50 protein-coding genes (1 of these 50 running past the window's edge) are annotated in these 50,159 nt (G+C 66.7%); 23 read left to right on the plus strand and 27 right to left on the minus strand.

The window, feature by feature from the left end; translation table 11 throughout:
• The 5 genes from BLQ70_RS20460 to BLQ70_RS20480 form a co-directional block, all read right to left on the minus strand.
• A protein-coding gene (locus BLQ70_RS20460; protein ID WP_091860593.1) for a class I SAM-dependent methyltransferase crosses the window boundary here: on the minus strand, positions 1-794 show its 5' portion. The gene continues 46 nt to the left of window position 1, outside the view; 794 of the gene's 840 nt are visible here — the first part of the coding sequence; the start codon lies at positions 792-794; its stop codon lies beyond the left edge, outside the window.
• On the minus strand, positions 791-3,085 hold the full coding sequence (locus BLQ70_RS20465) for a glycosyltransferase (RefSeq protein WP_139163602.1): 2,295 nt from the start codon (positions 3,083-3,085) through the stop codon (positions 791-793). Before BLQ70_RS20465 ends, BLQ70_RS20460 begins: the two co-directional genes overlap by 4 nt.
• A gap of 131 nt (positions 3,086-3,216) precedes the next feature.
• Complete coding sequence (locus BLQ70_RS20470; RefSeq protein ID WP_061966233.1) at positions 3,217-4,011, minus strand: calcium-binding protein; 795 nt, start codon at positions 4,009-4,011, stop codon at positions 3,217-3,219.
• A gap of 308 nt (positions 4,012-4,319) precedes the next feature.
• Positions 4,320-5,675 carry an HlyD family type I secretion periplasmic adaptor subunit gene (locus BLQ70_RS20475; RefSeq protein WP_091860598.1) on the minus strand — a complete coding sequence of 452 codons (1,356 nt, stop codon included), beginning with the start codon at positions 5,673-5,675 and terminating at the stop codon, positions 4,320-4,322.
• A complete protein-coding gene (locus BLQ70_RS20480; RefSeq protein ID WP_091860602.1) occupies positions 5,672-7,426 on the minus strand; it encodes a type I secretion system permease/ATPase in 1,755 nt (584 codons plus the stop codon). The genes BLQ70_RS20475 and BLQ70_RS20480 overlap by 4 nt, the downstream gene beginning before the upstream one ends.
• A gap of 327 nt (positions 7,427-7,753) precedes the next feature.
• Here BLQ70_RS20480 and BLQ70_RS20485 point away from each other — a divergent pair, with 327 nt between their 5' ends.
• Both BLQ70_RS20485 and BLQ70_RS20490 read left to right on the plus strand, forming a co-directional pair.
• Positions 7,754-8,356 carry a MarR family transcriptional regulator gene (locus tag BLQ70_RS20485; protein WP_244512109.1) on the plus strand — a complete coding sequence of 201 codons (603 nt, stop codon included), beginning with the start codon at positions 7,754-7,756 and terminating at the stop codon, positions 8,354-8,356.
• Positions 8,353-9,498 carry a glycosyltransferase gene (locus BLQ70_RS20490; protein WP_244512110.1) on the plus strand — a complete coding sequence of 382 codons (1,146 nt, stop codon included), beginning with the start codon at positions 8,353-8,355 and terminating at the stop codon, positions 9,496-9,498. Before BLQ70_RS20485 ends, BLQ70_RS20490 begins: the two co-directional genes overlap by 4 nt.
• Before the next feature lie 62 nt (positions 9,499-9,560).
• Here the strand turns inward: BLQ70_RS20490 and BLQ70_RS20495 are convergent, their stop codons facing one another.
• Positions 9,561-10,466 carry a LysR substrate-binding domain-containing protein gene (locus tag BLQ70_RS20495; protein ID WP_091860608.1) on the minus strand — a complete coding sequence of 302 codons (906 nt, stop codon included), beginning with the start codon at positions 10,464-10,466 and terminating at the stop codon, positions 9,561-9,563.
• A gap of 119 nt (positions 10,467-10,585) precedes the next feature.
• Between BLQ70_RS20495 and BLQ70_RS20500 the strand changes: the two genes are divergently transcribed.
• From BLQ70_RS20500 to BLQ70_RS20545, 10 genes are all read left to right on the plus strand, one after another.
• Positions 10,586-11,620, plus strand: a complete 1,035-nt coding sequence (locus tag BLQ70_RS20500) for an ABC transporter substrate-binding protein (RefSeq protein ID WP_091860611.1) — start codon at positions 10,586-10,588, stop codon at positions 11,618-11,620.
• A gap of 90 nt (positions 11,621-11,710) precedes the next feature.
• Positions 11,711-12,754 (plus strand): ABC transporter ATP-binding protein, encoded by a 1,044-nt coding sequence (locus BLQ70_RS20505; protein ID WP_091860614.1) that lies wholly within the window; start codon positions 11,711-11,713, stop codon positions 12,752-12,754.
• The gene (locus BLQ70_RS20510; RefSeq protein ID WP_091860617.1) at positions 12,751-13,617 is read left to right on the plus strand and encodes an ABC transporter permease; all 867 of its coding nucleotides are present in this window, start codon (positions 12,751-12,753) and stop codon (positions 13,615-13,617) included. The genes BLQ70_RS20505 and BLQ70_RS20510 overlap by 4 nt, the downstream gene beginning before the upstream one ends.
• The gene (locus tag BLQ70_RS20515; RefSeq protein WP_091860620.1) at positions 13,614-14,414 is read left to right on the plus strand and encodes an ABC transporter permease; all 801 of its coding nucleotides are present in this window, start codon (positions 13,614-13,616) and stop codon (positions 14,412-14,414) included. Before BLQ70_RS20510 ends, BLQ70_RS20515 begins: the two co-directional genes overlap by 4 nt.
• A gap of 14 nt (positions 14,415-14,428) precedes the next feature.
• Complete coding sequence (locus BLQ70_RS20520; RefSeq protein WP_210184332.1) at positions 14,429-15,547, plus strand: NAD(P)/FAD-dependent oxidoreductase; 1,119 nt, start codon at positions 14,429-14,431, stop codon at positions 15,545-15,547.
• Entirely contained in the window at positions 15,528-15,836 is a 309-nt protein-coding gene (locus BLQ70_RS20525; RefSeq protein WP_091860626.1) for a (2Fe-2S)-binding protein, read from the plus strand. The genes BLQ70_RS20520 and BLQ70_RS20525 overlap by 20 nt, the downstream gene beginning before the upstream one ends.
• Positions 15,833-17,287, plus strand: a complete 1,455-nt coding sequence (locus tag BLQ70_RS20530) for an NAD(P)/FAD-dependent oxidoreductase (protein WP_091860628.1) — start codon at positions 15,833-15,835, stop codon at positions 17,285-17,287. Before BLQ70_RS20525 ends, BLQ70_RS20530 begins: the two co-directional genes overlap by 4 nt.
• Positions 17,284-18,411, plus strand: a complete 1,128-nt coding sequence (locus tag BLQ70_RS20535; protein WP_091860631.1) for an NAD(P)/FAD-dependent oxidoreductase — start codon at positions 17,284-17,286, stop codon at positions 18,409-18,411. Before BLQ70_RS20530 ends, BLQ70_RS20535 begins: the two co-directional genes overlap by 4 nt.
• Before the next feature lie 23 nt (positions 18,412-18,434).
• Complete coding sequence (locus BLQ70_RS20540) at positions 18,435-18,776, plus strand: Rid family hydrolase (protein ID WP_091860635.1); 342 nt, start codon at positions 18,435-18,437, stop codon at positions 18,774-18,776.
• A 133-nt stretch (positions 18,777-18,909) separates the two neighbouring features.
• Entirely contained in the window at positions 18,910-20,067 is a 1,158-nt protein-coding gene (locus BLQ70_RS20545; protein WP_091860638.1) for an acyl-CoA dehydrogenase family protein, read from the plus strand.
• Between the two features lie 17 nt (positions 20,068-20,084).
• Here the strand turns inward: BLQ70_RS20545 and BLQ70_RS20550 are convergent, their stop codons facing one another.
• Positions 20,085-21,320 (minus strand): ROK family transcriptional regulator, encoded by a 1,236-nt coding sequence (locus BLQ70_RS20550; protein WP_091860641.1) that lies wholly within the window; start codon positions 21,318-21,320, stop codon positions 20,085-20,087.
• A gap of 165 nt (positions 21,321-21,485) precedes the next feature.
• Between BLQ70_RS20550 and BLQ70_RS20555 the strand changes: the two genes are divergently transcribed.
• The 8 genes from BLQ70_RS20555 (at position 21,486) to BLQ70_RS20590 (ending at position 29,588) form a co-directional block, all read left to right on the plus strand.
• Complete coding sequence (locus BLQ70_RS20555) at positions 21,486-22,745, plus strand: extracellular solute-binding protein (RefSeq protein WP_091860643.1); 1,260 nt, start codon at positions 21,486-21,488, stop codon at positions 22,743-22,745.
• A gap of 31 nt (positions 22,746-22,776) precedes the next feature.
• Positions 22,777-23,718 (plus strand): carbohydrate ABC transporter permease, encoded by a 942-nt coding sequence (locus tag BLQ70_RS20560; RefSeq protein ID WP_091860646.1) that lies wholly within the window; start codon positions 22,777-22,779, stop codon positions 23,716-23,718.
• Positions 23,718-24,557, plus strand: coding sequence for a carbohydrate ABC transporter permease (locus tag BLQ70_RS20565; protein ID WP_091860649.1), 840 nt, complete (start codon positions 23,718-23,720; stop codon positions 24,555-24,557). Before BLQ70_RS20560 ends, BLQ70_RS20565 begins: the two co-directional genes overlap by 1 nt.
• A 5-nt stretch (positions 24,558-24,562) precedes the next feature.
• Entirely contained in the window at positions 24,563-26,077 is a 1,515-nt protein-coding gene (argH, locus tag BLQ70_RS20570; protein WP_091860652.1) for an argininosuccinate lyase, read from the plus strand.
• Complete coding sequence (locus tag BLQ70_RS20575) at positions 26,077-27,153, plus strand: ABC transporter ATP-binding protein (RefSeq protein WP_091860655.1); 1,077 nt, start codon at positions 26,077-26,079, stop codon at positions 27,151-27,153. The genes argH and BLQ70_RS20575 overlap by 1 nt, the downstream gene beginning before the upstream one ends.
• Positions 27,150-28,097: a carbohydrate kinase family protein gene (locus BLQ70_RS20580; protein WP_091860658.1), complete on the plus strand. Its 948-nt coding sequence runs from the start codon at positions 27,150-27,152 to the stop codon at positions 28,095-28,097. Before BLQ70_RS20575 ends, BLQ70_RS20580 begins: the two co-directional genes overlap by 4 nt.
• Positions 28,090-29,115 carry an SIS domain-containing protein gene (locus BLQ70_RS20585; protein WP_210184327.1) on the plus strand — a complete coding sequence of 342 codons (1,026 nt, stop codon included), beginning with the start codon at positions 28,090-28,092 and terminating at the stop codon, positions 29,113-29,115. The genes BLQ70_RS20580 and BLQ70_RS20585 overlap by 8 nt, the downstream gene beginning before the upstream one ends.
• Before the next feature lie 86 nt (positions 29,116-29,201).
• A complete protein-coding gene (locus tag BLQ70_RS20590) occupies positions 29,202-29,588 on the plus strand; it encodes a RidA family protein (protein ID WP_091860664.1) in 387 nt (128 codons plus the stop codon).
• Positions 29,589-29,615: 27 nt separating this feature from the next.
• Here the strand turns inward: BLQ70_RS20590 and BLQ70_RS20595 are convergent, their stop codons facing one another.
• The 19 genes from BLQ70_RS20595 to BLQ70_RS20685 form a co-directional block, all read right to left on the minus strand.
• Complete coding sequence (locus BLQ70_RS20595) at positions 29,616-30,347, minus strand: amino acid ABC transporter ATP-binding protein (protein ID WP_061966254.1); 732 nt, start codon at positions 30,345-30,347, stop codon at positions 29,616-29,618.
• On the minus strand, positions 30,328-30,981 hold the full coding sequence (locus tag BLQ70_RS20600; RefSeq protein WP_091860667.1) for an amino acid ABC transporter permease: 654 nt from the start codon (positions 30,979-30,981) through the stop codon (positions 30,328-30,330). The genes BLQ70_RS20595 and BLQ70_RS20600 overlap by 20 nt, the downstream gene beginning before the upstream one ends.
• A complete protein-coding gene (locus BLQ70_RS20605; protein WP_061966282.1) occupies positions 30,981-31,640 on the minus strand; it encodes an amino acid ABC transporter permease in 660 nt (219 codons plus the stop codon). Before BLQ70_RS20605 ends, BLQ70_RS20600 begins: the two co-directional genes overlap by 1 nt.
• 136 nt (positions 31,641-31,776) lie before the next feature.
• Positions 31,777-32,580: a transporter substrate-binding domain-containing protein gene (locus BLQ70_RS20610; RefSeq protein WP_425284619.1), complete on the minus strand. Its 804-nt coding sequence runs from the start codon at positions 32,578-32,580 to the stop codon at positions 31,777-31,779.
• Between the two features lie 131 nt (positions 32,581-32,711).
• Positions 32,712-33,689, minus strand: a complete 978-nt coding sequence (locus tag BLQ70_RS20615) for a 2-hydroxyacid dehydrogenase (RefSeq protein WP_091860676.1) — start codon at positions 33,687-33,689, stop codon at positions 32,712-32,714.
• Between the two features lie 19 nt (positions 33,690-33,708).
• A complete protein-coding gene (locus BLQ70_RS20620; protein ID WP_091860679.1) occupies positions 33,709-34,464 on the minus strand; it encodes a GntR family transcriptional regulator in 756 nt (251 codons plus the stop codon).
• A gap of 227 nt (positions 34,465-34,691) precedes the next feature.
• Positions 34,692-35,597, minus strand: a complete 906-nt coding sequence (locus BLQ70_RS20625; RefSeq protein WP_091860682.1) for a TIGR01459 family HAD-type hydrolase — start codon at positions 35,595-35,597, stop codon at positions 34,692-34,694.
• Positions 35,575-36,405 (minus strand): phosphonate ABC transporter, permease protein PhnE, encoded by an 831-nt coding sequence (gene phnE / locus BLQ70_RS20630; protein ID WP_210184328.1) that lies wholly within the window; start codon positions 36,403-36,405, stop codon positions 35,575-35,577. Before phnE (BLQ70_RS20630) ends, BLQ70_RS20625 begins: the two co-directional genes overlap by 23 nt.
• Complete coding sequence (phnE, locus tag BLQ70_RS20635; RefSeq protein WP_091860684.1) at positions 36,402-37,208, minus strand: phosphonate ABC transporter, permease protein PhnE; 807 nt, start codon at positions 37,206-37,208, stop codon at positions 36,402-36,404. The genes phnE (BLQ70_RS20630) and phnE (BLQ70_RS20635) overlap by 4 nt, the downstream gene beginning before the upstream one ends.
• Positions 37,205-38,023 carry a phosphonate ABC transporter ATP-binding protein gene (gene phnC / locus BLQ70_RS20640; RefSeq protein ID WP_091860808.1) on the minus strand — a complete coding sequence of 273 codons (819 nt, stop codon included), beginning with the start codon at positions 38,021-38,023 and terminating at the stop codon, positions 37,205-37,207. The genes phnE (BLQ70_RS20635) and phnC overlap by 4 nt, the downstream gene beginning before the upstream one ends.
• A 38-nt stretch (positions 38,024-38,061) precedes the next feature.
• Entirely contained in the window at positions 38,062-39,051 is a 990-nt protein-coding gene (gene phnD / locus BLQ70_RS20645) for a phosphate/phosphite/phosphonate ABC transporter substrate-binding protein (RefSeq protein ID WP_091860687.1), read from the minus strand.
• Positions 39,052-39,170: 119 nt separating this feature from the next.
• Entirely contained in the window at positions 39,171-39,953 is a 783-nt protein-coding gene (locus BLQ70_RS20650) for a DeoR/GlpR family DNA-binding transcription regulator (RefSeq protein ID WP_091860811.1), read from the minus strand.
• 98 nt (positions 39,954-40,051) lie between these two features.
• Entirely contained in the window at positions 40,052-40,831 is a 780-nt protein-coding gene (locus tag BLQ70_RS20655; protein ID WP_170843488.1) for a sulfite exporter TauE/SafE family protein, read from the minus strand.
• 82 nt (positions 40,832-40,913) lie between these two features.
• Positions 40,914-41,789, minus strand: coding sequence for an alpha/beta hydrolase (locus tag BLQ70_RS20660; protein ID WP_091860692.1), 876 nt, complete (start codon positions 41,787-41,789; stop codon positions 40,914-40,916).
• Positions 41,786-42,817: an ABC transporter ATP-binding protein gene (locus BLQ70_RS20665; RefSeq protein WP_091860695.1), complete on the minus strand. Its 1,032-nt coding sequence runs from the start codon at positions 42,815-42,817 to the stop codon at positions 41,786-41,788. Before BLQ70_RS20665 ends, BLQ70_RS20660 begins: the two co-directional genes overlap by 4 nt.
• Entirely contained in the window at positions 42,814-43,806 is a 993-nt protein-coding gene (locus BLQ70_RS20670) for an ABC transporter ATP-binding protein (RefSeq protein ID WP_091860698.1), read from the minus strand. The genes BLQ70_RS20665 and BLQ70_RS20670 overlap by 4 nt, the downstream gene beginning before the upstream one ends.
• Positions 43,803-44,711, minus strand: a complete 909-nt coding sequence (locus BLQ70_RS20675) for an ABC transporter permease (protein ID WP_091860701.1) — start codon at positions 44,709-44,711, stop codon at positions 43,803-43,805. The genes BLQ70_RS20670 and BLQ70_RS20675 overlap by 4 nt, the downstream gene beginning before the upstream one ends.
• Positions 44,708-45,685, minus strand: coding sequence for an ABC transporter permease (locus BLQ70_RS20680; protein ID WP_061966267.1), 978 nt, complete (start codon positions 45,683-45,685; stop codon positions 44,708-44,710). The genes BLQ70_RS20675 and BLQ70_RS20680 overlap by 4 nt, the downstream gene beginning before the upstream one ends.
• Before the next feature lie 82 nt (positions 45,686-45,767).
• A complete protein-coding gene (locus tag BLQ70_RS20685) occupies positions 45,768-47,381 on the minus strand; it encodes an ABC transporter substrate-binding protein (RefSeq protein ID WP_091860705.1) in 1,614 nt (537 codons plus the stop codon).
• A 97-nt stretch (positions 47,382-47,478) separates the two neighbouring features.
• On the opposite strand from BLQ70_RS20685, the gene BLQ70_RS20690 reads away from it, so the two are divergent.
• Positions 47,479-48,351: a MurR/RpiR family transcriptional regulator gene (locus tag BLQ70_RS20690; RefSeq protein ID WP_061966269.1), complete on the plus strand. Its 873-nt coding sequence runs from the start codon at positions 47,479-47,481 to the stop codon at positions 48,349-48,351.
• Between the two features lie 12 nt (positions 48,352-48,363).
• On the opposite strand, the gene BLQ70_RS20695 is transcribed toward BLQ70_RS20690, so the two are convergent.
• Positions 48,364-49,251 (minus strand): LysR family transcriptional regulator, encoded by an 888-nt coding sequence (locus BLQ70_RS20695; RefSeq protein ID WP_091860708.1) that lies wholly within the window; start codon positions 49,249-49,251, stop codon positions 48,364-48,366.
• A gap of 94 nt (positions 49,252-49,345) precedes the next feature.
• On the opposite strand from BLQ70_RS20695, the gene BLQ70_RS20700 reads away from it, so the two are divergent.
• Both BLQ70_RS20700 and BLQ70_RS20705 read left to right on the plus strand, forming a co-directional pair.
• The gene (locus BLQ70_RS20700) at positions 49,346-49,780 is read left to right on the plus strand and encodes a PACE efflux transporter (protein ID WP_091860814.1); all 435 of its coding nucleotides are present in this window, start codon (positions 49,346-49,348) and stop codon (positions 49,778-49,780) included.
• Between the two features lie 185 nt (positions 49,781-49,965).
• The coding region (locus BLQ70_RS20705) for a CoA-transferase (protein ID WP_280140831.1) at positions 49,966-50,159 on the plus strand (194 nt) is incomplete at its 3' end.

Here is a 50,159-nt window from a genome sequence, read left to right on the forward strand (position 1 = left end):
AGCAGGTCCTGGTAATGCGCAGCGCTGATGCCGCGCCAATGCCCGGGCCGCAGCGCCTCCACAGTGACCCCGGCCTGCGTCGCCTGCTCCAGCAGGAAACGGCTGTCGATGCCGGCAGCAGCAAGCGGCGCCTCGTCGATAGCGTACCAGCCTGGCCCGTCCTGCCAGCGCTTGAACGAGAGGCGCTCCTGCCCCGTCGAGGTGCCGTCGATCGCGAAGGCCGTGAGGAAGAGGCGCCCGCCCGGCGCCAGCAGGCGCGCCGCCTCCTGCAGATAGACGACCAGTTCCTCCGGCGGCAGGTGCGTCGCGACCGAGGTCATCGTCACGAAATCGAAGCTGCCATTGGCAAAGCCGAAGCGGACCTCCAAGCCCGGCAGGGATCCTTGCGGATTGTAGAGCGGATGGGCGATGTCGAGCCGCTGGAAGCGGAAGCGCGGATAGGCCGGCGTGATCGTCTGGGCGCACCAGAGGATGCCCTCCATCACCGGATCGACGCCGTCATAGCTGCCGCGCTCAAGATCGAGATATTGCGTCAATGGCACCGCCATGCGGCCGATGCCGCAGCCGATGTCGAAGACGCGCTCATGCGGTTTCAGCCGGCCGATCCGGATGAAATGGCCGAGGAATTCCGCGCCGATCGCGCGATAGTCGCCGTCGCCGACGAAGATCGAATCCGGGGGCGGATGCGGCATGAAGCGATTGCTCTGCAACGACGCCATCAGCCAGTCGAGCTCCGGCCCGGCGGAAACCTCCGCGGGAACGGGCTCTGGTGCGATCTGTCTCAGGGCGGTCATGCTGCGGTCGCTCTCCTGAAGCCGAAGCGGGGAACAAGGTCGGGTTCGCTGGGAGCGACGGGCGCCGGCAAGGCGAGCTCCGGCGCGGATGTCTCGAAGGCCTGCATCAACGCATCGATCTGCGCGCCCCAGCGCTGGCTTTGCAGCCAGGCATTGTGCTGGGAGGCGGCGCCGCGCGTGTAGTCGATGCTGCGCGCGATCGACTGCCGTTCGAGATGGTAGAGCGCGACATCCGGCACGTAGAGGATGCCGAAGCCGGCGCGGCGGATCTTGAGGCAGAGGTCGCTGTCCTCGTAATCGCCGATCACATAGCTCTCGTCGAAGCCGCCGAGCTCCTCGTAGAGATCGCGCGCCATGACGATGCAGGCCCCGGTGACGCCGGGCACCGGCCGCTCGACATTGGCCGGCGCATAGCTTCCGGGCATGCCCTTGAAGTAATGATGGTTGAGCCAGGTGCCTTTGCTGTCTCGCTTGAAGAACAGCCCCGCATGTTGCAGCGAACCGTCATCGTAGAGCAGCTTCGGGCCGACGGCGCCGACCCGCGCTCCACGGTCGAGCCTGGCGATCAATGCCGGCAGCCAGTCATTGGCGGTGGGGATCACGTCGGAGTTGACGAGAGCAAGAACCTCGCCGCGTGCCTGGTTCGCGCCCGCATTGCAGGCGGCCGAAAACCCGCCATTGCGCCGCATCGCCACGAGCCGCATCGGCAGGCCGTAGGCAAGATGCAATCCGCCGAGGAGGTGAGCGACCTCCGCCTCGTGCTCGGGTGAATCGAGCACATAGATCAGTTCGGCATTCTCGGCGAACCAGCGGTCGCCGGCGAAGGCCGCGACCTGCACGCGCAGGAAATCATAGACACGGTAGAGCGGAATCACGACCGAGGCCTTCGGCCGCGCCAGCGGCTGGCCGAACATCCTGACGGTCGGTTCGGGCCGGCTGTCGCGCAAGTCCTCCTGGCAGGCGGCGAGCACCGGCGCGAGCGTCGTCCCCAGCATATCGGCAGTCAGATATTGCGGCGGGATCGCCGCGAGCGCCCTCGCCCGGATCGTCACGGCATCGGCCGGCTGCACCGGTGGTCGCAGCGTCAGCGTCGTGCCGGATTTCAGCTTGATCTCGCAGCGCGGCTGCAGCACCGGCGCCCCGGTGGCATAATCCGAGGCGAAACCGGCAAAGCCCGTGGCGGCACGCGTCTCGCCATCCGCTCCGGCCGGCAGGCGGACGGGGAAGCGTTGCAAATGCGCGAGCATCGCAATCGGCTCGCCATTGCCGCGATGCAGCAGCACCTCCTCCAGGAGATCGTCGGGATCGCGCAGCCAGCCGCCGATCAGGAGCCCCGCCCGGTTGCAGACAGCGAGATCGAGCTCGGCAGCAGGCAGATCGTCGCTGCGGCGAACATGCTGGACGGCGAGCGGCACGCGCCGCTGCATCTCGATGGCGAGCAGGCGGCCCTGCTCGGACAACCCCGCAAGCTGCTCGACGACCCAGTTGCGCAACCCGTCCCGGCTGGCGGCCTTACCCGCCCACCAGCGGCCGAGCGAAGCCGCCGCCTGGCGGCCGGGCAAGGCGCGCAGCACGAGCGAGCGCTCGCCCTGCAGAATGAGGAGCCCGCCGCCACGGCTGGGCGGCGCGTCCAGCACGAGATGAAGTTCGCGCTTGCCGCTGCGATCGGTGGCACCCAGCCGAGCCTTGAGATCGAGGCGCGAAAGCCCGGCGCCATCAAGGCGCGCGACGCCCTGCAAGGCACCGAAATCGGCCGGCACGGCCGTCTCGAACAGCCACTGGCCTTCGACCAGGGCCGCGGTCGGCTGCATCGCCGCCGGCTTGGGAAACAGGGTCAGCAGAAGCTGACGCAGAAAGGACAGGTAGTTGGGGATCGCAGCGAGGCCGAACAACGGCGGCCAGGACCGGACCAGCGCATTGGCGAGCGTCAGGCGCGCCTGCGGGGCAAGCTCCTTCAGAAGCTCGGCCGGGTCGGCGAGGCCATGAACCAGCGTCGGGTCGAAACCGGCCGTCACATCGCCCTGCGGCCCGTGATCGGTGAGGGTCGCGACGACATTGTCATGGCCCGACGAGCGGAAGGCGACGACGAGCCGCTCGCGTCCATCGCGCAGGCCGAGCGAAATCGAGGCCGCAGGCAGGCGCCGGCCACCGCCCGTGAGCGCGATCGCAGGCTTGCCGAAAGGCGAGGCCTCGAGCGTCCAGCAGAGCAGGAAGACCGAACCGCCGAGGCGGTGGAGTTCGAGCTGGGCCGGCGATGTCGTCGCCATCGCGACGGGCGCAAGTGAAAGCATTGGGGCGTTCCTGCGGCACGGAGAATCCCGGAGCGCTTGCGGAAAGCGGGGGGACACTTTCCGGGGGCATGCGCGCTCCGGGGCAGCAAACCCTTGCCCAGCCATCGGCCGGGCAAGGGGTCGCATCAGGGTCAGGCGACCGTGAAGTAGGAGTTCGGATCGGCCTGAACGTCGTCGGCGGAGACACCGACCAGGGTCAGGCTGTCGCCATTGCCAAGATCGATGATGGTGTTGCCGCCGACGGTCGTGGCACGCGCAGCCACGTCTTCCGCGGAGTGGACACCCGTGCCGTTGATGTCGGACGCGATCTGCAGCATGTCCGTGCCGGCATGGAAGTCGAGGACGACGTCGTTCCCGCCACCGCCGGCGAACACGAAGGTGTCGCTGCCGCCGCCGCCATGCAGGATATCGTTGCCGGCACCGCCGAACAGCATGTCGTCGCCCGCGCCGCCCTGCAGGATGTCGTCGCCGGCGCCGCCATTGAGGATATCGGCTCCCGCGCCACCCTGGAGGACGTCGTTGCCGGCGCCACCCTGCAGGATGTCGTTGCCCGGGCCGCCTTGCAGGACGTCATTGCCCTCGCCGCCGATCAGGACATCGTCGCCGGCATTGCCGCGCATGATGTCGTCACCGGCGCCTCCGATGAGCGTATCGTCGCCCTCGCCGCCGAACAGGGCGTCATTGCCCTCGTCGCCGGACAGGACATCGTCGCCGAGTCCGCCGAAGAGGGTGTCATTGCCCTCGCCGCCAAACAGGGCATCGTTGCCACCGTCGCCGAACAGCGTGTCATCACCCTCTTCGCCGAACAGGGAATCGACCTGATCCCCACCCTTGACGATGTCATCGCCGGCGCCGGCGAGGATCACGTCGCTGAAACGACTTCCAATCAAAAAGTCGTCGAATGCACTTCCTTCGATCGTTGCCATACGGCACCTCCTCAGCGATCTGATGAACCTGGAACGTTCGACGGTCGCACCGCGGAACGAAAAGACCAGGAATGGGTACGACAGCCTTCCGGTAGATCAGGCCATCATTCGACCGGGGGAAGATTGCTCAACAGCTGCGACGCAGCAAGAGTTTTATTATGATCATTTTGCGACGCAACATAATTTGGTCTTTATTTTACAACCGATATTCTATCGATATTCTATCGATATTCCAAGAGATATACTTTCAAAATCGAAATATAGGAGAAACCGGCAGAAGCCGCCGGCCACCACGTCGATGGCGCCCCTCAATCCTCCCGGAAGGCCCGGTTGAAGCTGTCGGTGACCGGCGAGAGCAGATAGTCGATCGCCCGGCGGGCACCGTTGACGATCATCACCTCCGCGGTCATGCCGGCATGCAGCGCGATCTTGTGGTCCCGCAGGCTCTCGGGATCGATCTCCGCCCTGACGACGAAATAGGGAATGCCCGTCTTCTCGTCGACGAGCTGGTCGGGCGCGACATAGCTGACCTTGGCCTCCAATGGCGGCAGCAGGCGCGAGTTGAAGGCGGTCAGGCGCACGCGGGTGCTGGACCCGATGCGCACCGAATCGATATCGCGCGGATCGACCTTCGCCTCGACGATCAGCGGTTCGTTCTCCGGCACGATGTCGAGGATCGCCTCGCCTGCCGCGATCGCGCTGCCGGCGGTCCGCATCCGGATATTGGCGACGATGCCCTCCTGCGGCGAGATCACCACCAGCCGGCGCAGCACGTCCTCGGCCTGGATGATGCGCTCGGTCACCTCGGAGAGCATCAGCTGGGATTCCTGGATCTCGCCGCCGATATCGTTCTGCTGTTCGAGGCTGATCGAAAGGATTTCGAGATTGGCGCCGGCGACCGCCTGCTCGGCCTTGGCCTTGCGGGCGGCGTATTCGCCGGCCTTGCCGGACAATTCGCTCTGCTTGGTCTGCAATTCGACGAGCTGGCTGCGCTTGGCGTAACGCTTCTCGTAGAGCTCGGCCATGATCCTGACCTCCTCGTCGATCAGCGAGCGTTGCTGCGTGGTGGCGTCGATCTGGGCCTTCAGTGCATCGGCCTCGGCCTGATGCTGCTCGATGACGCGCTGCTGGATATGGATCTTGCCGCCCTGGACCTGGGCGCGGGATTTGAACAAGCCCTGCTCGGCCCGCAGAACCTCGCGCGCGATCGGCGAATCCATCTGCGTGAGATCCTCGGGAAAGGCGATGGCCGCCGCCCCGGTCTGCTCGGCCCGCAAGCGCGCGAGCTTGGCTTCCAGCCCGATGCGCTTGGCCTGCAATTGCTGCAACTCGGCGCGCTGGCGCGCGTCCTCCAGCCGCAGCAGCGGCTCGCCCCGCGTGACGCGCTCGCCCTCCGCCTTGAGCAAGGTCTTGAGGATGCCGCCTTCGAGATGGCTGACGGTCTTGCGCTTGCTGTCGACCGCGACGATGCCGGTGGCGACGGCGGCATTGTCGAGCCGCGCCGTCACCGCCCAGGCGCCGAAACCGCCGAAGCCGACGCCGATCGCGGCGACGCCGGCCAGCACGAGATTGCGCAGGCTCGGCGTGCGCTCCTCATGGACCTCCGCCTCGATCTGGAGGGTGAGCGAATGCTCGGGGCGCTTGATCAGGGACCGTCCGGTCATGCCTTCACCTCGCGAACCTGTGGGGGAGCGGCCGGAGCCTTGACGGCAGGATCGACCTCGACCCGGCCGCCGGGCGTGATCATGCCGGCAATCTCGCCACGCGGGCCGAATTGCTGGACGCGGCCCTCGCGCAGGACGAGCAGCTTGTCGACGACCTGCATCACCGAGGGGCGGTGCGCGATCAGCACGACGATGGCGCCGCTCTCACGGGCCGCCGCGATGGCACGGATCAGGCTCTGCTCGCCTTCCGCGTCGAGATTGGCGTTGGGCTCGTCGAGCACGATCAGGCGCGGCGAACCGTAGAGCGCCCGGGCCAGGCCGATGCGCTGGCGCTGGCCGCCGGAGAGATTGAAGTCGCTGTCAGCGACATTGGTGTCGTAGCCGAGCGGCAGGCGGCCGATGAGCTCGTGCACGCCGGCGACACGCGCCGCCTCCAGAATCGCATGCGGATCGGGATCGCGCATCCGGGCGATGTTCTCGGCGATCGTGCCGTTCAGGAGCGAGACCGATTGCGGGAGATAACCGACCATCGCGCCGAAGGAGCCACGCTCCCATAGATAGGTGCTGTGCCCGTCGAGATAGACGCCGCCGACATTGGGCCGGAGCACGCCGACGAGCAGCCGCGCCAGCGTCGACTTGCCGGCGCCGGAAGGGCCGACCACGCCGAGAACCTCGCCCGGCTCCAGGGTGAAGGAGACGCTCTTGATCACCGTCTGCTCCTGGCCGGGCGGCGCGTAGATGACCCGGTCGATCACGAGATCGCCCTGGCAGGGCGGCGTCGGCACGGTCTGGCGCTGCGAGGTACGGCTCAGCACGAGCTCGCGCACGCGCTTCCAGGCCGCGGCAGCGAGAACCCATTGCCGCCAGTCGGTGATCATCGAATCGAACGGCGCCAGCAAGCGGCCGAGCAGGATGCTCGCCGCCATCAGCGTGCCCGCCGTGACCTCGTTGCGGATGATCAGGATGGCGCCGGTCGCATAGACCGCGAGTTGCATCGTCATCCGGCTGGAGCGCGTCACGGCCGCGATGAACTTGCCGCGCCTTGTGCCCATGTCGAGCTGCTCGATCATCGCGAGCTGCTGACCGCGCCAGCGCCGGGCGAGCGCCGGCAGCATGCCCATCGCCTCGATCGTCTCGGCATGGCGCAGGCTGGCCCCGACCTCGTTGATGCTGGCGACGCCGGCCTCGTTCGCCTCCTTGAGGATGCGGCGGGTCAGCATGTCCGAGAGCACGCCGAGCAAGAGCAGGATGATCAGCGACGCCAGACCGACGAGCCCGTAGACCGGGTGCAGCGCGAAGAGCACGGCGAGGAAGATCGGCGACCAGATGGCCTCCAGAGGCGTGGCGATCGCCGAGCTCGCGATGAAGAAGCGGATGTCGTTGAGATCGCGAATCGCCTGCGTCGCCTGCCCCGAGCCCTGTTCGAGCGAGGAACTCACGGCAGCCTGCAGGGCCGGCAGATTGAGCTTGCGCGCGAAGATGCTCGCCATCGCCTGGAAGGTCAGCGAGCGGATGAACTCGATCGTGCCGTAGAGCGCCAGCGCCCCGACCGCGATGACGAGGAGCATGGTCAGCGTGTCGTAGCTACGGCTGACGGTCACCCGGTCCTGGACCTGCATCATGAACAGCGGGACGGTCAGCAGCAGCAGATTCACGCAGAGGCTGAGGAAAGCCGCGTAGCTCAGGCCACCGACGAACGAGCGCTGGAGATTCCGGATCAGTGCGTCCGGCGCAGGCTTCATCGCCTTCATGCATGGCTCCGAGAGTGAGGGTGTGTGGATCCGAGAAAGCTGCGGGAAAAACCCGTCATCGGTCCGAGCAACGAGACATGGAGGGAGTGTCAAGATTATGACAGATTAGAAGCGTAGCTCACCGACTCAGAGCGAAGCAAATAAGGCTGAAACGTGAGAAATTTTGAATTTCGAAACAGTTTCGGCACATCTGAAGGTGATTACAATCTTATTTATTGGCTCACCTAGATGGCATGTGCTTTGCTAATAGGCTTGTTGAGACGCGTGGAGGCAAAACGGATGGTCTATTTAGTTTTTGATCAGGTGGGGTAAGGGATGCACTTCAAATTGCACGGCGGCGAGCAATTCACAGGCGGTTCCTTGAACGGCCACCATCCAGCGAATGGTTCCGGGGTCCTCGAAGAGGTCCCCGATCGCCGAATTTCTCCTTTTGACCTGGCCCGGGTGATCGAACGTGTCAGCCGGCGCTTTCTCGACTACCTCAGGCTCGAACTGTCCAAGCTCGGCGTCGACGACATCTCGCCATCGCAAGTGATGGTCCTGATGACGATCGGACAAGGCGAGATCGCGGTCCGCGATCTCTTGGATCGCGGCCATTATGGCGGCTCGAACGCCTCCTATAATCTCAAGCAATTGGTCGAGAACGGCTATCTCGACCGCGGCGCCTCGCCGCGCGACCGCCGCCAGGCTCGCATCTCCCTCTCGCTGAAGGGGCAGATGCTGTGCGAGCGGCTGCGCTTGCTCGACGAGGCCAGTCAGGTCGGCCAGCGGCTCGAAAGCAATCGCGAGACCGACGTCAACACGACCCACGAGACCCTGCGCCAACTCGAACAGTGGTGGAACGATGCGCTCCGCTACAGCGGAGTGCTGCTCGCATCATGCATGTCCTATTCGTTCATCGCACAGGATCTGGTCAATTCGCTGCTTTGATCGGCAGCCTCGTCGCCGAAGGCGTCGAGGTTACGCTGATCACCGAACGTCCGGCGCAGGAGGCGCCGGGCGTTCGCCAGCTCGTCTATTCCGTCGACGAGACCGCGACCCAGCATCCGGCGCTCGCCGCCACCGAATATCACCTGCGCACGGGCGAGGCGGTGGCGCGGCTGATGGAGCGCCTGAACCGCAGCGACCCGCCCGATGTCGTGCTCGGCCATATCGGCTGGGGCGGCATGCTCTTCGCCCGCGACGCGCTGCCCGATGCGGCGCTGATCGGCTATTGCGAATATTATTACCGCAGCACCGGCTCGGACCTCGATTTCGGTATCGACGAGCCGGTTCCCGCGGCCGACCGCCAGCGCGTACGCATGCGTAATGCAGCCCAGCTTCTCGCGCTCGACACGCTCGACGCCGCCTATGCCCCGACGCAATGGCAGCGCCGGCAATATCCGGCTGCCTATCGCCAGGGCATCGCCGTCTGCCATGACGGCATCGACACGCAAACCTGCCGGCCGGATTCGGAGGCCTCCTTCGTCCTGCCCGACGGCCGCGTCCTGACGCCCGCCATGCCGGTCGTGACCTTCGTCGCCCGCGATCTCGATCCCTATCGCGGCTATCCCGAATTCATGCGCGCGGCAGCGACCCTGGCGGCCCGTCATCCCGACGCGCTCTTCGTCGTGGTCGGCGGCGACGGCTCGGGCTATGGCCGCCCGCGCTCCGACGGCAATAGCTGGCGCGAGGCGATGTGCGCCGAGACCGAGCTCGGAGACCGGATCGTCCATATCCCCTGGCTGCCCTATGAGAACCTGATCCGGCTGTTCCAGGTCTCGGCCGTCCATGTCTATCTCACCGTCCCCTTCGTCCTGTCCTGGTCGCTGCTCGAAGCGATGGCCTGCGGCTGCCTCGTCGTCGGTTCCGATACCGAGCCCGTGAGGGAAGTGATCCGCGACGGCGTCAACGGCCTGCTCTCCCCCTTCCATGATGCGCAAGCGCTGGCGGAGCGCATCGAGGAAGCACTGTCGAGCCCGGCGCTGATGCGACCTTTGCGCCGCGCCGCGCGGGAAACCGTGATCGCCGCTTACGAACGCGAGCGGTGTCTCGCGCGCCAGACCGGCTGGGTCCATCAGTTCGGCGATTAGGGCATCGGCCCGGAAGGCGGCGCGCGGTCCTCGGGAAAAGTCGATGCTGGATCAAATGCCTTTCAACCGGCAACCGACCCCGCGAACGCCAGGGCCGCCGCCCGGACCGTTTCCGCGAAATCCAGCGCGATGGCGGAGCGGAAGCGGCCGGCGCCCCAGATGATGGCGATGTCATAGGTCACTGCCGGCCTGAGCGGCCGCACTTCGACGCCCCGGCCGCGATATTCCGCCGCCGTGAACGGATCGACCACCGACAAGCCTGCGCCGGCCGCGACCAGCCCGCAGGCGATCATCGACAGCGGCGTCTCGACACGGGTCTGGCGCGCGACGCGATGGGCCGAGAACAGGGCATCGATGCGATAACGCAGCTGCGTCGACTGTTCGAGCGAGATGAAGGGCTCGTCGACGAAATCCTCCGGCGTCAGTTCGGCCTTGGCCGCGAGCCTGTGCCCGGTCGGCAGCACGGCGACCGGCGCCATCGCCGGCAGGATCTCGATGTCGATCCCGGGGAAATCCAGCGGGAGCTGCGCAAAGCCCAGTTCGCAGAAGCCCGAGGTGACCCAGTCCACGACCTGCGAGGAGATGCTGCCATAGAGCGCGATCTCCAGGTCCGGCTTCTGCTTGAGATAGCTGCCGACGACCCGCGGCAGGAAACCGACATTGAAGGCCGGCAGCGCCGCGACGCGGAGCGAGCCGGCCCGCCCGTCGCGCAGATTGCGGGCCGCATTCTCGATGCGCTCCAGCCCGACGAACTGACGCTCGACCTCGCGATAGAGCGACAAGGCTTCGTTGGTCGGCACCAGCCGCGCGCCCCGCTTCACGAAGAGCGGCAGCCCGAGCGCATATTGCAGGTCCTGGATCAGGCGCGTCACCGCCGGCTGCGTGATGTTGAGCGCCTGCGCCGCCGCGGTGATGCCGCCGGTCACGATCACCGTGCGGAAAGCCTCGATCTGGCGCGGATTCAGCATGCTCAGGTCCCAAAACCAGACATAACATTTCGGCATGGCTTGCACGAAACATTCGATTTGACCAGTTTGAGATCAGCCCCGAACCTGACGGCATCACTCGAAAACGAGGAGGGGATACCGTGAAACTCGCCATCACATTCGCGCTCGCTGCCGGGACCGCACTCGCCGGCTCCGCTGCCTTCGCCCAGCAGAAGACCATCTATGTCGCCGGCTATGGCGGCTCCTACGAACAGACCATGCGCAAGGAGGTCATCCCGGCCTTCGAGAAGCAGGCCAACGTCAAGGTGGAATATGTCGCCGGCAATTCGACCGACACGCTCGCCAAATTGCAGGCGCAAAAAGGGAACCAGCAGATCGATGTCGCGATCGTCGACGATGGCCCGGCCTATCAGGCCGTGGCGCTCGGCTTCTGCGGCACGCTGACCGACGGCGCGGTTTACAAGGACGTGGCGCCGGTGATGAAGTTCAAGTCGAACAAGGGCGTCGGCCTCGGCCTCGTCGGCACCGGCCTGTTCTACAACAAGAAGGTCTTCGACGAGAACAAGTGGCCGGCCCCGACCTCGTGGAACGACCTGAAATCGAAGACCTACGGCAAGAAGATCGTCGTGCCGCCGATCAACAACACCTATGGCCTGCACGCCCTGATCGCCTTCGCCCAGATGGCTGGCGGCGGCGAGAACAACATCGAGCCGGGCTTCGAGGCCTTCAAGAAGGACATCAACCCGAACATCGTCGCCTACGAACCCTCGCCGGCGAAGATGACCGAGCTGTTCCAGAACGGCCAGGCCGTGCTCGGCGTCTGGGGTTCGGGCCGCGTCAAGGCCTTCGCCGATACCGGCTTCCCGGTCGAATTCGTGTATCCCAAAGAGGGTGGCTACGCGCTGGGCTCCGCCGCCTGCCCGGTCGAGGGCTCCAAGAACGCGGCCGAGGCCAACGCCTTCATCCAGTTCATGCTCTCGCCCGCGATCCAGAAGATCATGGCGACCGGCGCCGGCTTCGGCCCCGCCAACATGACGGTTACGCTGACGCCGGAGGAGCGGAAGGGCTTGCCCTATGGCGATGAGGTCAAGACGCTCAAGGCGGTCGACTGGGACGTCGCCAACGCCAAGCGCGAGGAATGGACCAAGCGCTGGAACCGCGAGGTCGAGCGGTAAGGCGCTTCCGCTGTCATCCCGTCATTCTGGACCTCGGTCTGGAATGACGGCGGTGTTTCGGTGATTTCCTTCACGAAGCGCGCAGGATCCATGTCCCATCTCGTTCTCGAAGGTCTCGGCAAGTCCTACGGCACGGCGGTTGCGGTCGAGGGGCTCGACCTTACGGTCGCGCGCGGCGAGTTCATCTCGCTGCTCGGCCCCTCCGGTTGCGGCAAGACCACGACGCTGCAGATGATCGCTGGCTTCGCCTCGGTCAACCGCGGCCGCATCCTGCTTGACGGCCAGGATCTCGGCGCGGTCGCGCCCAACAAGCGCGGCCTCGGTATCGTCTTCCAGAGCTATGCGCTCTTTCCCCATATGACCGTGGCGCAGAACATCGCCTTCGGCCTCGAAATGCGCGGAATCGAGAAGACGGAGCGCGAAAAGCGCACGCTGGAGGCGATGGCGCTGGTCGGTCTCAAGGGTTTCGAGGATCGCTATCCCCGCCGGATGTCAGGCGGCCAGCAGCAGCGCGTCGCGCTCGCCCGCGCACTGGTGATCAAGCCCTCGCTGCTCCTGCTCGACGAGCCTCTCTCAAATCTCGACGCCAAACTGCGTGAGGAAATGCAAGGCGAGCTGCGCCAGATCCAGCGCTCGATCGGCACGACCACGATCCTCGTCACCCATGACCAGCACGAAGCCATGGCGCTCTCGGACCGCATCGTCGTGATGAACAAGGGCCGCGTCGAGCAGATCGGCGCGCCCGACGCCGTCTATGGCGCGCCCGATACCGCCTTCGTCGCAAACTTCCTCGGCAAGACCAACGTCCTGAAGGCAACCGGCGACGGAAGCGGCCATGTGGTCATCGACAGCCTCTCCGTGCCGCTCGCGGGCGCAGGCTCGGGCGCACTATGTATCGCGGTTCGCCCCGAGCGGCTCGGCTTTGCGCTCGATGGCGCCCCCGGTTTCGCCGCCCGCATCACCTCGCGCATCTTTCAGGGCGCGCATTGGCTGCTGAGCGCCGAGAGCGCCGCCGGCACGGTCACCCTGATCCGGCACAATGACGGCTCGCCCGTTCCCCGCGAAGGCGAGACGGTGAAACTCCGTTTTGGCCCCGGCGACGCCGCGCTGCTGGCGGAGGGCCCAAGCTCATGAGCCCGGACGTTTCCGCTCGCGCAACGCCCTATTGGATGACCGGCCCCGCACTCGCCATCTTCCTCGCCCTCGTCATCATCCCGCTCGGCATGACCGTGCTGCTCGCCTTCTACGACTGGGGCCAGTACAAGGGCATCGTCGCCGAGTTCACGCTGAAGAATTTTCGCGAGATCTTCAGCGACAGCTATTTCCTCGAAGTCTTCCTGCGCACGCTCCGCATCGCCGTGCTGGTCACGCTCTTCGCCGTCCTGATCGGCGTGCCCGAGGCCTATATCCTCAACCGCATGTCGCCGGCCTGGCGCGGCATCTGCCTGCTCGCGATCCTCGGGCCTCTGCTGGTCTCGGTCGTCGCACGCACACTCGGCTGGGCGCTGCTGCTGGGCTCGACCGGCCTCGTCAACCGTGGGCTGATGGCGCTCGGGCTGATCGGCCAGCCGCTCGAATTCATGTTCACCGAGACCGGCGTGGTGATCGCGCTCGTCCATGTGCTGATCCCCTTCATGATCCTCGCGGTCTGGGCCTCGCTGCAGCGGCTCGACCCGCAGATCGAGAACGCCGCGCTCTCGCTCGGCGCCTCGCGCCTGACCATCTGGCGGCGCGTGATCCTGCCGCAGATCGTGCCGGGCATCCTCTCAGGCTCGATCATCGTCTTCGCGCTGGCGGCGAGCGCCTTCGCCTCGCCCGCAATCATCGGCGGCAGGCGGCTCAAGGTCGCAGCGACGCTCGCCTATGACGAGTTCCTGAACACGTTGAACTGGCCGCTCGGCGCCGCCGTCGCCGTGCTGCTGCTGGCCGCCCTCGTCATCCTCACCGTCGGCGCCAACCGGCTGGTCGAGCGCCGTTATTCACAGGTGTTCGAATGAGCCGCAACGGTCCCTTCGCCGTCCTGTTCCACACGCTCTTCGTCGTCTTCATGCTGGCGCCGCTGGTGGTGGTCTGCCTCGTCGCCTTCACGCCGGAGGGTTATCTCTCTCTGCCCGGCCGAGTCTGGAGCCTGCGCTGGTTCAAGGCGATCCTCGACTATCCCGAATTCCTGCGTGCTTTCCGCGACTCGCTCTGGCTCGCAGCGCTCTCCTCCACCGTCGCGATCGGGCTCGCGGTCCCGGCCGCGCTCGCCATCGCCCGTTACCGCTTTCCCGGCCGCGAGGCGATGACAGCCCTGTTCATGTCGCCATTGATGGTCCCCCATGTCGTGCTGGGCATCGCCTTCCTGCGCTTCTTCACGCAGATCGGCCTCTCCGGGACCTTCCTCGGGCTGGTGCTGAGCCACATCATCGTGATCATTCCCTTTGCGCTGCGCCTCGTTCTCGCCGCCTCCTACGGCATCGACCGGCGCATCGAGCATGCCGCGATCTCGCTCGGCGCGAGCCCGGCCGTGGTCTTCCGGCGTGTGACGCTGCCGCTGATCCTGCCGGGCGTCGTCTCGGGCTGGCTGCTCGCCGCGATCAACTCCTTCGACGAGGTGACGATGACCGTCTTCATCGCCTCGCCCGCCACCACCACGCTCCCCGTCCGGATGTTCCTCTACATCCAGGACAATATCGATCCGCTGATTGCGGCCGTCTCCGCCTGCCTGATCGCCCTGACCGCCATCCTGCTGCTGGCGCTGGACAGGCTGTTCGGGCTCGACCGGCTGTTCGTCGGAACCGGAAAAGGCTGACGCCAGTGTCCACTATCCCCAGAGAATCCGATGTCGCCGTGATCGGCGGCGGCGTGGTCGGCGGCGCCATCGCGCTCGGCCTCGCCCGCAACGGCGCCAGGGTCGCGATCCTCGACGAGGGCGACACGGCCTTCCGGGCCTCGCGCGGCAATTTCGCTTTGGTCTGGGTGCAGTCCAAGGGCTTCGGCATGCCCGATTACGCGCTCTGGTCGCGCCGCTCGGCCGATGCCTGGCATGAGCTTGCCGCTACGCTGGCCGGCGAGACCGGGATCGACGTCGCCCATAGCCAGCCCGGCGGCTTCATGCTCTGCCTCTCGGAGAAGGAGCTCGACAAGCGCATCGACGCGATGCGCCGCCTCCATAACAGCCGGCCGCTCACCGATTTCCCCTATGAGGTGCTCGACCATGCCGAGACGAAGCGGCGCCTGCCCGCCATTGGCAAGGACGTGGTCGGCTCGCTCTATTCCCCGCTCGACGGCCATGTGAACTCGCTGAAGCTGTTCCGGGCGTTGCGCGAGGCGACGGTCCGGCGCGGCGTCGATTACCGCCCGAACAGCCCGGTCGAGAATATCGTGCCGAAGGATGGCGGCTTCGCCATCACCGGCCCCTGGGGCGAGATGCGCGCCGGCAAGGTCGTGCTCTGCGCCGGGCTCGGCAATGCCCGTCTCGCCCCCATGGTCGGGCTCGATGCACCGGTGAAGCCGAGCAAGGGCCAGATCATCGTCACCGAGAAGACCGAACCCTTCCTGCACAACCCGATGGTTACGGTCCGCCAGACCGACGAGGGCGGCGTCATGATCGGCGACAGCCAGGAGGATCGCGGCTTCGACACCGTCGTCGGCCAGCCGATCCTCTCGACCATGGCGGAACGGGCCGTGAAGATGTTTCCGCGCCTCGCCGGTCTCAACGTCGTCCGCACCTGGTCGGCCCTGCGCGTGATGAGCCCCGACGGCTTCCCGATCTACGACCAGTCCGAAACCCATCCCGGCGCCTTCGTCGTCACCTGCCATTCCGGCGTGACGCTCGCCGCCAATCATGCCCTGACGCTCGCTCCCGCGATCCTCGCCGGCACCTTGCCGGAGAGCGTCGCGAGCTTCACTGCACGGAGGTTCCATGTTCCGGCCCATAGCTGACCTTGCCACGAGCGGAGAGCTCAGCTTCACTTTCGACGGCCGGCCGATGACGGCGCGTGCCGGCGACACGGTCGCCGCCGCTCTCCTCACCAACGGCATCACCGCCTGCCGCGAGACCCCGGTCTCCGACACACCGCGCGCGCCCTATTGCCTGATGGGCGTCTGCTTCGACTGCCTCGTCGTCATCGACGGCATCGGCAACCGGCAGGGCTGCCTCGTGCCGCTCGCCGAGGGCATGCGCATCGAAACCCAGCATGGCCGCCGCCATCTCACGGAGGCCGTGGAATGACCCCGATCGCCAGCATCGAACAGCTCGCCGAGAGCTACGACCTCCTCGTCGTTGGCGCAGGCCCGGCCGGCCTTTCCGCTGCCGCGCGCGCCGCCGAACTCGGCCTTGCCGTCCTGCTCGCGGACGAGAACCCGGCACCCGGCGGCCAGATCTACCGCGCGGTCACCACGACGCCGGTGAAGAACCGCGCCATCCTCGGCGAGGACTACTGGCGCGGCGCCGAGATCGTCGCCCGCTTCGAGCGCTCGAAAGCCGCTTACGCCCCGCGCTGCATCGTCTGGTCGATCGGCCCGGACGAGACCGCGCCCGGCACATTCGAGCTCGGCCTCTCGCTCGACGGCAAGGCCCGCATCATCGGTGCGCGGCAAGTGATCCTCGCCACAGGCGCACAGGAACGTCCCTTCCCGATCCCCGGCTGGACCTTGCCCGGCGTGATGACGGCGGGCGCCGCCCAGATCGCGCTCAAATCCGCTGGCGCCATTCCGTCGGGGCGCACCGTCATCGCCGGCTGCGGCCCGCTGCTCTACCTACTGGCGGGCCAACTCGCGGCGGCAGGCTGCCAGATCGCCGCCGTGCTCGACACGACGCCGCAGGCCAACTGGTCGAAGGCGCTCGGCGCCATCCCGGACTTCCTGCGCTCGCCCTATCTCGCCAAGGGCCTCAAGCTGATGCTCGCCGCACGGCGCAAGCTGCGCTTCGTCTCCGGCGTGACCAGCCTGACGGCGACGGGCAGCGGAAAGCTGGCGACGGTCCAGTTCGAGCAGAACGGCCGCACCGGCACCATCGCCTGCGACACCCTTCTGCTGCATCAGGGCGTGATCCCGAGCGTCAACTTCTCCAACGCTGCCGGCTGCGCCCATGATTTCGACGTGGAGCAGCATGCCTGGGTGCCGCGCGTCGATGCCTGGTTTGCTTCCAGCGTGCCCGGCATCGCCATCGCCGGCGACGGCGCCGGCATCGGCGGCGCGGAAAGCGCGGCGCTCCGCGGCGAGATCGCCGCTTTCGGGACAGCATCCAGGCTGGGCAAGCTGAACGAAGCCGAGCGCGACCGGCAGGCCGCGCCGATCCGCGCCGAACTGGACAGGAAGCTGCGCGGCCGGCACTTCCTCGACCTGCTCTACAAGCCGGCGCCGCAATTCCTGGCACCGCCGAAGGACGAGACCATCGTCTGCCGCTGCGAGGAGGTCACGGCCGGGCAGGTCCGCGATGCCGCCCGGCGCCTCGGCGTCACCGGCCCCAACCAGATGAAGGCCTTCCTGCGCTGCGGCATGGGCCCCTGCCAGGGCCGCCTCTGCGGCCCGACCGTAGTCGAACTGATCGCCGAGACGCGCGGCACGACCCCGGCCGAGACCGGCTATTACCGCCTGCGCCCGCCGATCAAGCCGGTGACACTGGCCGAGCTCGCGGCCCTGCCGCAGACCGAAGCCTCGGTGAAGGCGGTCGTCCGGTGAGCGCGGAGCGTCGCAATGCCGATGTGATCGTCATCGGCGGCGGCATCCATGGCTGCTCGACCGCCCTGCATTGCGCGATGCGCGGGCTCTCGGTCATCCTGATCGAGAAGGACCATGCCGGGCGCCACGCCTCCGGCGTCAATGCCGGCGGCGTGCGCCAGCTTGCGCGCCATGTCGCGGAAATCCCGCTCTCCAACGCCTCGATGGCGCTCTGGCACAACATCGCCGATCTCGTCGACGACGACTGCGGCTTCACCAGCGACGGACAGGTTCTGGTCGCCGAGGACGAGGCCGAGCTGGAGGGTTGCCGCGCCCGCGTCGCCGACCTGACGCTCCGTGGCTTCCATCATGAGGAGCTGATTGATGCGAAAGAACTGCGCTCGATCGTTCCGGCCGTATCCGAGAGCTGCCCAGGCGGCGTGATCTCGCGCCGCGACGGCGCCGCGATTCCCCTGCGCGCGACACAAGCCTTCAAGCGCAAGGCCGAAAGCCTCGGCGTCGCCATCCGCGAAGGCGTGCGCGTGACCAAGATCGGACAGGATGGGCCGAACTGGCGCGTCGTCACCGATGCCGGCGATTTCCTCGCCCCTCGCATCGTCAACGCCGCCGGTGCCTGGGCCGACCGCATCGCCAGCGATCTTGGCGAACCCGTGCCGCTCTCGGTCATCGCGCCGATGCTGATGATCACCGCGCCTTTGCCGGCCTTCATCAAGCCCGTGGTGATCCTGCGTGGACGAAAGCTCTCCTTCAAGCAGTTCGACAACGGCACGGTGCTGATTGGCGGCGGCCATCTCGGAACGCCCTTGCGCGACGAGAACGTCACCTTGCTCGACTGGCGCAAGCTCGCGATCAGCGCCGGCACGGTCTGGGACCTCTTCCCGGTCATGCGCGGCGCGCCGATCGTGCGGGCTTGGGCCGGCATCGAGGCGCGCATGCCGGACGACCTGCCAGTCTTCGGCAAGAGCGCCAGGCATGAAGGCGTCTATCACCAGTTCGGCTTCTCGGCCCACGGCTTCCAGCTCGGCCCCGGCGCTGGTGCGGTGATGGCCGAGATCATCGCGACCGGCCGCTCGAACGTGCCGATCGACGGCCTCGGCATCGCCCGTTTCACCACCACCCACTGACTTTCAACCCAAGGAGAACACCCATGGCCATCAAGCGCTCGATCCGCACGCCGATCCAGAACCGGGTCGTCGAGGCCGGCAATCTCGCCTTCGTCGGCGGCGTCGTCGCCGACGACACCAAGCAGGGGATGGGCCCGCAGACCCAGAACATCCTCGGCAAGATCGAGGGCTATCTCGGCGAGGTCGGGCTCGACCGCAAGGCGATCGTCGCCGCCCAGATCTTCGTAACCGATCTCACGTTGAAGAAGGAGATGGACGCGGTCTGGACCAGCTTCTTCGGCGAAGACATGCCGACCCGCGCCACGGTCGGCGTCGCCGATCTCGGCGGCCCGCTGATCGAGATCGTGGTCACCGCCTCGCGCTGATCCGTTTCAGAGAATGACAAGGCTGCAGGCGCATGATCGCGCCCGCAGGCCATCCTCGGAAAGCGCGAACAGGGGTGCCCAACCTCCCGAGGCTGGCATAGGCTCGTCGCTTGACGACAGCCTCGAGACCAGCATGCAGCACGCTTCCGACCATTCCGAGATCCGCGACGCCGTCGCCAGGCTCTGTGCCGGATTTCCCGGCGAATACTGGCGCAAGCTCGATCGCGAGATGGTCTACCCGACCGAGTTCGTGACGGCGCTGACCGAAAGCGGCTTTCTCTCGGCCTTGATCCCTGAGGACTATGGCGGAGCCGGACTCACGCTCTCGGCCGCGGCTGTCATCATGGAGGAAATCCAGCGCCAGGGCTGCAACGGTGCCGCCTGCCACGCCCAGATGTATGTGATGGGCACCGTGCTGCGCCACGGCACCGAGGACCAGAAGCAGCGCTACCTCCCGAAGATCGCCTCGGGCAAACTCAGGCTTCAGGCATTCGGCGTCACCGAGCCGACCAGCGGCACCGACACGACCGCGCTCAGGACGACCGCCCGCCGCGAGGGCGACCACTACGTCGTCAACGGCCAGAAGATCTGGACGAGCCGCGCCGCGCAGTCGGACCTGATGCTGCTGCTCGCGCGCACCACGCCGCGCGATCAGGTCGCCAAGCGCACCGACGGGCTCTCGGTCTTCATCCTCGACATGCGCGAGGCGCTGAAGGACGGCCTGACCATCCGGCCGATCCGCACGATGATGAACCACGCCACCACCGAGGTCTTCTTCGACAATGTGAAGGTTCCCGCCGAAAACCTCGTCGGCGAGGAGGGCAAGGGCTTCCGCTACATCCTCTCCGGCATGAATGCCGAGCGCATCCTGATCGCCGCCGAATGCGTCGGCGATGCCAAATGGTTCATCGACAAGGCCTCGGCCTATGCCAGAGAACGCCATGTCTTCGGCCGGCCGATCGGCCAGAACCAGGGCATCCAGTTCCCGATCGCCAAGGCCTACGCCAACATGCGCGCCGCCGAGCTGATGGTGCGCGAGGCGATCCGGCTCTACGAGGCCGGCGCCAATCCGGGCGCCGAGGCGAACATGGCCAAGATGCTGGCGGCTGATGTCTCCTTCGAGGCGGCCAATGCCTGCGTGCAGACCCATGGTGGCTTCGGCTTCGCCGAGGAATACGATGTCGAGCGCAAGTTCAGGGAGACGCGGCTCTATCAGGTCGCGCCGATCTCGACGAACCTGATCCTGTCCTATCTGGCCGAGCATGTGCTGGGCATGCCGCGCTCATACTGACCGAAGGCCTGAGGGTCTCAGGCCGAGGCTGGCACGTCGGGCGCCAGGCTGACGCGGTCGAGCTTCGGCGTCATCGTGTCGAGCAGCGGCAGCGCGGCGGCGCCGAGCGCTGCCGTCAATCGCCCGGTCGCGCCGCGCTGGACGCGCGGGATCGTCCGCCCTGAACGGTTCGCCACCGAAACGGCCAAGGGCGACATCGCCACGATCAGCGCATCGATCACCGTATCCGGCATCTCGCCGCCGAGGATCACGGTTTCCGGATCGAAAAGATTCTCCAGCATGGTCACGACCGGCGCCAGCAGTCCGGCCGCCTCCACGATCCAGCCGGACAGCGCCGGATTTCCGTCACGGTGCAGGCGCGCGATCTCCTCCGGCCCGACGCCCGAGATGCCGGCCTCCCGCAATGTCTCCGCCAGCGCATGGAAGGAGGCATAGCGTTCGAGGCAGCCATACCCGCCGCAGGCACAGGCGCGCCCGTAGCGCACCACGGGAATATGGCCGATCTCGCCGGCATTGCCGAAGGCCCCGCGATAGGGCTGACCAGCGACGATGACGCCGAGCCCGAGGCCGGCGCCGAAATAGATCTGGCAGAAATGGCGTAGATTCCGGCCGAGCCCGTGGAGGTGCTCGCCCACCGCCGCTGCATTGGCATCGTTCTCGATGACCACGGGCGTGTTCAGGGCGTCCTGCAGAAGCTGCGCCGCATCCTGCCCGGCCCAGCCCGGTAGCGGCGAGGTCCCGACCGAACTCATGCCCTCGATCTCGAAGGGGCCGGGCATCACCACCCCGCAGCCGAGCAGGCGCTCGGGCAGGCCGGCCTCGCGCCGCACGGCCGCCAGCTCCGCCGCAGCCGTCTTCTGCACGCCCGCGACGGTCGTATCCGCGAGAGGCGCGATGCGCTGCGCCCTGATCCGCCCGGCGAGGTCGACGAGGACCGTGGTCACGTGATCCGCCGCGATCTCCATCCCCGCCGTCATTCCGCCTTCGGGGTTCACCGCGAATTCCACAGGCGGCTGGCCTCGCGCCGTCCGGCGCCGGCCGAGCTCGATCAGGAATCCCTCCTCGACCAGCTCGGCGACGATGTTGGAGACCGCCTGGGCCGTGAGCCTGGTCAAGACCGCGATGTCGGAACGGCCGAGCTGCCCGTGCTGGCGCACGGTTTCCAGCACGACCCGGCGGTTATGACTGCGCGTCCGCTCGGGATTGGTGCCGACGGCAACGCTGCGAGAGGGTGGAACGGGACGGTTCGGCATAGGCGGTCGCAAGGGAACGGGCGGACAGCCTGCGTCGGCAATTAATCCAACTCAAGTGAATTAATGGATTGACAGCTGCGGGCCGGCAAGATGACGATGCGTGCAAGCCTCCCGAATGCCGCCCACCGGCAGGGATGGAGGACAACGAAATCAGGGGAGAGGGTCATGCGCGGCTTACGCGGGATGCTGTTGGGTCTGATGGTCTCGGTCGGCGCGGTCGCCGGCGCGAAGGCGCAGACCGTCGAGATCGAGTACTGGCAGTATGTCTTCGACGCGCGCGTCAAGGCGATGACCGAGCTGATCAAGCGCTTCGAGGCCGCCAACCCGAATATCAAGGTCAAGCAGACGACCTTCCCCTATGCCGACTACCAGACCAAGATCGCGGCGGCGATGCCGGCCGGCCAGGGCCCGGACGTCGTGCAGCTCTTCTATGGCTGGCTCGACAATTTCGTCGGCGCCAAGTTCATCCAGCCGCTGCCGCGCGACGCCTTCCCGCCCGCCGCGATCGAGAAGGAATTCTATCCGATCGTCTCGGCGATGAAGCGCGACGGCGAGTACTACGCCCTGCCGACGGCGGTGCGCTCGCTCGCGCTGTTCTATAACAAGAAGCTCTTCCAGGAGGCCGGGCTCGACCCGAACACACCGCCCAAAACCGTCGACGAACTGCTCGACATGGCCAAGAAGACGACCAAGCGCGACGGCGCCGGCAATATGCTCTCCGCCGGCATCACGCTCGACTTCCCCGGCCAGGATTACCATTGGTGGCGCGAGACGCTGCTGCGCCAGAACGGCGGCGCGCCCTATAGCGACGACAACAAGACCGTGACCTACAACAGCGAAGCCGGCGCCAAATCGCTGAACTGGTATGCCGATCTCCAGCGCGTGCACAAGGTCGGCCTGGTCGGCTTCATGGACGAGGGCCAGGCTGCCTTCCGCGCCGGCCGCGCCGCGATGACTATCGACGGCTCCTTCCGCCTCGGCGCCTTCGGCGGCATCAAGGCCTTCGAATGGGGCGTCGCGGAACTCCCCGCCTCGGCCGATGGCAAGAAGGCGAATTTCGCCAGCTACTGGGTCAATGCCATCACCACCAAGCCGACCGGCCCGAAGCTGGAGGCGGCCAAGAAGTTCCTCGCCTTCGTCACCACGCCCGAGGCGATGCAGCTCTGGCTCGAGACCGTCGGTGAATTGCCGGCGCGCAAGGAAGCGGCCGAGACCGAGAAGAACCTGAACCACCCGGTCTACGGGCCGTTCCTCAAGGCGCTCAGCTATTCGCACGCCACGGTCTTCGTCGACGAGATGGCCCAGCGCCAGGTCGCGCTCGACATGATCAACCGCGTGCTGCTGCAGAACCAGGACGCCAAGGCTGCGCTCACTGATGCCGCCAAGGCCGAGCAGGCCATCCTCGACCGCTTCTACAAGAAGTGATGCGGGCCGGGCGCCGGATCGGATTGTCGCGATGAACACCTCTTCGTCTCGCGTCGATGCGCGGTCCAGCGCCCGCCTCTTTTCGGGCCTCGGCATGCGCCAGAAACAGGTCCTCTGGGCCTGGTCCTTTCTGGCCGTGCCGGTGCTGTTCTATGCGGTGGTGCGCTTCTATCCGACGCTTGAAGCCTTCTGGATCGCCACCACCAACTGGAACCTGCTGACCAAGCCCTCCTTCATCGGGCTGGCCAATTTCAAGCGGCTGATAGCCGATCCGGTGTTCTGGCAGGTCTTCCGCAACACCGCGCTCTACCTGCTGCTGGGCACACCGATCAGCCTGCTCCTCGCCTTCACCATCGCCTATCATCTCGACCGCGTGCGCTTCCTGCACGGCTTCATCCGGGCTTTGTATTTCCTGCCCTTCCTGACGACCGCCGCAGCGATGGCCTGGGTCTGGCGCTGGTTCTACCAGCCGGTCCCGATCGGCCTGTTCAACAATCTGCTCGCCGGGCTCGGCATCGCCCAGCAGCCCTTCCTGCGCTCGACAACGCAATCACTGCCGGCCGTGCTGGCGCCCGCGATCTGGGCCGGCCTTGGCTTCCAGGTCGTGATCTTCATGGCGGGCCTGCGCGCCATTCCGACGACCTATTACGAGGCCGCTCGCATCGACGGCGTCTCGAACGGGACGATCCTGCGGCGCATCACCTTGCCGCTGCTCAAGCCGACCATCGTCTTCCTCGTCGTCTTCTCCTCGATCGGGTTCCTGCGGATCTTCGATCAGGTCTACAACATGACCAGCCAGACGAGCAGCGACCCCGGCGGCCCCCTGAACGCCACCAAGCCGCTCGTGCTGATGATCTACCAGACGGCCTTCTCGTCCTTCGACATGGGCTATGCCGCGGCCCAGACCGTCGTGCTCTTCCTCGTGCTGCTCGTGGTCTCGCTGCTGCAGCTCCGGCTGCTAAGGGATCGCTGATGAGCACCGCCTCCCCCATGGCCCTGCGCATCGAGCCCGGCCGCATCCTCACCTGGCTCCTGCTCTTCGGCGGCGGCCTGCTGATGGTGACGCCGCTCGCCTTCATGTTCGCGACCTCGCTGAAGGATTCCTCCGAGATCTACGATCTCGCCTTCTTCCCGGCCCATCCGACGCTCGGCAACTACGTGACCGTGCTCTCGGACGGCCGCTTCCTGCGCTGGTTCGCCAATTCCTTCGGCATCGCCACGGCGGTCACGCTCTCGAACGTCTTCTTCGACAGCCTCGTCGGCTACACCCTCGCGAAATTCCAGTTCCGCGGCCGCTATCTCGTCTTCATCGCCATCCTCTCGACGCTGATGATCCCGACCGAGATGCTGGTCATCCCCTGGTACGTCATGGCCAAGAACTTCGGCTGGCTCGACAGCTACTGGGGCATCATGTTCCCAGGGCTCATGACGGCCTTCGGCACCTTCCTGATGAAGCAGTTCTTCGAGACCGTGCCGAACGACTTCCTCGAAGCCGCCCGCATCGACGGCCTCAACGAATTCGCAATCTTCTGGCGCATCGCCATGCCATTGGTGACGCCTGCCCTCTCGGCACTGGCGATCTTCACCTTCCTCAGCAACTGGACCGCCTTCATCTGGCCGCTGATCGTGACGACCAGCAAGGAGCTCTACACCTTGCCGGTCGGCCTCACGAGCTTCGCGGTGGAATCGCAGGTCCAGTGGGAACTGATCATGACGGGCGCGGCGCTGGCGACCCTGCCGACGCTGACCGTCTTCCTGCTGCTCCAGCGCTACATCGTGCGCGGCGTGGTCCTCGCCGGTCTCAAGGGCTGATTGCCATGACGAAAACCGATCCAAGGGCGAGCGACACCTCCGTCTTCCCCGATCCCGTCTACAAGGAGACCGTGCTGCGCCCGCTCTTCGACGGAGCCAAGACGCATCATGTCCAGAGCTTCCGCGCCATCGACCGTGCCCATCTCGTCATGCTCGCGGAGACGGGCATCCTGCCACGCGCCACGGCAGGCCGCATCGCCCGAGCGCTCGATGCGATCGACAGCGAGATCGATCCCGCCGCCCTGAGCTATGACGGCACGGTCGAGGATTACTTCTTCCTGATCGAGGCCGAGCTGAAGAAGCGCCTGCCGGCGGACGATGCCGGGCGCCTCCATACCGGCCGCTCGCGCAACGATATCGACCACACGCTGTTCAAGCTCGCGCTCAAGCCGCGGCTCGACCATATGGCCGGCCTGCTGCGTGCGCTCATCACCGCGACCCTCGACCTCGCCGAGCGCGAGAAGGCGACATTGATCGTCGCCTATACCCATGGCCAGCCGGCCCAGCCGACCACCTTCGGCCATTACCTCTCAGCCGCGACCGAGGTGATGCTGCGCGACCATGAGCGGCTGGTGCAGGCACGCGCCCTGCTCGATCTCTCGCCGATGGGCGCGGCCGCGATCACCACCTCGGGCTTCCCGCTGGACCGCGCCCGCGTCGCGCATCTGCTCGGCTTCGCCGCTCCGCTGCAGAATTCCTATGGCTGCATCGCCGCGATCGACTACCTGACCGCGACCTACAGCGCGGTCGAGCTCGTCTTCCTGCATCTTGGCCGGCTGATCCAGGACCTGCAGGTCTGGACCGCGTTCGAGGTCGGCCAGCTCTATGTGCCCAATGCCTTCGTGCAGATCTCCTCGATCATGCCGCAGAAGCGCAATCCCGTCCCGATCGAGCATCTGCGCCACCTCGCCTCGCAAACCGTGGCGCGCGCCCGCATGGTCCGGGACATCGTCCACAATACGCCCTTCACCGACATGAACGACGCCGAGGGCGAAACCAACGAAGCCGGCTATCAGGCCTTCGCGACGGGCGAGCGCGTGCTGAGCCTCCTCGCCGCGTTGCTGCCGGCGCTTCAGGTCGACGGGCGTCGCGTCGCCGAGAACATCCGCCGCTCATGCATCACCATCACCGAGCTTGCCGATACGCTCGTCCGGTCGGAGGGCCTCTCCTTCCGCACCGCTCATGAGATCGCGGCCGATGTCGCCCGGGCCGTGGTCGCGGCCGACGGCGACCTGCCGCGCGATGGCTATGCGCCCTTCCAGAAGGCCTTCCGCGAGCATGCCGGCCGCGAACCGCAACTGGACGAGGCCGCCTTCGCCGAGGCCGTCTCGCCCGAGCATTTCGTCGCGGTGCGCGAGCGCTTCGGCGGGCCGGGACCGCAGGCGCTGGCTGCCGCCTTCGCCGGCTATCGCGGCGTCCTCGTCGCGGCAGGCCTCGCCGCAACCGCGACCGCCGCGCGCGAGGCTTCCGCGCGCCATGAACTCGACGCCGCCTTCGCGGATCTGATGGGAGCAGCCTGATGGCGGGTATCGAGCTTCAGGGGCTGGTCAAGCGCTACGGCAAGACGCAGGTCGTGCACGGCATCGATCTCACGATCGAGGACGGCGAATTCGTCGTCTTCGTCGGCCCCTCCGGCTGCGGCAAGTCGACGACTTTGCGCATGATCGCCGGTCTCGAAGAGATCGATGGCGGCACCATCACCATCGGCGAGCGGCCCGTGAACCGGCTGGAGCCGAAGGAGCGGAACATCGCCATGGTGTTCCAGAACTACGCGATCTATCCGCATATGAGCGTCGCCGAGAATATCGGCTTCGGTCTCTATACGGCCAAGCTCGACAAGGCCGAGAAGCGCCGCCGCATCGAGGAGACCGCCCGCATCCTCGGCCTCGAACCGCTGCTGGAGCGCAAGCCCTCGGCACTATCAGGCGGCCAGCGCCAGCGCGTCGCCATCGGCCGCGCCATGGTTCGCGACCCCTCGGCCTTCCTGTTCGACGAGCCGCTCTCCAATCTCGACGCGCAATTGCGCGCGCAGATGCGCCTGGAGATCAAGCGCCTGCACCAGCGGCTCGGCCGCACCATCGTCTTCGTCACGCATGATCAGGTCGAGGCGATGACGCTGGCCGACCGGATCGTGGTGATGCGCGACGGCCGGATCCTGCAGGTCGGCGCACCGATGGAGCTCTACGAGAAGCCGGCCGACGTCTTCACCGCCCGCTTCATCGGCTCCCCGACGATGAACATCCTACCTGGCAGGACCACCGCCGCCGACGGCAAGCCGGCGCTGGAACTCGCCGGCAACACCATCGCCCTGCCCCTGCGCCCGGCAGCACTCCCCTCCGAGGCCCTGGTCGGCGTCCGCCCGCAGGAGCTGCGCGTGCTCGCGTCCGGCGACAACGCCGATCTCGTCCTCACCGGCAAGGTCGCAGTCGTCGAGCCGCTCGGCTCGGAAACCTTCGTGCATGTCGAGCATGGCGACGGGCTGATCCTCGCCTCGGCTTCGGCCAAGGCGCCGCCGGTCGTCGGTCACGACGTCCGGCTCGGCGCCGGCATCGATGCCTTGCGCCTGTTCGACGCGGCAACCGAGCGCGCCCTATGATCACTGGGCGCGACCTTGTTCTCAGCATCGGCCGGCTCTACTGCGACATCGTCTTCCGCGGGCTCGACGCGATGCCGCGCCTCGGCGAGGAACGTTTCGCCGAGACGGTCGCGATCGTGCCGGGCGGCGGCGGCTTCATCACGGCTGCCCATCTCGCTGCGCTCGGAACGCGCACGGGCCTGCTCGCCCGCATCGGCACGGATCCACTCTCGGGCACGCTGGCGCCGGCACTGGCCGATAGCGGTGTCGACCTCCGCTGGCTCGAACGCACGCCCGAGGCCGGCCCGCAACCGACCGTCGTCATGGTGCAGGATGGTGAGCGCGCCTTCCTGTCCCGGCGCGCCGGCAGCGCCCGCCCGGCGACACTGGATTCAGCCCTTGCCGAACCCACCGCGCGCCATCTCCACATCGCCGAATTCGCCACGCTCGCCGAGATCCCCGACCTGATCGACCGGGCGAAGCATGCCGGCCTCACCGTCTCGCTCGATCCGAGCTGGGATGATGACTGGATCCGCCGGCCCGACCTGATCGCACGGGCTGCCGGCGCCGATATCTTCCTGCCCAACGCGGCCGAGGCGCGTGCGATCGCTGCCTGCGAGGACCTCGACCAAGCTGGTCAACGCCTCGCCCGCCATTTCCCGGTCGTGGTCGTCAAGGACGGGGCCAATGGTGCATGGCTGTTCCGGCATGACAGCGCCTTCGCCGTGCCAGCGCCCGAGGGCGGACCGGTGCTCGACACGACGGGAGCGGGCGACGCGTTCAATGCCGGCTTCCTCGCAGCCTGGCTCGCCGGGCGCTCGCCCGAACAGGCTTTGGCGGAGGGCGTTTCCTGCGGCACCCTGTCGGTGCGCTCGGTCGGTGGAGCCGGGACCCGGCTCGATCCCGCCGATGTCGATGCCATGAGCCGGGACCTGCTGCACAGCCATGACCGGATCGATGCCTGAAGCGCTCCTCACCCGCGAGGCGTCGGAAGCAGCCGAGGTCGCCGCCCGTCAGATTTCGGCCAATGCCAGCGCCATGGAGCGGCTCAGCGAGCGCTTGCGCCGGCGCAGGCCCGCCTTCATCGCGACCTGTGCCCGCGGCTCCTCCGACCATGCCATGACCTATGCCAAGTACCTGCTGGAGCGGACGCTCGGCTTGCCCGTCGCCTCGCTGGGCCCCAGCCTCGCCTCGGTCTATCGCGAAGAGCTCGATTTGTCCGAGGCCGTGTTCATCGCCGCCTCGCAATCCGGCCGCAGCCCCGACACGCTCCAGTTGACCGAGACCGCCAGGCGCGGCGGCGCGCTGACGATCGGGCTGATCAACGACATGGCCTCGCCGCTCGCCGGGCTGGTCGACGTCGCCTTGCCCCTCGGCGCCGGTCCCGAGACCAGCGTCGCCGCAACCAAGAGCTTCCTCGCCACCGGCATTGCCCTCCTGCATCTCGCCGCGGCCTGGAGCTGCGAGCGGAGCCTGGCCGACGCGCTCGTCAGGTCGCCGGAACTGCTCAGGCAGGCCGGTCTCTGCGACTGGTCGCCCTTCTTCCGGCGCCTTGAGCACGCAACCAGTCTCTACGTCATCGGCCGCGGGCTCGGGCTCGGAATCGCCCAGGAAATGGCGCTGAAATTCAAGGAAACCTGCCGCATCCATGCCGAGGCGTTCAGCGCGGCAGAAGTGCTGCACGGGCCGCTGGCGCTGGTGGGGCCGGGCTTTCCGGCGCTGGTGCTCGATCCCGCCGACGAAGGCAGCGACAGCACGCTCTCGGTTGCCCGCAGCTTGGCCGCTCTGGGCGCTGAAATCGCCTATGCCGGCTCCGAGGCGGCACCGGGCCTCGCCCTGCCCGTGCCGCCGGAGCCGCCGGCCGTGCTCATGCCGCTCCTGCAGGCGCGCGCCTTCTACGGCGGCATCGCGGCGCTCGCAGCCGCACGCGGGCTCGATCCTGACCGTCCGCCGCATCTGCGCAAGGTCACGCAGACGCTTTGAGCCGCGACCGGGCACTGGGCCCGGTTCCGTCGATGCGCAGCTTGCTCTAGACCTGATGCGACCCTGCGCCTCCGGATCATCAGCTCATGAAACAGCCGCTCACCCCCGCTTCGCTCGCCCCGCCCTTCGGGCAGTATTCACATGGCATGAAGGCCGACGCACGCGGCGTCCTCCTGACCTCCGGCCAGCTCGGCGTCAGCAGCGACGGCAGCGTCCCCGACGATGCCGGCGAGCAGGCCCGCATCTGCTTCGAGAGCATCGCTGCGATCCTGCGCGAGGGCGGGCTGTCGATGGCGAATATCGTGCGCCTCAACGCCTTCGTCACCGACCGCCGGTACATGCCGGCCTATATGAAGGCGCGCGACGAGGCCCTGGCGGATTGCCCGGTGAAGCCGGCCTCGACACTGGTGATCGTCTCAGGCTTCAGCCGCCTGGAATTCATGGTCGAGGTCGAGGCGACGGCCGTCTACTAAGCCGGCCGGGCCTCTATCCCCGGACGCTCAATGAGCGCCCGCCTTGACGAAATTCGCCAGTTCCGGCGTCTGCGGATTGGCGAAGAGTTCCTTCGACGGCCCGCTCTCCCAGATCAGCCCCTGGTGCATGAAGACGGTGGTGTCGGCCACCGTGCGCGCGAAATTCATCTCGTGCGTCACCAGCAGCATGGTCATGCCGCCCTTGGCGAGCTTCTCCATGACGATCAGCACCTCGCCGGTGAGTTCGGGATCGAGCGCCGAGGTGACCTCGTCGAACAGCATCACCTTGGGCTGCATCGCCAGCGAACGGGCGATCGCGACGCGCTGCTGCTGGCCGCCCGAGAGATTATCCGGATAGCTGTCGAATTTCTCGGAGAGCCCGACCTGCGCCAGCACGTCCTTGGCGAGCGCCAGGGCCTGCGCCTGCGGCACGTTCTTGGTGATGCGCGGCGAGAGCATGATGTTCTGCCCCACCGTCAGGTGCGGGAACAGGTTGTAGCTCTGGAAGACGATGCCGACATCCTTGCGCAATTCGCGCAGTTTCGTCGGGTCTTGCGTCATCACATGGCCGGCGACCTCGATCTTGCCGGCGTGGAAGGTCTCGAGCCCGTTGATGCAACGCAGGAGCGTCGACTTGCCCGAGCCCGACCGGCCGATGATCGCGACCACCTGGCCCGTATCGACGCTGAGCGAAACGCCTTTCAGCACCTCCAGCGAACCGAAGCGCTTATGGATGTCTTCAATGAGAACGGCTGGCATTCATCACCTTTTCGAGATGGCGGCTGAGCCGGGAGAGCGGGAAGCAGATCGCGAAATAGATCGCTGCGACCACGGTGAAGATCTGAAAGGCCTGGTAGGTCGCGTTGTTGACCAGCATGCCGGCGCGCATCAGGTCGACGAAGCCGACGACCTGCACGATCGAGGTGTTTTTCACGAGCTGCACGAGGAAGCCGACCGTCGGCGGCAGCGAGATGCGGACCGCCTGCGGCAAGATCACGTGGCGGTAGGTCTGCGCCGGCGAATGCGCCAGCGACATCGAGGCTTCCCATTGCTGGCGCGGCACGGATTCGATCGAGCCGCGCCAGATCTCGGCGAGATAGGCCGAGACATAGATCGACAGCGAGGCCGAGGCCGCAAGGAAGGGCGGCAATTCGACGCCGAGAGCCGAGAGCCCGTAATAGCTCATGAACAGCACCATGAGCACCGGGATCGACTGGATCACCAGGATGTAGCCGCCCGCGAAGCGTCGCAGCCAGCGGATGCGCGACAGGCGCATGAGCGCGAAGGCGCCGCCGATGATGCTCCCGATGAAGAAAGCGATGACGGTGAGCGCCAGCGTCCAGCCGGCGGAGCGCAGGATAAAGAGGATTTCCGGCCAACCGAAGGTCTGCATCAGGCGGCCTCCCCATGCGCTTCGGCGAGGCGGGCAAGGCCCGACACCTGCGGGAAGAGCCTCCGGCCGAGCCAGTTGAGGAAGAGCTTCAGCGAGAGCGCCAGCACGAGATAGATCACGGTGACGACGATATAGGTCTCGAACGAGCGGAACGTGTCCTGCTCGATGATCGCCGCCGTACCCGACAATTCCTGCACCGAGACGAAGGAGCAGATGCTGGACGCCAGCATCATCAGCACGAACTGGCTCGACAGCGCCGGCCAGACGCGGGCGAAGGCGGGCTGCAGCACGACATGCTTCAGCACCTGCCATTTGCTCATCGCCAGGGCCAGGCCCGCCTCGATCTGCGACTTGTGGATCGAGTCGACGCCGGCGCGGATGATCTCGGTAGCGTAGGCGGCCAGGTTGAGCGTCATCGCCAGGACGGAGGCTTCCAGGCCATCGAGGCGGATGCCGATCTGCGGGAGCCCGAAGAAGATCATGAAGAGCTGCACCAGGAACGGCGTGTTGCGCATCAGCTCGACATAGGCGTCCACGATATAGCCGGCCCAGCTCCCCGCGAGGCTGCGCAGCGCGGTCATCGCCGTCGCCAGCACGAGGCCCAGCGTGATCGCGACGAAGGACAGCGCGATCGTGAGCCAGACCCCGTGGAGGATCATGGGCCATTTGGAAAAGACGTCTTGGAAGAGCAACGGCCCGCTCCTTCGTCCGGGAAGGTCGATGGTGGTCGCCGGCGCGTTCTGGACGCGCCGGGACATTGGTGTATCCGATCGGAAATCCGATCAGGACGTCGGATCAGAAGGTCGGCAGCGGCGGCAGCGGGCTGCCGACCCACTTCTGCGCGATCGCGTCGAGCTCGCCGTTCTGCTTGACGTAGTAGATGAAGTTGTTGAGCCACTGGCGCAGCTCCCAGGCGTCCTTGCGCATGGTCATCGAGTTCGGCTGCACGCCGAAGACGAACTTGAGCTCGGTATCGGTCTCGCCGCGCGCCTTCATGGCCGCGTTGGCCTGGGCGTCGGGCCCAGCAATGGCCTCGACCTGGCCGGAGAACAGCGCCTGCATGGTGGTGGCGTCGTCCTCGAAGCGCAGGATCGTGAGGTTCAGCTCCTTCTCGCGGCTGGTGAATTCACGCTCGACGCTGGAGCCGCGATTGACCCCGACCTTCTTCCCCTTGAGGTCGGCCCAGGTTTTGATGGCGACGCCCTTCTTGGCATAGATGCCGGTCTGGAAGGCGCTGTAGGGGATCGAGAACATCACGGCCTTGGCGCGCTCCGGCGTCGGCGCCAGCGTGGCGACGAGGAAGTCGACCTTGTTGGCCTCCAGCGCCGGGATGCGGGCGGGCGGCGTCAACTGCACCAGCTCGACCTTCACGCCGAGATATTTGCCGATCAGCGCGATGACATCCGCATCGTAGCCGATGGCGTTGCCCTGGGAATCGACCGAGCCATAGGGCGGGGCACCGATCAGCACGCCGACCTTCACCGAACCGCGCTTGATGATGTCGGTGATCGTCTGGGCCGAGGCCTGGCTGGCGGCGAGCATGCCCGCGCCGAGTGCGAGAGCCAGGCCGGCAATCTTGAGATGCTTGAACATTTTCACGTGGTGTCTCCTCTGCTGCGGCGGCGCCGCCTGTCTTGGCCCGGCTTCTGGTGGCCGGCTGTGGAAGAACTTGGTTCGGCGCATCGAATTCCCCGAAAAGTGCTGCCACCTCTCGGTCCGATGTCGGAGCGTCAGGCGCTGGCGCGCACGACGTTGACGAGCGGCTCGCCGGCGAAGCGACGCCTGATGTTGTCGGCGATGATCCCCTGCCTGCGGCTGATGGTGCCGCTCGTCCATCCGGACATGTGCGGCGTCATTAAAACGTTTGAAAGCTCATGGAAAGGCAGATTTGCAGGCAACGGATGGCTGTCCCCAGCGCTGGGATAGCGGTACCAGGTATCGATGATCGCCCCGCCGATCCGGCCGCCTTTCAGGGCGTCGAACAGCGCCTGCTCGTCGATGGTCGGGCCGCGCCCGACATTGACGACGACCGCGCCCGGCCGCATCGCGGCAAAGGCGGCGGCACTGAGGATGCCCCTGGTCTCTTCGGTGAACGGCACGGAGACGACGACGACATCGACCGAGCCGCAGAATTCGGCGAGCGCATCGAGCGTGAAGGAGCGATCGACCAGGGCCGAGGCCGGCACGGCGCTGCGGTTGGCGACATGGACCTTCATCTCGAAGGCCTTGGCCCGCGCCGCGATCGCCTTGCCGATATGGCCAAAGCCGAGGAGACCGATGGTCTGGCCGGCGATCTCGCCATGGACGCGCTCCGGCGCGCCGGCCCAGTAGGCCCAGTCGCCCTGGCGCAAGCGCCGGTCGGCATCGGCGAGCGGGATATTCCGCGCCAGCAGCGCCGCCATCACGTATTCGGCGATGGCCTGCTCATGGCCGAAGCAGTTGCAGACGGCAGCCGAGGCCGGCAACGCGCCGAGATCGACCATGTCGTAGCCGGCGCCCGGCACATGGAAGAGCTTGAGCCCGGCAGGCTGCGGCAGGCCGGCATCGAACTTCACGCCGACGATGACCTCGGCCTCGGCATAGGCTTTCTGGTCGGCACCCGCTTCGAGATGGTCGGGCAAGAGCTGGATCTCGGCCTCTTTGCCGACCAGCTCGGCAAAGCCGTGGCTGAATGAAGCGGCATTCTCGCCGTGGAAGACAACGCGCATGGTCCGGTAATTCCTTCCGTCAGGTCTTCAGCAGCGGCTCGACCCTGCAATCCAGCAGGGACGGATCGATCGCCGCTTCCATCTCGTCGAACATGCCGTCCACGAAGCCGATCAGCGCATCCGAGGCGGCGACGGCCTCATCCGCCCGGCGCGCCGCGATGGCGTTCAAAACCGCGATATGGTGGTCGACCGAAACCGCGAGGCCCACCCTCTGCGGCATCGCGCTGTGATAGATGAAGCCGATGCGCCGGAAGATCGTGTGCAGCGGGCGCAGGGTATGTTCGAGGAACGGCTCCGCGGCGGCCGACAGCACCGTCTCGTCGATACGGCGATCCAGCGCGTTGAACTCCGCCAGGCTGAACCGGTCCCGGCGCTCGCGCAGAAGGCGTTCGATATGCAGGAGCTGGTTGCGATGGGACGGGCCGGCCCTCTCGGCCGCCAGCCCGATGACGAAGCGTTCGAGATCGTGGCGCAGGCGCAGCAGCACGCGCTCCCGCGCCAGATCGACCGGCGCGATCTGGAGGCCGTGACGCGGGCGGATGACGATCAGCGTATCCGCCGCCAGCCGGTTGACGGCATGATGGACCGGCGTGCGGCCATAGCCGGTCATATCCTGCAGATCCTGGAGCGACAGGAAACGGCCCGGCGGAAGCTCGCAGGTGATCAGCATCGCCTCGAGGCGCTCATAGGCGAGCTCGAACAGGTTGACGCGGTTGCGCCGCTTGGGCGCAGGCGCATCTTCTGTCGGTCGGGGTTGGGTCGCGCTGCGCGCCATTCCCGGGTTTCCTCCGCGAGGGCGCTCTTGGTCGGCGCCCGTTGAGGAGGAGCCTAAACATGTTGTGAAATTTTACAAGAGGATGATTTGCCCGAGAGAGCATCCGCCGGTCTGCGCGACCGCGCCTGCATCGCCCTCCCGAAATCGGATTTCGGATCGAAGCCGATCGTTTCGACCGCCCCGATGGTCTCATCACAATGGGCAACCCCGAAAGGACCCCGCTCGAATCAGCCCCAGGTGAACCAGGACAGCCCGTAGCGCGGCTGAAGGCCCTCGCGAGCAAATAGCCGCCGGCAGCTCTCGGGATCGACCTTGCCGTCCTTGCTCCAGTCCAGATCGCCGCGATGGATACCGCCCGCGATGAAGGCGGCGTCGATCCCGGCCTGCGCCGCGCCCGCGACGTCGTGCTCCAGCGAATCCCCGATGGCGAGCAGGCGCTCGGCCGGACGATCGAGATAGTGCAGGCAGCTCCGGTAGATCCGCGGATGCGGCTTGCCATGATAATGCACCGAGCCGCCCATCTCCTCATAGATCAGCGCAGCCAGCCCCGGCGCCTCATGCAAGGTGCCGTCGGCATGGACCCGATAGCGGTCGGGATTGCCGCAGACCATCGGCAGGCCGCGTCGCAGCGCCTGTTCGAGAACCGGTTTCCAGCCGGCCACCGACTGGCTGTCGGGGTCCATGCTCATCACGAACAGGAAATCGGCCGCCTCGGGCGTTTCCACCAGCGTCAGGCCCAGTCCGCTCGCCAGACGATCCTCGCCCGGCCGCGCCAGCAGCAGGCAGCGGGAGCCGAGATCGCGATAGGCCGGCTCGGAGCGTTCCAGCAGCGCTTCGCGCGCATCGTCCCCGGCCGAGGCCACGTGGTCGTAGAGACCGCGGGGGAACCCCATGCTGGCAAGCACGGCCTCGTTGTCGCGCCCGCTCCGGCCCGAATTCGAGAGGATGATCACGGCCTTGCCCGCCGCCCGCAGGCGTTCGAGGCAGGCGACCGCCTCGGGATAGGGCCGCGTGCCGTCATGCAGCACGCCCCACTGGTCGAGCAGGAAGCCGTCATAGCGGTCGACCAGCGCCGACAGGCCACCGGGGAAGCCGATCTCGACTTGCGGCTCAGACAATGCGGGAGCGGACATAGGCCGAAAGCGCCTCGCTGATGATGACGATGCCGAGGATAGCGATCAGGATCACGATCGCCTGCGACCAGGCGAACTGGTTGATCGAGGCGTAGAGCAGGAGCCCGATGCCGCCGGCGCCGACGAAACCGAGCACGCTCGACTCCCGCACATTGATGTCCCAGCGGTAGATCGAGGTGCCGATCAGCACGGGCAGGATCTGCGGGAGGATGGCGACGCCATAGACCTGCAAGGTGCTGGCCCCGGTCGATTCCGCCGCCTCGATCTGGCCGGCATCGACCTCCTCGATCGCCTCGGCGACGAGCTTGGCGATGAAGCCGATCGAGCGGGCCGCGACCGCGCAGATGCCGGCGACGGGGCCCGGCCCGAAGATCGCGACGAAGAGCAGCCCCCAGATCACCGTGTTGATCGAGCGCGACATCACCAGCATGGCCCGGCCGAGAAGCCAGGTCGCCTGGTTGTAAGTGGTGTTGCGCGCCGCGAGGAAGGCGACCGGCAGGGCGAAGACAATGGCGATCATCGTGCCAAGCGTCGCGATATGCAGTGTCTCGATCAGCGGCTGGACGATGCGCGGCAGATAGGACCAGCGCGGCGGCCACATCCGCTCGATCAGGTCGGCCGCCTGTTCGTGGGCATCGGCGAAGAAGGCCCACTCGATGTCGAGCGCCGAGACCGACCAGGCCGCGGCAAGCGCGATGCCGCCGAGCCAGATCCAGTGCACGACGCGCTCGCGCAGCGAATAGCGTTCCCAATGGTCGGGATAGCGACGCATCGGCGCGCGATCCTGCGGGAGCTGATGCGCGGTCATCTCAGCCTCCGCCGGGCCCAGTCGCTGAACCATTCGCCGAAGGCGACCATCGCCGCGATCGTCAGCAGAATCGCGCTGGCGAAGTCGAAATCATAGCGTGAGAACGAGGCCGATAGCGTCTGGCCGATGCCGCCGGCGCCGACGATGCCGATCACGGTCGAGTGCCTGAGATTGGAATCGAGACGGTAGATCAGCACGCCCAGCGTCTTGACCAGGACCTGCGGCACGACCGCGTAGAAGAAGGTCTGGCCGAAGCTCGCGCCGGTGGCGCGGATCGCCTCGACCGGGCCGGGCTTCATGTTCTCGATATCCTCGGCCAGCATCTTGCCGAGGAAGATCGCCGAGGAGAAGGCGAGCGTCAGCAAGCCGGCGACCGGGCCGAAGCCGAACAGCTTCACGAAGAAGATCGCGATGATGACCTCGTGGAAGGTCCGGCCGGTGACGATGAAGGCGCGCGCCAGCAGATAAAGCGGCCTTGGCGAGAGATTGGCGGAAGCCGCGATGCCGATCGGGATCGACAGCACCGCGCCGATGATCGTCGCGGCGATGGCGATCTGCACGCTCTCGACCATGCCGGTGAGCAGCAGCTCCCAGCGGCTGAAATCGGGCGGCACCATCCGCTCGAGAATGGTCCAGGCCCGCGGCAGCCCGGCGAGGATGCGGGCCGTATCGACATTGAGCGTCGAGAGCGACCAGACCAGATAGGCGGCAACCAGGGCCCAGAAGGCGAGCCGCCGGCCGGGGCTGCCGAAGATGCTCGGCGCGCGCCAGCGGCTGGGATAGGAGGTAACGGCCGTCGTCATGACAGCGCGTCGACCTGTGCTGTCGCTACAGTCGGCGCGGCGGGCGCCTCGTCATCCTCGTCCTGCGGGGTCGACCAGTCTTCCTCGCCATAGATCCGGGTCAGCGCCGCATCGGTCAGGGCGGAGGCCTCCGCGTCGAACACGATCAGCCCATCCTTCATGCCGATGATGCGGTCGGCATGAGCGCGGGCGAGCGCGACATCGTGGATATTGATGATCGCGGGGGTCTGACGCTCGGCCACCAGCTCGCGCACGAGCCGCATGATCTGGCGCGAGGTCTTGGGGTCCAGGCTCGCGGTCGGCTCGTCGAGCAGGAGAAGCTCGGGCCGTTGCATCAGGGCGCGCGCGATGCCGACGCGCTGGCGCTGGCCGCCGGAAAGCGCATCCGCCCGCTGGTTGTGGTAGCCGTCGAGCCCGACGCGATCGAGCAGCGCGAAGGCCGCCTGAATATCCTCGGGCGGGAAGCGGTAGCGCAGCGAGGCGAGAAGGCCGGTATAGCCGAGCCGCCCCGAAAGCACGTTCTGCATCACGCTGAGCCGCTCGACCAGGTTGTATTCCTGGAAGATCATGCCGATCCGGCGCCGCGCCGCGCGTAGCCCTTTGCGGTCGAGCGCGACGATCTCCTCGCCGTTGAGCCTGACGCTGCCGGCCGTCGGCTCGACCAGCCGGTTGATGCAGCGGATGAAGGTGCTCTTGCCGGCGCCGGACGAGCCGATCACCGCGACGAGCTGCGGCCGGTCGATCACGACATCGACACCGCCCAATGCCTTCTTGCCGGTCGGATAGACCTTGGCCAGCCCCGCAACGGCCAGCAGCGGAGCGCCGCCGGCCGCAGCTCCGGAAACAGCCGACATCAATCGCCCTTCAGCTTCGAGAGGCCGTCCTGGGTATAGGTGATGCCGCTATTGCCCTGGATCAGGATGATGTCGCCCCAGGCATCCTTGTAGCTCAGCTCCTTGAAGCCCTTGGTGTCCTTGAACTCCTTGGCGAGCGCCGAATTCAGGAAGTCGAAGCTGAGGAAGGCCTGCTTGATCTTGGCCTGCAGCTCGGGCTTGAGGTCATGCGCGAGACCGAAGGCCGTGCGCGGGAACGGGCTCGATTCATAGACGATGCGGATGTCGTCGCGCTTGAACATGCCGCGATCGGCCATGCGCTCGACCACGCTGGAGGCGACGGGCGCGGCATCATAGTCCTTGTTGACCACGCCCATGATCGAGTTGTCGTGCTTGCCGGAATAGAGGACCTCGTAGTCCTTGCCCGGCACGACGCCCTTCTCCTTGAACAGGATGCGCGGCGCGGTATCGCCTGAGTTCGAGGACGGCGCGACATGGGCGACGCGCTTGCCCTTGAGATCGGCAATGCTCTTGATCGGCGAGTCCTTCGGCACGATCAGCTGGAGCGTATAGCCGATCGAATCGTCCTTCTTGGCCATGGCGACGATCGGCACGAAGCCAGCGAGGTTAACCGCGAAGGGCGTCGGGCCGCTGGCGACGCCGGCGATATGAAGGCGGCCGGAGCGCATCGCCTCGACCTGCGCGGCGTAAGACTCGGCGCCGAACCACTTGATCTTCTTGCCGGTGACCTTGCTGAGATGGGCGAGGAAATCGGCGAAGACGTTCTCGTAGACCGACGGGTCCTCCACCGGCGTATAGGAGAAGATCAGCGTGTCCGGGTCCTTCTGCTTCGCCGCATCGGTCGGGGTATCCGCCAGCAGGTCGCGATTGGCGTCGCAATAGCGGGCATCGAGCGTCCCGCGATTGGCGCAATCCTGCGCCTTCGCCGGGCCGGCGAGCCCGATCCCGAAAGCGAGCAGGCAAAGGGACGCGATCTTGGCGCTGAGCATGGCAACCTCCCTGGAAGCGGCGGCGCCCTGACGGCGCTCGTGTAAGATTTCTTCCATCCTGATCAAAAGCGATCACGGGCGCAAGAGTGCCGGCTAAGAATTGAAGGCGAAAAGCGGCTTCAGGCCACGAGCCAGCGCGTGCCGCTGCGCTCCCAGCTTTCGCGCAGGCGCGGGCCGGGCTCGGCGTCGACGACGATGAGGCTCAGCGCCTCTGCCGGCGCGACGCGGGCCGTCCCTGTCTGCTCGAACTTGCTGTGGTCGGCCAGCGCGAGACTCTGCCGGGCGCGGCCCATCGCAGCTTGCCGCACCGCGATCTTCTCGAGGTCGAAATCCATAGGCGCGCCGTCATCATCGAAGCCGCCGAGGCCGATGATCGCATAGTCGAAGCGGAAGCCCATGATGCTAGCGATCGCGGCTTGCCCGACGAGCGAGCCGTTGGCCCCGCGCGTCGTGCCGCCGGTTACGACCACGTCGAAGACGCCGTGATTGCAGAAGATCTGGGCGACTGAGACGCTCGCGGTCACCACCCGCAGGCCGGGCTTGTTGATCAGCGCCCGCGCCGCAGCCTCGACCGTGGTTCCGACATCGAGGAAGACCGAAGCACCGGGCGGCACGATGCGCGCCACCGCGGCGCCGATCCGCTCCTTGCCGCGCGGCGAGACCGTGAGCTTCTGGGCATAGGCCGAGCGGATGCCGCCGGAGGCAAGCCCCGCCCCGCCATGGAAACGCTGCAGGAAATTGCCGGCCTGCAGGCGGATGATCTCGCGCCGGACCGTCTGGGCCGAAACCCCGAAGCGCTCGGCCAGGGTCTCGATCGTGGTGAAGCCGAGCTCCTGCACGAGGTCGAGGATCTGCCGCTGGCGCGAGGTCAGGGTCTCGGTATCGGGAGCGGAAGGGCTCATCGCATGTCCGTGCCAGACGTGCCGGGCACGGGAAGGCCGCCCGGCCACGCGCGTATGATAGCCGCCCGACGCGAAATGCAAGCGGCGGCGCGAAGCGTTCAGCTGCCGCTCATCCACAGCGCATGGAGCGATTGCGCGATGGCGAAGCCGCTGACCGCGAGCAGGATCACGATCGCGACGATGCGATAATGGCGCTGCAGGGCGGAGCGGAACAGGCGCGTCCCGATCACCTGTCCAAGGAACAACGCGGGAACCGTCACCGCCGCCAGCAGAGCCGTCGAGGCTCCCATCAGTCCGGACGCCCCCGCGAAACCGATCGCGACCGTGTCGGAGAGCAGGAAATACAGCACGATCGAGGCGCGCCCGACATGCATCGCCGTCTGGGCGTTGAGATAGAACAGCACGACGGGCGGGCCGCTCATCGCGGCGGCGCCATTGAGCAGGCCGGAGAGGATGCCGACGCCGAAGGTCGCAGGCGCGCCCGGCTCGCGGCTTGCTTTCAACCCGGCGGCGAGGGCGCAGGTCGTCGCGAGCACCACGAGCGCGATGACGAGGCGCATCACATCGGCCGGCAGGGCCGCAAGACCATAGAGGCCGATCGGCGTCGCCAGCAGCGCGCCGGCGACGAGCAGCAGGACCGAGCGCAGATGCGCCGAGCGCCACAAGCCCGGCAGCAATTGCAGACTGCCGACGACTTCGAGCAACAGCACCATCGGCACGGCCGTGACGGGGTCGGCGATCACGGCGAGCAGCGGCACGGCCACCAGCGCGAAACCGAAGCCGGTATAGCCGCGCATGATCGCCGTCAGGAAGACGACGAGGATGCAGGCGCAAACCTGCCCCGTGCTGAACGGCTGCAACAGCGCGGCAATCGTCATGAAGCCCTCGTCGAATCGGCCGCCGCCGCATTGGCGTGGCCGAATCCTCTGCCCGCGACGGGCGAGGCTGTATAGCAGGCTGTCAGAGAACCGGCGCCGCCTGCTTGCCGAGCTCTTCGGCCGGCGGAATCCGGCCGCCTTCGAACCAGTAGGACGCGGCCGCGCGCGACATCGCCGCCCCGTCATGGCCGATGCCGCCGACCGTGATCAATTGCCAGTTGCAGGGCATGCCGAGGCGTGCCGCTTCGGCTCGGCCGAATTCCAGCATGTTATGGGCGCGGCCATAGCGATGCGGCCCCTGCGCCAGGGCTTCCGGCTGCGACGGCAGGTTCGGGTCGTCGGTGACGATGTCGCGATCCCCCGCGAAGAGGATCATCGGATAGGCGAGCCAGCGCGTCAGCGCCGCCTTGTCGAGCCCGAGCCCGCCAAGCCCTTCCGGGAAGTTCCGCTCCGGCGTCGGCAGGGTGTACCAGCCGGGATTGGACGCCATCGCCGCTTCGAACAGCGCGCCGCCCTCCGTCGCCAGCATGCGATGCACGAACTGGCCACCAGCCGAATGGCCGAAGATGCGGATGACCGGCTTGTCGATCACGCCGGCGGCGCGCAATGCGTCGAGCACGCGCCCTGGCACGGCGTAGAGCCATTCGGCGCGCGGCGCCACGGCGCCATCCGTCGTGATCACCAGGCCATTATTATAGCCCTCGGCCTTCGGGAAAGGCTCGTTCGGGAAGGTCGGCGCGACGATCAGCAGGTTGTGCTTCTCGGCCGCGTCGATCCAGAAATCGCGATAATCGTCGCCATTGCGCAGCATGCCGTGCTGCACGACGATGACCGGATCATTCGGCTGATGCCGTGCCGGGCGATAGAAATTGACCTCCAGAGGCTTGTCCGGATGGCTCGCATCGATGAAGGGCAGCGCGCTGCGCCCGACCGGCGGGTTGAGGGTCTTGGTGGTCATGCGGCCTCCGGAGCCTTGTGCAGATGGCAGGCGGCGCTGCGGCCGGGCGCGATCTCGGTGAGAACCGGCCGAACCTCGCGGCAGACCGGCATCGCCTGCTCGCAGCGCGGATGGAAGGGGCAGCCGGGCGGCGGCGCCAAAGGCGAGGGCAACTCGCCCTTGAGCGGCTGGAAGGCGCGCTTGCGCCGCGCCGCCGAAGGAATCGCCGCGATCAGCGCCGCGCTATAGGGATGCGCCGGCTTGGCGAAGATCTCAGCCGCCGTGCCAACCTCGACGATGCGGCCGAGATACATGATCGCGACGCGGTCGCTGATATGCCGGACGAGACCAAGATCGTGGCTGACGAAGAGATAGGTCAGGCCATGGCGCTCGCGCACGTCCATGAACAGGTTGATCACCTGCGCCTGGATCGAGACGTCGAGCGCCGAGACCGGCTCGTCACAGACCAGGAAATCCGGCTTCACGGCCAGCGCCCGCGCGATGCCGATGCGCTGTCGCTGCCCGCCTGAGAACTGGTGCGGATAGCGCTCGCGATAAGCGAGATCGAGCCCGACCTCGCTCAGCGCCTGGTCGACGGCTCCATCGATCTCCGCCTTCGGCAACAGGTTGTGGACGCTCAAGGCCTCGCCGACGATGCGGCTGACTTTCATGCGCGGATCGAGCGAGGCATAGGGGTCCTGGAAGATCATCTGGACCTTGAGCAGGAAATCGAGCCGCTCCTTGCCCTTCAGGCCGGCAACCGGCTGTTGCTCGTAGACCACCTCGCCGGTCGTCGGCTTCAGGATGCCGGTGACGACGCGCGCCAGCGTGGACTTGCCGCAGCCGGATTCGCCGACGAGGCCGAGCACCTCGCCGCGCTTGACGCTGACATCTATGCCGTCGACGGCGCGCAGGACCGGCGGCGCCTTGCCACGTCCGGTCGCCATCAGGATGCGTTCGGCCAGCGTCGGCTTGCGGCGGAAATGCTTGGTGATGCCCTTGAGCTCGATGATCGGGGCGCTGGTCTGGGCACTTGTCGAAGCACTCATGCCGCTTCTCCCACCGGCACCGGATTATGGCAGCGGAAGCGATGCGCGCCATCGCCTGTCGTTTCGGGGTCGTGCTCGGCGCAGATCGGCTGGACGCGCGGGCAGCGCGGCCGGAACGGGCAGCCGCTTGGGCGCGCGTCGATGCGCGGCGCCACGCCGTCAATCTGGTTCAGGCGTGCGCCGGGCGCGACATTGGCGGCCGAGGAGTTGAGCAGGCCGAGCGTATAGGGATGGCGCGGAGCGTCGAGCACCGCGTCGACAGGCCCGATCTCGACGACGCGGCCGGCATACATCACGGCGACCCGGTCGGCGAGCTCGGCCACGACCGCGAGGTCATGCGTGATCCAGAGGACGGCCGTCCCGGTCTCGCGGGCAAGCTTCTGCACCTCGAACAGGATCTGGCTCTGGATGGTGACGTCGAGCGCCGTCGTCGGCTCGTCCGCGATGATCAGGTCGGGCGCGTTGAGCAATGCGGTCGCGATCGCGACGCGCTGGCGCATGCCGCCGGAGAACTCGTGCGGGAACTGCTTGAGCCGCGCTTCCGGCGAGGAGATGCCGACCCGGGCCAGCGCCTTCGCCGCTTCACCGAGCGCCTCATCGCGGCTGCAATCGCGATGCTCCAGGATCGCCTCGCTCATCTGCTCGCCGATGCTGAGCACCGGGTTCAGCGTCATCAGCGGGTCCTGGAAGATCATGGCGATGCGGTCGCCGCGCAGATCGCGCAGGCGCTCCTCGCTGGCAGCACGCAGATCCTCGCCGCCGAAGCTGATCGTGCCGGCGACAATCTCACCTGGCGGATCGATCAGGCGCACCAGCGAGAAGCCGGTCACCGACTTGCCGGAACCGGATTCGCCGACGAGCCCCAAAACCTCGCCGCGCGAGACGCTGAGATCGACGCCGTCGACGGCGGGCCAGGCGCCGTCGACCGCATGGAAAACGGTTCGGAGGCCGCGGACCTCGAGCAAGGGATCGGTCGTGAGATCGGTCATGAGCGCACGTTGAAGCTGCGGCGCAGCCGGTCGCCGACGAGGTTGAGCGAGCCGATCAGCAGCACCAGCGCGATGCCGGGGAAGACCGCGATCCAGTATTCGCCGGAGAGCAGGAACTCGAAGCCATTGGCGATCAGCAGGCCGAGCGAGGGCTGCGTCACCGGCACGCCGACACCGAGGAAGGACAGCGTCGCCTCCAGCGTGATCGCGCCGGCAATGCTGATCGAGGCGACGACCAGAACCGAGCCGACCGAGTTCGGCAAGAGATGCGCGATCATGATGTGCCGGGTCGGCAGGCCGAAATTCAGCGCAGCCTCGATATATTCCTTGCGCCGCTCGACCAGCGCGGAAGCGCGCATCAACCGAGCGTACTGCGCCCATTGCACGAGGATGATGGCGAGGATGACCTTGTCGACCCCGCGCCCGATCGAGGCGAGCAGCACGAGAGCGATCAGGATCGAGGGGAAGCCGAGCATGAAGTCGACGACGCGCATGATCACCGCATCGACCACGCCGCCGAACTGCGCAGCGACAAGCCCGGCCGAGATGCCGATGAACAGCGCGCCCAGCGTCGCGGTGAGCCCGACCATCAGGCTGGTGCGCAGGCCGTAGAGGATGGCGCTCAGCATGTCGCGCCCTTGCGAATCCGTGCCGAGCCAGTAGGTTATGCCGTTCATGCCGGCCTCGCCCGGCGGCAGGCGGTTATCCATCACGCTGAGCGAAGCGAGATCATGCGGATTCTGCGGCGCGATGACCGGCGCGAGCAGCGCCAGCGCCACCATGATCCCGAGCAGGATCGCCGCGCCGCGCGTCGTCGGCCGGTTGCGGATGCGCCGCAGCACCTTTTCGCGGAGCGGCGTGTCGGCATAGTCAGGGACGGCCGGAGCCTTGGCCTCGGCGCTCATGCCATCTCTCCCGTCAGCTTCACGCGCGGATCGAGCGCGGCATAGAGGATGTCGACGAGGAAATTCACGGTGACGAAGAGCAGCGTCGCCAGCAGGACATAGGCGACGACGACAGGCCGATCGAGCTGGTAGACCGAATCGATCAAAAGCTTGCCCATGCCCGGCCAGGCGAAGACCGTTTCGGTGATCGTCGAGAAGGCGACGAGGCTGCCGAACTCGATGCCGATTACGGTGACGACCGGGATCAGGATGTTGCGCAGCACATGCCGGCCGACGACGCGGCGCGGCCTGACGCCCTTGGCGCGGGCATATTTGACGTAATCCTGCGTCATCGCCTCGGTCGTGCCGGCGGCAACAAGGCGGATCATCAGCGCGATCTGGGGTATGGCGAGGTTGATTGCCGGCAGCGCGAGATGGGTGAGCCCGTCCCGGGTCAGAAGACTGGTCTGGATGCCCAGGACCGAGACCGTCTCGCCGCGGCCTGCCGTCGGCAGCCAGCCCAGCACCACCGCGAAGAGCAGGATCAGCATCATGCCCTTCCAGAAGCTCGGCAGCGAGAAGCCCAGCACCGTACCGCCCATGATGATGCGCGAAGGCCGGCTGTCCGGGTCGAGCCCGGCATAGAGGCCGACCGGAACGCCGGTGACGATGGCGAGCGTCATCGACAGCAGCACGAGTTCGAAGGTCGCCGGCAGACGGCCGAGGATCAGCTCGATCGCCGGCACGCCATGCACGAAGGAGCGGCCGAGATCGCCCTTCAGCGCATTGCCCATGAAGACGAAATATTGCTGCCAGACCGGCAGGTCGAGACCGAGGCGGCGGACCAGCGCCTCGCGTTCAGCCGCACTGGCCGAGGGCGAGACGAGCAATTCGACGGGATCGCCGATGCCGTAGACGGCGAAGAACACCACGACCGAAACCGCGAGCAGCACGAGCACGCTCTGGATCAATCGCTGCAGGACATAGGCGGTCATGATGCTCGACCGGCTCCGCTCAATGGGTCACGGGCCGCCCTCGGCGGGCGGCCCGGCTTGTCGATGGGTTGTCGGCCGACGGTTACTTGGCTTTCGGCTTGACCGACATCGCCAGCATGTACTGGTCGGCGCGGCCCTTGACGTCGAGCTCGGACTTGAAGGCCCAGATGCCGCTCTCGAAGTGCAGCGGGATGAAGGCGTAGTCCTCGACGACGATCTTGCCGGCCTCCTGCAGGAGCTGCGAGCGCTTGTTGTCGTCGAGCGTCGAGATCGCCTCGCGGATCAGCTTGTCGAACTGGTCGTTCTTGTAGCCGCCATAGTTCGATCCGCCGATCGTCTTGGCCTCGTTCGGGGTCGGCGGCCACTGGCGCAGGAAGGAGGCCGCCTCGCCGGTGCCGGAGCCCCAGCCGCCGATCGCGACGGAGAATTCCTTCTTGGCGCGGCGCGGGAAATAGATCGCGCGGGTCATCGCGTCGACCTCGGTCTTGATGCCGACCTGGGTCAGGTACTGCGCGACGGCCTGGGTGATCTGGCTGTCGTTGATGTAGCGGTCGTTGGTAGTCGAGAGCGTGAGCTGGAAGCCCTTGGCATAGCCGGCCTCGGCGAGCAGCTTCTTCGCCTGCGCCGGGTCATAGGCCAGCTTCGGCGGGTTCGGCCGCGTGCCGGACATGCCGGTCGGCAGGTACTGGTAGGCCGGCTCCGCCGCACCGTCCATGATGCGCTTGACGATGGCATCGCGGTCGATGGCGAGCGACATCGCCTTGCGGACGCGCAGGTCCTTCAGCGGATTCTTGCCGTCCTCGGACTTGACGAAGGGGCTCTGGTCGCGGGCGACGTCGAGCTGGAAATAGACCACGCGGGTCGAGGGCGTGATGACATGGCCGAAGCGCTTGTCGCCCTTGATCCGGCCGAGATCGCGCGCCGCCGGGTTCTCGATCACGTCATAGTCACCGGCAAGGAGACCCGCGAGACGCGGGCCGGCATTGGTCACCGGGAGCAGGCGCACGGTCGCCCAAGGCTCGGCCTTGCCCCAATAGCTCGGGTTGCGCTCGAGCTCGATCGCCGATCCCCGCACATAGGACTTGAGCTTGTAGGGGCCGGTACCGATGGCGAGCGTGCCGTCGTTGAAGCCGGTCACCGTCGGCCAGGCACCGGTGACGCCGCAATTCTTGGCGATGTCGTAGCTGATCGGGCCGTGCTCGACGATCGAAGCCGAGAGGATGCTGAGACCCGAAAGCAGGTTCGGCAGCAGCGGCTCGGGCTCCTTCGTGTTGATCACCAGCGTCTGCGCGTCGGGCATTTCGACCGAGGCGAAATTGCCGGTGATATCGGCGAATGAATCCGAGACCTTGGTCTCGTTCTTCAGCGTGCGGCAGAAGGTGAAAACCACGTCCTCGGCGGTGAAGGGCTTGCCGTTGGTGAACTTCACGCCGTCGCGCAGCTTGAAGGTCCAGCGGTTCTTGCCGTCGTTCTGCCAGGAGGTCGCGAGGTTCGGATGCAGCTTCTGCTGTTCGTCCTGGCGCACCAGCGAATCGAAGATGTGCTGGGCCAGCGCATTGTTGGGAGAGAGGTCATGGTAGTGCGGATCGACCGCCGTCGGCTCCGACGACAACGCGATGCGCAGCGTCTGCGCCGAAACCGCCGTACCGGCGAGACAGGCGGCCGCGAAAGCCGCGAGGAAAAGGGGTTTACGCATGGTGTGGTCCGCTCCCGATTGAGAACCGCTTTTGACAGCTTTATTTTCGTCCAGTAGCAAACATGAAAATTTTCGAACGTCAATCGGGTAGCCGCGCATGTCACAGGGCCTGAAGCCGACGACGGATCTCTCGAACCGGATCGCCCGGATCTACCCCTCGCTGAGCAACGGCCACCGCCGTGCCGCGGACTTCGTGCTGCAGCATCCGCTCGACGTCGCGACCATGACGATCGAGGGGCTGGCCGAGGGCAGCGGCACCTCCAACGCGACCGTGACGCGCTTCGTCCGGGCGCTCGGCTATGGCGGCTATGGCGAGTTCCGCGGCGCGCTCTCGGCTGCTCTGAAATTCGCCCATGACCCGGTCGACAATTTCGCCGGCGCCCGCTCCGCCGCCGGCTCGATCTTCGCAACCTTCACCGCCGCGCTCGCCGACCAGAACGCCAATCTCCAGGCCGCCCGCGACGGGCTCGACGAGGCGTCCGTGACAAAGGCCGTCGAGCTGCTGCTGAAGGCGCCGCGCGTCTTCATCGCCGCCTCGGGCGCGAGCCACCATGTCGCCTCCTTCCTGGAGGACGGGCTGGCGCTCTATCTCGATGCCGACGTGACCTTCGCCTCCTCGCGCACCGGGCCGGAGCGCGCCATCCGACACATGATGTCGGCACGCCCGGACGACCTCGTCGTCGCGATCGCGGTGCCGCGCTATTCACGCGCCACGCTCGATCTCGCGACCTTCGCCAAGAAGCGCGGCGCCGCGCTGCTGGCCCTGACCGACAGCCCCACCTCGCCGCTCGCTCCCGTCGCGGACGTGACCCTGTTCGCCCCGGCGCGCAGCAGGCTGCTGCCGAATTCGCCGACCGCGGTCTTCGCATTGGTGGATGCGCTCATCGCCGCCATCGCGCGGGAGCGCCCGGACGCGGTCGAAGCCCTGAAGGAGCTGAGCGAGAATCTGCTCTGGACGTTCCACCAGTAGCGAATAGGAGGCTCAGGCGGCTCCGATGCGCGCTGCCGCGAAGCGCTCGCGCAGCCAGCGCGCTGCCGGGCCGCAGGGTCGCTGCTTGTGCCAGACCATTTCCAAGGCGACCGGCAGGTCGAAATTGTCGAACTGAAGATCGGGCGTGACGAGATCGGCCGTCACCGGCGAATTCTCGATGACGTAGCTGGAGACGAAGGCCCAGCCGATACCCTGCTTGACCAGTTGCAGGATCACCCAATGGCTTTCGACCCACCAGACCTCGGCCGCGACGCGCAGGCGCTGCTTTTCCGGTCCGTCGCCACGCGCCGCGACGAGGATCTGGCGATGCCGCTTGAGTTCTTCCCAGTCGACGCGGGTGCCGGCGAGCGGATGGCCCTTGCCGCAGACCAGCTTGATCGGCACCCAGCCGACCGTCTGGAAGCCGAGCTCCGGCGGCAGCGCCTCCTGGCGCCACATCACGCCGATATCGGCCTGGCCGGCCAGGACGAGCTGGCTGACATCCTCCATCAGCGGGAACAGCAGCTCCAGCTCGACATGCGGGAAATGCCGCGCGAAATCGGCAAAGAGCGCGCCCAGCAGATGCTCCGGATAAAGCTCGTCGATGGCGACGACGAGCCGCGTCTCGACATGGCTCTCGAAGCTGCTGGCGACGCCGATCAGGTGTTCGCGGCGGTCCAGGATGACCCTGGCCTCGCGCAACAGGCGCTCGCCTGCCGCCGTGAGCACGGGATTGCGACCGGCGCGACTGAACAATGCGACGCCCAGATCCTCTTCCAGATTGGCGACCTGCGTGCTCACCGCCGACTGCGCCTTGCGCAAGGCCCGTCCCGCTGCCGAGAAGGAACCCTGCTCGGCGGCCGCGACAAAGGCTTCGAGCTGCTCGAAGGAGACATTCATCTATCTGACAATCAGATATAACCTAACTTGAGAAAGCCAGATTTGACGATAGAAGGCACCGCGTCAACGAGAACAACAGGTGTTTCGGATGTCCATGCGTTCTTTCCCCGACCGGGTTCGCCATACGGTGCTGTTCGAGGTGCTCGGGCTTGCGCTGGTGATCCCCGGCGGCGCCATGCTCTTCAACCTGCCGGCAACGCATATGGGCGTGATCGGCGTCGGCTCGGCCACCGTCGCGACGCTCTGGAACTTCGTCTACAATCTCGGCTTCGACCACGCGATGCTTCGCCTCATCGGACACACCCGCAAGAGCCTGGCGTTGCGCGTGCTGCATGCGCTGCTGTTCGAAGGCGGCCTGCTTGTCCTGCTGCTGCCGCCCATGGCCTGGTATCTCGGCATGGGCCTGTGGCAGACCTTCGTGATGGATCTCGCCATCGTGGTTTTCTACGTGGTCTACGCCTTCCTCTTCAATCTGGCCTATGACCGGGTCTTCCCGATCCCCACGGTGCCGCAAATGGCCGCAGCCTGAGCCTCTTTGCCGCTCTGACCGGCGAAAGTCTCCGGTTTCCCCTCTGCGTGCCGGCAGCCTATGCCACGGCAGCCATGGACATTCGCCGGCGATCGTATTTTGATCGAAGCGGAACCACCGGGACGGCCTGCTCCGTCCCGGCCAGGATTGCGTGACGCGGCATCAGGCCGCGCCGGGGAGAAGCGATGACAGGTAAGATCTATGACGGCCCGGGCGCGGCGCTCGAAGGGCTGCTTTTCGATGGCATGACGATCATGTCCGGGGGCTTCGGCCTTTCGGGCAACCCCGAGAGCCTGATCCCGCAGATCCGTGATTCCGGCGTGAAGAACATCACCGTGATCTCGAACAATGCCGGCGCCGACGGCTTCGGCCTGTGGAT

Origin of the sequence: Allobosea robiniae (assembly GCF_900102525.1) — a bacterium.
Lineage (GTDB): Bacteria > Pseudomonadota > Alphaproteobacteria > Rhizobiales > Beijerinckiaceae > Allobosea > Allobosea robiniae.

Excerpts from the sequence above, each read along its gene's own strand:
- BLQ70_RS20465 (WP_139163602.1), bottom strand. The coding sequence starts at position 3,085 with ATGCTTTCACTTGCGCCCGTCGCGATGGCGACGACATCGCCGGCCCAG.
- BLQ70_RS20470 (WP_061966233.1), bottom strand. The coding sequence starts at position 4,011 with ATGGCAACGATCGAAGGAAGTGCATTCGACGACTTTTTGATTGGAAGT.
- BLQ70_RS20475 (WP_091860598.1), bottom strand. The coding sequence starts at position 5,675 with ATGACCGGACGGTCCCTGATCAAGCGCCCCGAGCATTCGCTCACCCTC.
- BLQ70_RS20480 (WP_091860602.1), bottom strand. The coding sequence starts at position 7,426 with ATGAAGGCGATGAAGCCTGCGCCGGACGCACTGATCCGGAATCTCCAG.
- BLQ70_RS20495 (WP_091860608.1), bottom strand. The coding sequence starts at position 10,466 with ATGCTGAATCCGCGCCAGATCGAGGCTTTCCGCACGGTGATCGTGACC.
- BLQ70_RS20505 (WP_091860614.1), top strand. The coding sequence starts at position 11,711 with ATGTCCCATCTCGTTCTCGAAGGTCTCGGCAAGTCCTACGGCACGGCG.
- BLQ70_RS20510 (WP_091860617.1), top strand. The coding sequence starts at position 12,751 with ATGAGCCCGGACGTTTCCGCTCGCGCAACGCCCTATTGGATGACCGGC.
- BLQ70_RS20515 (WP_091860620.1), top strand. The coding sequence starts at position 13,614 with ATGAGCCGCAACGGTCCCTTCGCCGTCCTGTTCCACACGCTCTTCGTC.
- BLQ70_RS20525 (WP_091860626.1), top strand. The coding sequence starts at position 15,528 with ATGTTCCGGCCCATAGCTGACCTTGCCACGAGCGGAGAGCTCAGCTTC.
- BLQ70_RS20530 (WP_091860628.1), top strand. The coding sequence starts at position 15,833 with ATGACCCCGATCGCCAGCATCGAACAGCTCGCCGAGAGCTACGACCTC.
- BLQ70_RS20540 (WP_091860635.1), top strand. The coding sequence starts at position 18,435 with ATGGCCATCAAGCGCTCGATCCGCACGCCGATCCAGAACCGGGTCGTC.
- BLQ70_RS20545 (WP_091860638.1), top strand. The coding sequence starts at position 18,910 with ATGCAGCACGCTTCCGACCATTCCGAGATCCGCGACGCCGTCGCCAGG.
- BLQ70_RS20550 (WP_091860641.1), bottom strand. The coding sequence starts at position 21,320 with ATGCCGAACCGTCCCGTTCCACCCTCTCGCAGCGTTGCCGTCGGCACC.
- BLQ70_RS20555 (WP_091860643.1), top strand. The coding sequence starts at position 21,486 with ATGCGCGGCTTACGCGGGATGCTGTTGGGTCTGATGGTCTCGGTCGGC.
- BLQ70_RS20560 (WP_091860646.1), top strand. The coding sequence starts at position 22,777 with ATGAACACCTCTTCGTCTCGCGTCGATGCGCGGTCCAGCGCCCGCCTC.
- BLQ70_RS20565 (WP_091860649.1), top strand. The coding sequence starts at position 23,718 with ATGAGCACCGCCTCCCCCATGGCCCTGCGCATCGAGCCCGGCCGCATC.
- argH (WP_091860652.1), top strand. The coding sequence starts at position 24,563 with ATGACGAAAACCGATCCAAGGGCGAGCGACACCTCCGTCTTCCCCGAT.
- BLQ70_RS20575 (WP_091860655.1), top strand. The coding sequence starts at position 26,077 with ATGGCGGGTATCGAGCTTCAGGGGCTGGTCAAGCGCTACGGCAAGACG.
- BLQ70_RS20580 (WP_091860658.1), top strand. The coding sequence starts at position 27,150 with ATGATCACTGGGCGCGACCTTGTTCTCAGCATCGGCCGGCTCTACTGC.
- BLQ70_RS20585 (WP_210184327.1), top strand. The coding sequence starts at position 28,090 with ATGCCTGAAGCGCTCCTCACCCGCGAGGCGTCGGAAGCAGCCGAGGTC.
- BLQ70_RS20590 (WP_091860664.1), top strand. The coding sequence starts at position 29,202 with ATGAAACAGCCGCTCACCCCCGCTTCGCTCGCCCCGCCCTTCGGGCAG.
- BLQ70_RS20595 (WP_061966254.1), bottom strand. The coding sequence starts at position 30,347 with ATGCCAGCCGTTCTCATTGAAGACATCCATAAGCGCTTCGGTTCGCTG.
- BLQ70_RS20600 (WP_091860667.1), bottom strand. The coding sequence starts at position 30,981 with ATGCAGACCTTCGGTTGGCCGGAAATCCTCTTTATCCTGCGCTCCGCC.
- BLQ70_RS20605 (WP_061966282.1), bottom strand. The coding sequence starts at position 31,640 with ATGATCCTCCACGGGGTCTGGCTCACGATCGCGCTGTCCTTCGTCGCG.
- BLQ70_RS20615 (WP_091860676.1), bottom strand. The coding sequence starts at position 33,689 with ATGCGCGTTGTCTTCCACGGCGAGAATGCCGCTTCATTCAGCCACGGC.
- BLQ70_RS20620 (WP_091860679.1), bottom strand. The coding sequence starts at position 34,464 with ATGGCGCGCAGCGCGACCCAACCCCGACCGACAGAAGATGCGCCTGCG.
- BLQ70_RS20625 (WP_091860682.1), bottom strand. The coding sequence starts at position 35,597 with ATGTCCGCTCCCGCATTGTCTGAGCCGCAAGTCGAGATCGGCTTCCCC.
- phnE (WP_210184328.1), bottom strand. The coding sequence starts at position 36,405 with ATGACCGCGCATCAGCTCCCGCAGGATCGCGCGCCGATGCGTCGCTAT.
- phnE (WP_091860684.1), bottom strand. The coding sequence starts at position 37,208 with ATGACGACGGCCGTTACCTCCTATCCCAGCCGCTGGCGCGCGCCGAGC.
- phnD (WP_091860687.1), bottom strand. The coding sequence starts at position 39,051 with ATGCTCAGCGCCAAGATCGCGTCCCTTTGCCTGCTCGCTTTCGGGATC.
- BLQ70_RS20650 (WP_091860811.1), bottom strand. The coding sequence starts at position 39,953 with ATGAGCCCTTCCGCTCCCGATACCGAGACCCTGACCTCGCGCCAGCGG.
- BLQ70_RS20655 (WP_170843488.1), bottom strand. The coding sequence starts at position 40,831 with ATGACGATTGCCGCGCTGTTGCAGCCGTTCAGCACGGGGCAGGTTTGC.
- BLQ70_RS20660 (WP_091860692.1), bottom strand. The coding sequence starts at position 41,789 with ATGACCACCAAGACCCTCAACCCGCCGGTCGGGCGCAGCGCGCTGCCC.
- BLQ70_RS20665 (WP_091860695.1), bottom strand. The coding sequence starts at position 42,817 with ATGAGTGCTTCGACAAGTGCCCAGACCAGCGCCCCGATCATCGAGCTC.
- BLQ70_RS20670 (WP_091860698.1), bottom strand. The coding sequence starts at position 43,806 with ATGACCGATCTCACGACCGATCCCTTGCTCGAGGTCCGCGGCCTCCGA.
- BLQ70_RS20675 (WP_091860701.1), bottom strand. The coding sequence starts at position 44,711 with ATGAGCGCCGAGGCCAAGGCTCCGGCCGTCCCTGACTATGCCGACACG.
- BLQ70_RS20680 (WP_061966267.1), bottom strand. The coding sequence starts at position 45,685 with ATGACCGCCTATGTCCTGCAGCGATTGATCCAGAGCGTGCTCGTGCTG.
- BLQ70_RS20685 (WP_091860705.1), bottom strand. The coding sequence starts at position 47,381 with ATGCGTAAACCCCTTTTCCTCGCGGCTTTCGCGGCCGCCTGTCTCGCC.
- BLQ70_RS20690 (WP_061966269.1), top strand. The coding sequence starts at position 47,479 with ATGTCACAGGGCCTGAAGCCGACGACGGATCTCTCGAACCGGATCGCC.
- BLQ70_RS20695 (WP_091860708.1), bottom strand. The coding sequence starts at position 49,251 with ATGAATGTCTCCTTCGAGCAGCTCGAAGCCTTTGTCGCGGCCGCCGAG.
- BLQ70_RS20700 (WP_091860814.1), top strand. The coding sequence starts at position 49,346 with ATGCGTTCTTTCCCCGACCGGGTTCGCCATACGGTGCTGTTCGAGGTG.